Here is a 55,312-nt window from a genome sequence, read left to right as displayed (position 1 = left end):
AGCTGCGACACACAGCGAGCCTCGAAGACCTGGATTATCGGAACCCGCGCGGCCTGGACAAGGGGTTGATCCAATCCCTGGCGGCCTGCCAGTGGGTGAAGGAACACCTCAATATCCTCATCACCGGCCCACCGGGGTTGGCAAAACCTGGCTGGCCTGTGCCTTGGCCCATAAGGCCTGCCGAGAGGGACACACCGCCCACTACGTTCGTCTAACCCGTCTGTTGCGGGAGCTGAGCATCGCCAAGGGGGATGGTCAGTACGCAAAGCTTCTGGCCAACTTGGCCAAAGTGGATGTACTGATTCTCGACGACTGGGGGCTCATGAAACTCAATGCTGAAAACCGCCGTGACCTCCTGGAGGTGTTGGAAGACCGCCACGGCAGACGATCCACCATCGCCACCAGCCAACTGCCCATGGACCAATGGCACGACGTCATCGGTGATGCCACCCTGGCTGATGCCATTCTGGATCGCTTGGTTCACAACGCCTACAAGATCAATCTCAGAGGGGAGTCCATGCGAAAAACCCAGTCCAAGTTGACCGACACCGCAACGTCGGAGTAAGAAGGAAAACCCCGCGTCGCTACGCTCCGATGGGTGGCAGCTTTGCCCCGGTCCGGGTGGCAGGCTTCACGTGGAATGGGTGGCAACCTTCAGCGGTCTACGCACCGTGCGCGAGCAGATGCAGATGGACGCCCTGCTGCGGTTCGATGGCAACGTCAAACCGCTACTGCACTTTGAGAGTGCATGGGTGCAGGAGGAACAGACCGGCATCCCGTTCGCCTTCGAGGATTATCTGGCCCTGGTGGACTACACCGGGCGGGCCATTGATCCGAAAAAGAAGGGTGCCATTGCCAACGCACTGCCTCCGATCCTGCAGCGGCTGGGACTCAACCCGGAGCAATGGCTGGATCAGAGCACTCGGTTTGAGGCCGTTTACCGGCAGCAGCGACGACGATCAGCGGCCTGACGGGCTTCCCCGAACGACTCCCCCTGCTGCGGTGATGTACCGAGGATGGCCTCTGGGCGCCGTTCAGGTGTCGGGCAAGAGATCGGGGGGAATCGGGTGCTGAGGGCGATTCAAGGCCGGGGAATGGGGGAGGGTGGTCGTTGACATAATCGGTAGCAGGCGAACATCCGACCGAAATGGTCAAGAGTGCCTGTCCCTGGAGTCAAGAGTGCCTGTCCCTGGAGTCAGAGTCAGATAACCAGTTAACCGATCCCGTGCCACCGCTTCGATGCGCAGATCTTCGAGTTCATCGACAAGGTCTTGATACGCCTGGACATTCATCATTACCGCAACGGGCTGATTATCCTTGAAGATGACAAGCCTGTCGGTCTGCCGGGCCGATACTTCCTTGAGATGAGCGCTGAAACCTCGTGCCATGGATGTGGCAGAAACTGCATCTTCAGGACGATCCAATAGGGATGTCATCGCGATCCTCCGTGGGACGTCCCTTGTCTGTCCATGTGCCGCCCCTTCCCACGCCTCGCACGGGAGAGGGGTGGACAAATTGCCTGGCACGAGCGCTGCTGTTGCAGCGCGGTGCCCATAGGGTGGCTGTCAGAAGCTGATCTTCAATGACAGGGATACGGCGCTGGCCGTGAAGGCATTGTCGCCATAGCCGGTGGTGGACATGTCCGCCCAGATGTAGCGGTATTGCCCGCCGATGGCGACATCCTCGCGAATGTTGTAATCCAGCCCGAGGGTGGCATTCAGAGCCAGTTCGGTGTCGGAGGAGGTGTCACCTTCCAGGTCCTCCTCAAGCGAAGCCAGGCCGATGCCGCCGCCGAAGTAGGGCTCGAACAGCGAACCTCGCATGGGGCGAAAGTGGGCGTTGACGAAACCGAACCATCCGGACATCTTGCCGGAAACCGACTCTGAAACGGGCGCTTCCAACCCGGTCGTGCTCTCTCGAACGCGGCCTTCAAGCTTATCGAATGGTGCCTCGAGATGGCCAAGCTCGAATTCCATATCCAGCCAGGGAGTCACTTCCCTGCCGAGTGCGATGCTGAAAAGCTCCCCGTTCCTGAATTTGGCATCCCCGGAAAAGTTGAAGTCGTCGAAATCCTCGTCAATATCCCGATCATTGGCCAGTAGCACCGCCCCCGAGAAGCGCAGATAGTTTTCCCCGGCATTCCCCTGTGCAGCGACCAGCGCTGGTGCCGTAAGTAGCGTAAGAGCCGAGGCCAGCGCTACTCCCTGGATGATCCCTTGCTTCATCGTGATTCTTCCCCCCGAACTGATGGATTCCTGGCTGCGAGGGCTGACGCGCCCCATTTAGCCGCCCGCTCTGCGAACCTCGTTGAGCAGTATAGGCCCTCGCAAAACAAAGCGACAGGGGAGGGGGCATGCTCGGGCATGGGAGTAAAGGGGCCCCAAGAAAGATGACCGCTTCAGTCCGCTTCACCACCCCAGTAGGGAGTACTTGTATCCGGTGCCACCTTCAGCTCAATGGTACTGGTGCCTCCATGCGCGCCAATTCTACCTTCGGCGACGAAACCAATCTCGCTGTCAAAACCTGGCACCGCCCAATCCTTTGAAGAATCGCCACTGCCTGATGAGAACTCATTCACCAAGGGGGTTGCGTGTGCGGCCGGTACAGCGCCTGCACACGCTATTGTCATGGCGATGGTTCGAAAAAGGGGGAGAGTCATGGTTGCTCCTTGGACGCGCTTCTTCTTGCCCTGTGTGAAGAAGGGCTCTTGATCTGTTTAGGTTTCTAGTCGCCTCTTTCCTCATGCAATAAGTTGGCCAGTGTATAAAAAACAATGAGTTAGGTGTTGACTGAGATCTTCGTCACAGAATAGCTGGCAATTTTGTAAGTTTCTTCGACGTTATTGGCTGTATGTGGTCCGTCGGTGGTTGTTTCAGCTTGAAGCCAACTTGCCACCGCCTGGCAAGAAAATCGCGCCGCTCGACTCCCGCGCCTTGAGTTTGGCGGCTGCAGGGCCTAATAGTGAATGTGAACTCATGTCAATAGTACCTGCGCATGCCCCGTAATGGCGGATTCACCTTGGTCGAGTTGATGATCACCATCACCGTGATGGCGATCCTCATCGGCGTGGCCGTGCCTGGCTTTCAGGGGATGATTCAGAATCATCGTGCCAGCACCACGGCCAACCAGCTCATTACCGGGCTGCTGTTCGCGCGAAGCGAAGCCGTCAAGCGGGGCGAGCAGGTCTCTCTTTGTCCCCTCAATTCAGCCTGGAGCGGCAGCGGTGGTGGCTGGCAGGTGCGGGTTGGCAATGACTGCTCTGGCGAGCAGCTTCGGGTCTGGGAACGCTTGCCGGCCAATACGGATGTGTCGGCCAATTTCTCCAGCGGTAATCGGGTGACCTTTGGCGCACTTGGTGACCGAGTCAGCGCCGGTAGCGGCGGAGACGGGAACCACTTGTTCCGCGTCGAGCCGCAATCCTGCACCGGAGAGCGTGCACGAGAGATATTCGTGGGACGCGGCGGCGCGGCATCGGTCGGTCGTTCGCCATGCAGTTCATGAGAGGCAAGCCCCACATGATGCATGTAAAAGTTTCCCGGATTACCCGTCGCCGGTCGAGCCCCCCCCCGCGCCAAACGCAGCGTGGCGTCACCCTCATCGAGGTGCTGGTCGCGCTACTGGTGCTCTCCATCGGCCTGCTCGGGCTGGCGGGCCTGCAGACCGTGGCGCTTCAGCATAATCAGGCGGCCTACATGAGATCCCAGGCCACCAACCTGGCCCATGATGTGGCAGATCGTATGCGCGCCAACCGCGAGGCCGCGCTAGCGGGCGACTACGACACCAACGATTGTGACGCACCAACCGAAAAGGATCCGGACGACAGCGACCTGGGAGAGTGGTGCGCCGCAGTGCGGCAACTTCCTGGTGGAACCGCCAGCATTTCCAGGTCGGACAACCGTTTTACGATCACCATCCAATGGGGCGAGGAGCGACTGGAGGGTGATGACGGAACGGATCAGTTTGTCACCGTGATAGGAATCTGATCATGGCACGACTCATTCACGTTATTGCCTTTCCCAGAGCGCGAGGGCTGTCGCTCGTCGAGTTGATGGTGGCCATGGTGATCGGACTGATCCTGATTGGGGGGGTGATCCACGTATTTCTGGGGAGTCACCAGACCTATCGTAGTCAGCAGGCGCTGTCCCAGCTGCAAGATGCCGGCCGTAGTTCATTGCAGATGATTACCTACGATGCAAGGATGGCTGGGCTTACAGGATGCAGAACAGGGGCTCGGATAAATAATCTTCTTGATGAGACTGACCAAGCCTACGACCCGGATCTTTTTGATACATCGAGACCATTCCAGAGCGCGGATATGTCTGATTCGGGTTTTGATGTGCAAGGGGACGTGTTGTCGATTTCAATGATGCGAGCACTCCCAATTAACTTGGTGGCCTCTGGGTCTGGGCCCGGGAGTGCTAATAATATTCCACCGATCGTTTTGAATAATCAAGAGTCTGATAGCCCCCATGTGCCGCAGGGCACCATAGTAATGGTCGCGGATGACTCAGGTACTCTCTGTGACTTATTCCAACAAACCACAACAGCGACTGCAAATAATCTGCAGCGTGCAACTGGCGGTCAATCTCCTGGAAATAAGAATAGACCTGACGTCAATGCGGATCCGGACCTGTCATACTCAAACTACAGTGGGGCGATACAGGTTTTTCAACCTTCCCGCATCACATATTTTGTCGCTCCAACCCAAGCTGGCTCATCGTCGGTCGGACATAGTTTATACCGAATAGATGGTGGCAATGCCGAAGAGGTGGCGCTCGGTATTCGAAACATGCAAGTGGAATTTGCGCTTGATCGAGATCGCGATGGGTTGGTGGATTCCGACTTCATTCGCGCTGGAGCTATGGATTCCGAAGATTGGAGGTATGTCGCTGCCGTGAGAGTGCATTTGTTGGCCTACAGTGCGTCTTACGATAATGTTAGTTTAGAAAGCGGGTATAGCGTTTCTGTCGGCGACCACGAATTCACCGCGAGTGACCGGCGATACTATCAAGTATTCACAACGACTGTTGGTGTGCGGAATCGATTAAAATGAAGCTATCAAGCAAGATGGTGGAGGTTGTTCAGTTAGAAGCTGCTGATTTGGTCAACCTTGTGAATCGGGACTCTCGCCATTTTCAGAAGGGTTCGGCATTAATTGTCTCATTGGTGCTCTTGCTGGTGATCACACTCCTTGCTGTCGCGGGTATGCAAAATACCACTCTGCAGGAGCGGATGTCAGGCAACTATCGCGACAGGGATCTTGCCTTTCAGGCAGCGGAATATGCGCTCAGAAGCGGCGAGGCTCGATTGGAGGCAGCAACCCTACCGAGCTTCGGCGGCACCGAGCCCGGTCTGATTCAGGTCTTGCCGGGGGGGCATGCAGTACAGGTATGGAACGGCTATAGCTGGGATTCCGCTTCTGCGACACCAGTTCACACGGCTGCTTTTGATGTTGCGTCTGCACCCCGATATGTCGTGGAGCAGCTACCCCCCATGCCCGACCCGCAGTCTTCACTGGCGGTCGACGAACCCGTGGGGGATATCGAAGTATTCCGCATCACGGCCCGCGCCACCGGCGGTACAGCCGATGCCGTCGTGATACTCCAGTCTACCTATCGACGTTGACTTAGTTGGCTCCTTCCGGCGTTAGTTGGGGCCATTTAACAAGATCCGTTCAGCCCGGATGCCATGTCTGCCTGATGGATCGAACCAGAGCTGTTATCTACCACAGCGTGATGTTTTCGTCAGCCCTCGGCTCGTGCTGGGGTAGATGCTAGGAGATCTCCCGATGCCTTCCTTTTCGAAAAAGCCACACGCCATCTCAATCTGGCTGGTGCTTGGGCTCTTGACACTCTGGCCGGCTGCTCTTTCTGCAGGCTCTGTCTCCCAGCTCCCGTTGTTTCTGGGGCAGGTCGTGAATCCTCTGGTGATGCTGAATCTGTCAAATGATCATCAGCTTTATTTCGAGGCTTACCCGGATTACATCGACCTTACGGGCGATGGGGCGGCGAATCGGACGTATGCTCACGAGGTCGACTATTATGGCTATTTCGACTCTTATCAATGCTATGTGTACGATGATGGAGTCTTTAAGCCTAGTGGCCACACAGCAGATAAGTATTGTTCCGGTTCAGCATGGAGCGGGAACTTCCTGAACTGGGTATCCATGGCTCGAATTGATGTGGTTCGAAGGATTCTCTATGGTGGTTTGCGGTATCAGGATGAGGTGGATTCCACCGTGCTCGAGCGCACCCACCTGCCCAATGACGCGCATTCGTGGGTCCGCTACTACGATGGCGAGGATCTGCCCGACCTGACGCCTTACAGCTCGGTCCCTACTGCAACTATTGCTAGCAGTACAAACAATCATAGCCTCTCGACGGGCGAGAAGTGGTTTTCGGCCTCCTTCGATGACAGCGAGATCCAGGTGGGTGATCAGTTGATCATTACTGATAATCAAACCGCTGGAAATGAGATGTTCGGCGTGGTGACAGATATCTCGCGATCGAGTGGCGTACAAGTGAAGGTCGAGGTTACTCGATTCAAGGGTTCAGGATCTTCTAACGACTGGAGCCTGGAGAACCGATCTCGTCGAGGCATCACGTTTTGTAATACGAGCGTGCAGGATGGGACGTTCTCCCAAAATGTCACTAACCCACCTCTGATTCGCGTGGCTCAAGGCGATTATGCCCTATGGAGGGCCAATGAGCGCCATCAATGCAGGTGGTATGAAGAGGTAGGGCACACTGGGCACGCCTCGATGGCGATTGGTGGGATTCGATTCAGCAACGGGAACGACGCAGGTTTCACGGGTATATTCTCCAACGCAAGCAACCCCCGAAGGGATTCAGCTGCGGTCTCTGGGCAAGAATTTCATGCTCGGGTTCAGGCGTGCGTTGAGGGTTTTATCAGTAGTGAGGATGGCAATCGATGCAAGCGTTATCCTTCGGGAAACTACAAACCCGTCGGTCTGCTCCAGGAGTTTGGCGAAGAGGGCCGAATTCATTTCGGGCTCTTTACGGGTAGCTACGCAAGGAACCTTTCTGGCGGGGTGCTCAGGAAGAATATCTCTTCCTTCGTGAATGAGATGAACCTGGAAACCGGACAGTTTCAGGCTGATCCTGTGGGCGGGGGCATCGTAGACACTCTCGATCGATTTAGAATTTATGGTTATCGACATAGCAGCGGTAGTGGTAATAATGATGCGACATACAATTCAAGCGCCTCAGGCGGAGACAACTGCGCTTGGGGGCTGACAGATCCAGCTGAGGGTCGTTGTACGAATTGGGGTAATCCCCAAAGCGAGCTATATCTCGAGAGCCTTCGGTACTTGGCCGGGATGAAGGATCCTCTATTTGATTTCTCCGGTAATGATCGCATACCAGGGTTGGAATCCCGGGATTGGAATGATCCACTAGGCTCATCCAATTACTGCGCCGCGATCAGTATGGTGCACTTTAACGCGAGCGTGTCATCCTATGATGCCGATAATCTTTCGGGTGCATCAGACCTCCCGGGCCTGGGTTCGGTCAGCACTTGGACGAACAAGGTGGGGTCTGAGGAGGGGATACATGGTGGCGATTGGTTTGTGGGGCAAACAAACTCTGTAAGTGATCAGTTGTGTACCCCAAAGACTGTTAGCGCTCTGTCAGAAGTGCGTGGCTTATGTCCGGAAGGTCCCAGGCAGAGAGGGTCCTTTCATATCGCTGGGTTGGCACATTACGGGTGGACTGAGGATTTGCGCCCGGATCTGCCAGAAGAGCAACATGTCAAGACATTTGGGGTCACGCTCGCTCCAGCGGTGCCGAGAATCGATATCCCAATGCCAGGTGGGTCGGAGCCGGTGGTTTCGCTGCTCCCTGCCTGCCGCAATACCTCGACGTCGCCGGATTCAAATTGTGCCATAGTGGACTTCCGGATCGTTGATCAAGATATTGCCGGTGGTACTGGTCGTTATTTCGTGCAATGGGAGGACAGTGAGCAGGGCGGTGACTTTGATATGGATATGAACGGCATACTGGAATATCGGATAATTGGAGATCAGATAGAGATAACTACCAACGTCTTCGCAGAGTCGACCGATCAGAAGCTGGGTTTTGGTTACGTGATTAGTGGCACAAGTAACGCTGGTTTTCATGTGCATTCGGGGATCAACAATTTTAGCGGTGGCGACTGCAACAACTGTAAAACTGATGATGCAGGTTCGTCCAGGACGTTCGTAATTGGTGGAGCAGGAGCTGCTGGTGCTTTAGAGCAACCTTTATTCTATGCGGCTAAGTGGGGTGGGTTTGAGAAGGAGGAAGGCGTGCCCGCTCCCGGAGACCAGCCGGATAACTATTATTTTGCAATCGACCCGGCACAACTTGCGAGTGATCTTCGGGCGGTCTTCCGGGCTTTGCCTGACGAAACCTCGTCATCCGCCGCAGTGGCGACCAATTCCACTCGGCTTGACGGTGAAACGGTGGTCTATCAGGCCAGGTTTAACTCGGGAGATTGGTCTGGCCAGTTTCTCGCTTTGCCGGTGGATGAGCAGGATGGCAGTGTGGATTCATTGCCACTCGGTGTAAGGTGCTCAGAGTACGCGGGCTGCGAGTGGGACGCTGCTGAAAAACTCGATGTGATGGATTGGCAGGATCGAAGGATTTTCACGGTAAACAACTCGGGCGAGGGTATTCCGTTTCAATGGGACGCTCTCGATCAGGCGCAGCGAGACGCGCTGGGCACCGAGGCGTTGTTGGAATACTTGCGTGGTGATCATGCTGAGGAAGAAAGGAACGGGGGCTCGTTCCGGAATCGATCATCTCGGCTTGGGGATATCGTGAATTCCGATCCCGCCATCATGGGGGCGGAGAACTTTGGATATGCGGACCTGACATGCGATGGTCAGTCGTACTCGGCTTTCCTGAACGACAAGTCGAATCGGGATCAGGTGCTTTTTGTTGGCGCCAATGATGGAATGCTGCATGCATTCGACGCGCAGACGGGGGAGGAATTGTTCGCGTACGTGCCGAATGCCGTGATTCCCCGCCTTGAGGAGTTGGGTGACCCGGACTATGGGCATCGGTACTTCGTGGACGGCTCACCCAGAATAGGCGATGCCTGTCTTGATGATGGTTGGGCCACTGTGCTGACAGGTTCCACCGGTGCTGGCGGAAATGCAGTGTTTGCCTTGAACGTTACCGATCCCTGGAACTTCAATGGGGATGATGTGCTTTGGGAGTATAGCCATAGCGAGATCGGATACTCGATCTCGCAACCTACAATTGGGCGACTCGCTGACGATGACGCCAGTTTTTGGGTCATTTTTGGCAATGGCTACGGTGGCACGTCTGGTACTCCCTACCTGTTCTTGAAACCATTATCGAGCAGCGGTGATGCCATCGAGATATCCTTACTTTCTTCCACCGGGGGCGAACCGTCAGGCCTGTCCTCACCCATTCCCATTGACAACAGTGGGGACAGAAAGGTCAATTATGTCTACGCCGGGGACTTGCAAGGAAATCTATGGCGCATCGATCTTCAATCTAACAAAAGCCAGTGGAACCATCAAAACAGGAATAACATCACGAAACTCTTTCAGGCCAGAGATGACAGTGATCGTACGCAACCCATTGTTGCCCGCCCGGAGGTTGGCAGACACCCTGATGGGGGGTTGATGGTGTATTTCGGCACCGGGAGCTTCTTCCGTGTGGGTGACAATATGGTGGAGTCGGGTGGTGCGAGACAATCGTTCTATGGAATACGGGACTCCCTTGATAGCCAGACAGTATCCCGTTCGGACCTGGTTAAACAGGAGATTCTATTTGAGGGGGCGGTGGAAGGTCGGCAGTCCCGAGTCGTTTCCTTTAACCGGTCTGCTTCTCCATCTTCGGATCGCGGGTGGTATGTCGATCTGGTTTCGCCGGTCCGGGGGTATGAGGGGGAGCGTGTGGTCAGCAGGGCAATCTTGCGCATGGGACGCATCATCTTTGTGACGGTGATCCCGTCAGATGACCCCTGCGCCTTTGGCGGGAACTCGTGGCTCATGGAGTTGGATGCGGTAACTGGTGCCAACCTAGGGTATTCGGTCTTTGATATGGATGGTGACGGCCGTTTCGACGAGGCTGATTATGCTCCGAACGTGGTCATTGACGGAGAGGAGCAGTCGGCACCGGTAAGTGGTCTGCTTTCCAGCGTGGGTATCATCAAGGACCCGAGGATCGTGTCGGCTGGGGAACGCGAATACAAGTATTTCTCTGGATCGACCGGCGAAGTGGAGGTGATAGAGGAAAAGGGCGGTGGCCGCGAGTTGGGCCGTCAATCCTGGCGGCAGTTGCGGTAATGCTGGGCTATGGATTTGCAAGCCCCCCCGAGTGGCCGCTGCTGGCGGCCGCACGCTTGGATTGGGAATGGGATTTGACACTACCTGAGGACGATCATTCATGACTAGGCAAGGACACGGTAACTATTACAGGCAGCGGGGGTTCACGCTGATCGAGGTGATGATCGTCGTGGTCATCATCGGGATTCTTGCGTCGATTGCATATCCCGCTTACACCCGCTACGTGGAACGGGCGCAAGTATCGGATGGCAAGAGTGGCTTGCTGCAGGCTGCGCAGATGATGGAGAGGTGTTATACGACCTATATGAAATACACAGGTCCTGAACCTTCCGATGATGAGTGCCCGATACCATCTGCGTCACCTGAGGGTTATTATTCCATCTCGCAAACAGCCACCGCAGCGACGTTCCAGTTGGTCGCCACCGGTCAGGATGGGCGCGTGCAGTCAAGCAGTGCCACTTGCCATACCCTCACCATCGACCATCGTGGGCAAAGAGGCCCCGCCGATTGTTGGTGATCTGAAGTTTCTTATCACAAGCGACTGGCCGAAATACGAAGCCCGCGCTCCGTGCCTAACTACTGTGTTCGAACTGGAGCGTGGGCTTTGTGCATGCTCGAGGATCAGGGGTTGGGTCACATGAGGTTTCGGCGCTCGTAGCTACCCCCTTGTCTTGGATGGGGATCACCCCCGATTCCCCTTCGGGGGTGAGTTCCATCACCCCATCAATTCAACATCGACTCCTCCACCACTTTCGGCGTCACGAAGATCAGCAGTTCCGCCTTGGTCTCTGACCGGCTGCGCTGTCTGAAAAGGTTGCCGATGATAGGCAGATCGCCAAAGAAGGGCGTCTTGAGGAGTTGTTCGGCGCTGTCTATCTCATAGATACCGCCCAGCACCACCGTCTCGCCATTGCGGACGAAGACCTGGGTTTCCACCTCGCGGGTCTCGATGGACGGGGTGCCCTGCACCTCCCGGGCGCCCGGGTTGTCCTTGTTCACCTTGATGTTGAGGATGATGTTGCCGTTGGGGGTGATCTGAGGCGTGACCTCGGTGGAGAGCACGGCGTCCACGAACTGGATGCTGGTGGCGCCGGACGCCGTAGCCTCCTGGTAGGGGATGCTCTCGCCCTGCTTGATCACGGCCGTCTGTCCATTTGCCGTGATCACGCGTGGTGTGGAGATGATCTCGCCGCGACCTTCGACCTGCAGGGCGGTCAGTTCCAAGTCCAGCAGAATATTGGGTCTCAAAATGGAGATGCCCACGCCGCCGGTTCCCGCTGCAGTCACTGGTAAGTTCACATTGAGGCGATCATTTATTGCAGTTTCACCGAAAGACTGATTTGAGTCAGTCCACGCGCTACGCTCGGCTGCTGCGGCATCTAGTCGGCCACTGTAGGCCGCGCTGGTCCTTCCTGTCGCGCCCCGGCCCGTCACGCCAAACCGCACGCCCAAGTCACGGGCGAAGTTGTCGGTGGCGACCACGATGCGTGTTTCGATCAGTACCTGCTGTACCGGCACATCCAGGCTGCCCACGAGGCTCCGAATTTGCTCGAGCTTGTCGGCGGTATCCTGCACTAGCAGTGTATTGGTACGGGAGTCCACGGTGAGGCTGCCCCGTTCGGAGAGGAAGCTGATCCCGTCACTGCGGATGATGTTGGCCACATCCTCCGCCCGCGCATAATTCACCTGAATGAACTCGGCCCGCAGCGGTGCCAGTTCGGCCGTCTGACGCTGGGCTTCCATCTGCTGGCGCTCCCGTGCGGCAATCTCATCCGCCGGGGCCACATACAGCACATTGCCGCTCTCGCGCATGTCCAGTCCCCGCGTCTGCAGGATGATGTCCAGGGCCTGGTCCCAGGGCACGTTGCGCAGGCGCAGGGTGATGTTGCCGCCCACGGTGTCGCTCACCACCACGTTCAGGTCGGTGAAGTCGGCGATGAGCTGCAGCACGGAGCGCACTTCGATGTCCTGGAAGTTGAGTGACAGGCGCTCGCCGGTGTACTGGAAGCGTTCCCGCTCCAGAGCTTCGCGTTCCTCACGGGTGAGGGGTTTGACCTCCAGGGTGAATTCGTTGTCGGTCTGATAGGACAGGGCGTCGTATTCGCCGTGGGCGGCCACGGTGATGCGCACACGGTCGCTTTCGCCAATGGCGTCGATGGTTTGCACCGGGGTGGCGAAGTCGGTGACGTCCAGGCGGCGCTCCAGTTCCTCGGGCAGGGCGGTGCGGGCGAAGCTGAGTTCGATGCGGCCGTCTCGCTGGCGCACGTCTACGGGGGTGCGCGGGTCGCTGAGGCGGATGATCACCCGGCCTTCGCCCTCGGGGCCGCGGCGAAAGTCCACGTTGTCGATCTGGCGCTCGCTGGGGGGGGCGGCGCGGCGTTGTTCGGTGGTGAGTGGCGTGGGCCTTGAGGGGGCGGCGGCCTGGGTGGGGCTGGGGGTGAGGGTGAGCACCAGGTTGTTGCCATCCACGCGGGTGTCGAAGCCCATCATGCGCACCAGGTTGAAGACCACCCGGGTGCGACCCCGGGCCTCCACGGTGTTCACCGACTGGGTGAGGCCCACGTTGATGTCCTGGCGGCGCTCGCGCAGGGCGGAGCGGGTGTTGGGGAAGTCCAGGGCCAGGCGGGCCGGGTTGTCGATGGTGAAGCTCTCGGGGGCCGGAGGCGGTTCGGAGAATCGCATGATCACCTGCAGGCGGTCGCCGGGCAGGGCGTTGTAGATGATCTCCTGCAGCGCGCGGTCGGGGCTGGCGGCGGCCGTGTGCCCCCACAGGAGCAGCAGGCACAGGACCATGAAGGCCGTGATGCGCCGGTGGAGAGTCCCGGCGCCGGAAATCCGGGGCGTGGAGCGTCGCTGGGTCGCCAGTGTCATGGGGTGTGTCCTCGTTACCTTATTCTGTGAGCGCGACGGAGCTTTCCCGCTCCTGATAGCCGCCGAAGCCGTCGGGCACGATCTCGGTGATTGCGATGCGCGTGTCCGTGATCTGGTCGATGCGTCCGTGGTTCTGGCCCATGTAGTTGCCTTCCCGCACGCGCTGGATGTTGCGTTCCGGGGTGCGGATCAGGGCCCATTGCACGTTGTCCTGCTCCATGGTGCCCACCATGCGCAGGCTGTCCAGGGGGTATTGTTCCAGGAATTCCGGGGGACGGTCGGGGTCGATGGTGACATCGCTTTCCGGGCCTACCTCTTCGGTCACCCGGGTGGCGATCACGGAGCGGTCGAAGGGATCGCGTTCGTTGCCCGGGTAGATGAAGGTCTCCTGGGGCGGGATTTCCGGGATGGGTTCGATCTCGCCGCCGGGGCGCTGCTTGGTGCGCTCCACGTAGCGTTCCAGGTCGGAGATGTCACCGCCGCAGCCGGCCACGAGCAGGGCGATGGCCAGGGCTGCCACCAGCCAGCCCGGTCGCAGGGGCCTGGCCCGGGGGCGTGCGTGCGTGCGCTGTGCAGGATCAGTTATCGACATCATCCAGGTACCGGTAGGTCTTGGCGGTGGCTTCCATGGTCAGCCGTGTGGTGTCGCCATCCGGGCGCAGGGTGATGTCGTGGATGGTGACGATCCGGGGCAGGGCGGCGACGCCGCTGGTGAACTCGGCCACCTGTTCATAATTGCCCTTCATGCGCAGCCGGATGGGTTTCTCGGCGTAAAAGCCGCGGCGGCGCTCGTTTTCGGGGCGGAACAGGTCGATCTCCAGGCCGGCGGAGAGGCCGGTCTGGGAGACGTCCACCAGGAGGTTGGGGATCTCGGTGCGGCTGGGCAGTTGCCGCAGCATGGTGCCGAAACTGCGCTGCATCTCTTCCAACTGGGCCTTGTAGTCGTCCAGCAGGGCGGCGCGGCGCTGGCGGGTCTCGAACTGCTGGCGCAACTGGCTCTCCTGGGCCTGCACCCGTTCCAGTCGCTCCAACTGGTTTTTGGTGTCGAACCAGTAACCCAGGCCCAGGATGGCGGCGGCCACGATCACCAGCAGGAACACGCGCACCGCCAGCGGCGCGGTGCCTACGGTTTTCAGGTCGACGTTGTTGAGTTCGTTGAGGTCCTTGAGGTCCAGGCTGCCCAGTTTCATTACGAGGCCTCCTCGTCATTGTCCGGGCCGGGGTCGCGCTGGCTCACGGTGAGGCGGAAGTCGCTCAGGCGCACGCCGTTCTGTTCACGGGTTTCGATGACCTGGAGCACGGGGTCGTTGAACCAGGGGGAGCCCTCCAGGTTGCGCATGAAGGCGGATACCCGGGCATTGGATTCGGCCCGGCCGGTGATCTCCAGGGACATGTCCCGCTGGGTGAGGCCGGTGAGGTAGATGCCGTTGGGCAGGGTGTTGACCAGTTCATCAAACAACCGCACGGCCAGGGGGCGGCTGGCCTGGAGTTCCTGGATGATTTCCATGCGGTCCAGCAGGGCCTGGCGGGTGGATTCCAGTTCCTGAATCTCGCGGATCTGGCGGTCCAGGATGCGAATCTCGTTCTGCAGGAAGTTGTTGCGCTGTTCCTGGGCCTGGATCTGACCGTTGATGGCCACATGGGTGACAAAGACGATGATCAGGCAACCCAGGGCCACCAGGGCGGCGAGGACGGTGAATTCCTTTTGCTGTTCACTGCGCCGTTGCTCGCGCCAGGGGAGTAGGTTGATGTGCGACATCAGTCGAAGCTCCTCAAGGCGAGCCCGGCGGCGATCATGAGGGCGGGGGCGTCGTTGCCCAGGCGTTGCGGGTTGATGCGGCTGTGCAGCGCCATGCGCCCGAAGGGGTTGGCGATGCTGGTGGGGGTGCTCACCCGGCCTTCGATGACTTCGTCCACGCCGGGGATGGCGGCGCAGCCGCCGGCCAGCAGGATGTGCGAGACGCGATCATGGGGGCTGGCGGCGAAGAAGAACTGCAGGAAGCGGTTCACCTGCTGGGCCATGGTTTCCTTGAAGGGTTCCAGGATCTCGGGCACGTAGTTGTCCGGCAGGCCGCCTTCTTTCTTGGCTCGGCCGGCCTCCTCATAAGAGAGGCCGTAGCGGCGCATGATCTCTTCGGTGAGTTGCTTGCCGCCGAAGGACTGCTCGCGGGTGTAGATGAGGTGATCGTTCAGGAAGATGTTGATGGAGGTCATGGTGGCGCCCACATCCACCACGGCTATGGGGAGTTCGGTATCCAGGTCGGGGATCTGCTCGGTGACCAGTGGGTAGCTGTGCTCGATGGCGTAGGCTTCCACGTCCATCACTTTGGGGGTGAGGCCTCCAAGCTCGGCGGCAGTGACGCGCATGTCCACGTTTTCGCTGCGGGAGGCGGAGAGCAGGACCTCGACGGTTTCGGGGTTCTTGGGGGTGGGGCCGATGACCTCGAAATCCAGGTTCACTTCTTCCAGGGCGTAGGGGATGTACTGGTCGGCTTCGATCTGGATCTGGCCTTCCATCTCATCCGGCTTGAGGTTGGCCGGCATGTTGATGGTTTTGGTGATCACGGCGGAGGACGGCACGGCCAGCGCGCACAGGCGCGTCTTGCTGCCGGTTCGCTTGTAGGCCTTGCGGATGGCTTCGCCTACGGCTTCCACTTCCTGTATGTTCTTTTCCACCACCGCGCTGCCGGGGAGTGGTTCCACGGCGTAGGCTTCCACCCGGAGCTTGCCGGGCGAGCCCGCCAGTTCCACCAGTTTCACGGAGGTGGAGCTGATGTCGATGCCTATCAGCGCGGGGGTTTTGCGGCCGAGTCCTAACACGGTAACCCCTTATCTCATTGCGGCTCGAGGGTTGGATAGCTTATATTTTTTCATAAATACTAGTCCCAACTCCCGGTAATTACTACCGTAGTCTTCTGCAAAACGCGACCCCCTTCGGTAAGTGCCCGAGGGGCGGTGGTTTTAGGCGGATGACCTGCCGTCCGATGCCAATGACGGACCTTTTTGATGAAATTTTTCCTTGTATCCCTGCGCGTTTTTTTCTCCGCTGCCCTGGCGGCGCTCACCCTGGGCGTGCTCGTGGTGGCGGGGGCCTATGTCTACGTGGCACCCCAGATGCCGGAGGTGGATGGCCTGCGGGATGTGCAGTTGCAGGTGCCGTTGCGGGTGTTTACCCGCGATGGCGAGTTGATGGCCGAATATGGTGAGCAGCGCCGTGAGCCGGTGTCGGTGGATGAGGTGCCGGAGCTCATGCGCCTGGCCTTTCTGGCTGCCGAGGATGAGCGCTTTGAGGAGCACCCCGGGGTGGATGTGGTCGGCCTGACCCGGGCTGCGGTGAACCTGATCTCCACCCGGGAGAAGACGCAGGGTGGCAGCACCATCACCATGCAGGTGGCGCGCAACTTTTTCCTCGACCGGGACAAGACTTACACGCGCAAGATCACGGAGATCTTCGTCGCCATGCGCATCGAGCGGGAGCTTTCCAAGGATGAGATCCTCGAGCTCTATCTGAACAAGATCTTCCTGGGGCAGCGGGCTTATGGTGTGGGCGCTGCCGCGCAGATCTATTACGGCAAGGCGCTGGATGAGCTCACGTTGCCGCAGATTGCCATGATCGCGGGCTTGCCCCAGGCGCCTTCGGCAGCCAATCCCGTGACCAATCCGCGTCGTGCCACGGCCCGGCGCAATTATGTGCTGGGGCGCATGCATGACCTGGGCTATATCTCCACCGAGGACTTCGAGGCCGCCCGCCAGGCGCCCATCACGGCCCGGTTGCATTCCGCGGTGGTGGAGGTGAGCGCGGGGCACGTGGCCGAGATGGTGCGCATGGAGATGGTGGCACGGTATGGGGAGGCCGCCTATGAGGACGGTTATCGGGTGTATACCACCCTGGATCGGGACATGCAGGAGGAGGCCACCCGTGCACTGCGGCGGGGGTTGATCACCTATGATCGGCGGCATGGTTATCGGGGACCGGAGGCGGAAGTGGACCTGGATGAGTACCCGGGCGAGGCCGCCCGGGATCGCCTGTTGGCCGGGCACCCCCGTGCCGGGGGCGGGCTCTTGGCCGGGTTGGTCACCCAGGCGAGCAGCAACACCGCCACGGTGTATGTGGGGCAGGGTGAAGAGATCGAGCTGAACCTGGCGGCCATGGAGTGGGCGCGGCCCTATATCGATGCATCGCGGGTGGGCAATGCGCCGCAGCGGGTGTCGCAGGTGGTGAGCCCGGGGCATGTGATCCGGGTGATGCGGGGCGAGGGCGGCGAGGGCTGGTCGCTGGCTCAGGTGCCGGCGGTGGAGGGGGCGATTGTGGCCCTGGACCCGGAAGACGGGGCGGTGCGTGCCCTGGTGGGGGGGTACGACTTTTTCCGCAGCAACTTCAATCGGGCGGTGCGGGCCGAGCGTCAGCCGGGGTCGGCCTTCAAGCCGTTCATTTATTCGGCGGGCCTGGCCCATGGGCATTCGCCGGCCTCGGTGTTTAATGATGCGCCGGTGGTGGTGGCCGATATTTCCCTGGATGGGGACTGGCGCCCGCGGAATTACTCAGGGCGTTTTTATGGGCCCACGCGGTTGCGGGAGGCCCTGGCCCACTCCCGTAACCTGGTATCCATCCGGCTGCTGGACGAGGTAGGGGTGGAGCGCACGCTGGATTTCCTGGGGCATTTCGGGTTTGAGCGCTCGCGGCATCCGTCGGGATTGTCCCTGGCGCTGGGCAGTGGGTCGGTGACGCCGCTGGAACTCACCCGGGGCTTTGCGGTGTTTGCCAATGGCGGGTATCGGGTGGACCCCTGGTTCCTGGATCGTATCGAGGATCCGTATGGCGAGGTGGTGTTCCGCACCGTGCCGCGCCGGGTGTGCCCGCCGCCATGCCAGGTGCCGGCGCATCCGGATGGGGATCTGGTGGCGGTGGAAGGGGCCGCCCTGGATGGGTCGGCCGCCGGCACGCCCGCGTTCGTGCCGGCCGAACGCACCCTGCCGGCCACCAATGCCTATCAGATGGTGAGCATGCTGCAGGATGTGATCACCAGCGGCACGGGTCGCCGGGCCACGGCCCTGGGTCGGGATGATCTGGCCGGCAAGACGGGTACCACGAATGATCTGCGCGATGCCTGGTTCAGTGGCTTCAACGGGGATCTGGTCACGTCGGTGTGGGTGGGTTTTGATGACTATTCCTCCCTGGGGCGTCGGGAAACGGGTGCCTCGGCAGCCCTGCCGGTGTGGGTGGATTTCATGGGCAAGGCCCTGGAGGGGCGGCCGGAGCGGTTGCCGGAGGAGCCCCGGGGCATGGTCACGGTGCGCATTGATGCGGAGACCGGGAAGCGGGTGACCCACCGCACGCAGCGGGCAATCTTTGAAACCTTCACTCAGGATCAGTTGCCTCATCTTGGAGTGGAGGAGCGTTCCGGGCCCAGTCGGGATGAAGTGACGCCGGATCAGATTTTTTGAGGTGAGGGCCCGTTTTTCACCGAATCCAGGAGGCCTTCAATGTCCATCAATGACGTTCGTGTACGGCAGATGATCGCCGAAGAGGCTGCGCGCATCATCCTGGATGAGGGTGTGGTGGATTACCGTCTGGCCAAGCGCAAGGCCGCCGATCGCCTGGGGGCGGGGCAAACCCGCAACCTGCCCCGTAACACCGAGATCGAGGAGGCGGTGTTCGAGCGTCAGCGGTTATTCGAGGATGACGAGTCGCGGCAGCGGCTCACGCACCTGCGGCGGATGGCGGTGCAGGCCATGCAGTTGCTGGAGCCGTTCAATCCGCGTTTGGTGGGGCCGGTGCTGGCGGGGATCGTGAACGGGCGAGATGAGCTCACGCTGCATGTGTTTGCCGACAGCGTGGAGGAGGTGATCTTTTATCTACAGGATCGAGGGGTCACCTGGCGCAGTGACGAGCGTCGTCTGCGGGGTGCGCAGGGGCATGTGTTCTACCCGTGCATCGAGTTTGGTGCCGAGGGGGTGGATGTGGATGCGGTGGTGTTCCCCGTGGACGGCATCAGGCAGCCGCCACCGAGTCCGGTGGATGGGCGTCCCATGCGGCGCGCGGGGTTAAGGGAGGTGGAGCGGTTGCTGGAGGAAGTTTAATGGGGACGGATCAAGATCCGTCCCCACCACGACAATCTGGTTAGTCGTGGTACTTCCGACCTTCCTCGTGCACCGTTTCCACCATGGCGGCTACGTGCTCGGGGTTGATCTTGGGGTGGATGCCGTGGCCCAGGTTGAACACGTGGCCGCTGCCCTTGCCGAAGCCGGCCAGGATCTTCTTGGTCTCTTCGCGCACCTTCTCGGGCGAGGCGTACAGCACGGAGGGGTCCATGTTGCCCTGCAGGGCCACGCGGTCGCCGACGCGCTGGCGGGCTTCGTTGATTTCCACCGTCCAGTCCAGGCCCAGGGCGTCGCAGCCGGTGTCGGCCATGTCTTCCAGCCATTGAGCGCCACCCTTGGTGAACAGCACCACGGGCACGCGGCGGCCATCGGCTTCGCGGGTGAGCCCATCAACGATGCGCTGCATGTACTGCAGGGAGAACTTGCGGTAGTTCTCGGGGCTGAGGGCGCCGCCCCAGGTGTCGAAGACCATCACGGCCTGGGCGCCGGCGGCAATCTGGGCGTTCAGGTAGGCGATGACGGTGTCGGCCAGCACGCCCAGCAGGTGGTGCAGGGTGTCCGGGTCATCGAACATCATGCCCTTGAGCAGGGCGAAGTCCTTGGAGGAGCTGCCTTCCACCATGTAGGTGGCTAGGGTCCAGGGGCTGCCGGAGAACCCGATGAGCGGCACGCGACCGTCCAGTTCCTTGCGGATCAGGCGCACGGCGTCCATCACGTAGCGCAGTTTGTCTTCCGGGTCGGGCACGCCCAGGGCGCGGATGGCCTTGGCGTCCTGCACCGGGCGCTCGAAGCGCGGGCCTTCGCCTTCGGCGAAGTACAGGCCCAGCCCCATGGCGTCGGGGATGGTGAGGATGTCGGAGAACAGGATGGCGGCATCCAGCGGGAAGCGATCCAGCGGCTGCATGGTCACTTCGCAGGCCAGCTCCGGGTTTTGGCACAGGTCCATGAAGCTACCGGCGCGGGCGCGGGTTTCGCGGTATTCCGGCAGGTAGCGGCCCGCCTGGCGCATGATCCAGATGGGGGTGGTGTCCACCGGTTGGCGCATCAGGGCCCGGAGGAAGCGGTCGTTTTTCAGTTGGCTCATGAGTTCTCAGTGCAGTGGGGTTAAACTTCCGATTATACGAAGGGTTGGCTGCCGGAGTACATGGATGCGGGGCCGAATGACGACCTGAGTCAAGCGGGGGACTCAGGACAACCTTGCCTTCACCATGCCGCTCACCGCTCCCATGTCCGCACGACCCTGTAGCTTTGGCTTGAGCACGCCCATGACCTTGCCCATGTCGCGCGGGGATTCGGCGCCGGTCTCGGAGATGGCGGCTTCGATGTGGTCGCGGATCTCGTCTTCGGAGAGTTGCTGGGGCAGGTAGGTCTGGATGATGTCCAGTTCGGCCTGTTCCTTGGCGGCCAGGTCTTCCCGGTTGGCGTTCTGGTACTGGCTGATGGATTCGCGGCGCTGCTTCACCATCTTGTCCAGGGCGGCGAGGATCTGGGCGTCGTCCACTTCCGTGCGGGTGTCCACTTCCAGTTGCTTGATGGCGGACTGGATGAGGCGCAGGGTGCCCAGGCGGGGTTTGTCGCCGCTGCGCATGGCGGCCTTGGTGTCTTCGGTGAGGCGGGTCTTGAGGGGGGCGGCTTGGGTCATGGGTGTCGGTTACCTGGGCCGGCGCTGGACCTGTCCGCCGGCTGGCGACCGCACGACCGGGGGTGGGTCAGGGGCGAGGCCCTGAGAGGGATGCATTGACCAGGTCATGGCACCCCGCGCCAACGGGAGGCGGGCGCGGGGCTGGAATCTGTGCGGATGGCCTCAGTAAAGGCGTTCGCGACGACCGATTTCCTTGGACAGACGCTTCATCTGACGCTTGACCGCGGCAGCAGCCTTGCGCTTGCGCACTTCGGTCGGTTTTTCGTAAAACTCGCGGCGACGGACTTCCGTGAGCACGCCGGCTTTTTCGCAGGTACGCTTGAAGCGGCGCAGGGCCACCTCAAAGGGTTCGTTCTCTTTTACTCGTACATGAGGCATAGGGTCACATTACCGTTGTTCGGTTCCAGTATCGGGTTCAGGGCAAAGCCTCTCCACCTCCGGCGGAGAATCCAGCATTATAGTGGCCTTCCCGTCAAAATCCAAAGCCCTTAACAATAAAATGATTTTATCCACCGAATCCGCCCCCGCCCGGGATCTTTGTGTGCTGGGCATCGAGACCTCCTGCGACGAAACCGGGGTGGCCTTGTTCCATACCCGTCGGGGGCTTTTGGCCCATGCGCTGCACAGCCAGGTGGCCATGCATGCCGAGTATGGCGGCGTGGTGCCGGAGCTGGCATCGCGGGATCACGTGCAGCGGGTGTTGCCGCTATTGCGGCAGGTGATGGACCAGGCGGGGGTGAGTGCTTCCCAGGTGGACGGTGTGGCCTATACCGCCGGGCCGGGGTTGCTGGGGGCGCTGCTGGTGGGGGCCTCGGTGGGGCGCAGTCTGGCCTGGGCCTGGGGTGTGCCGGCAGTGGGGGTGCACCATATGGAGGGGCATCTGCTGGCGCCGCTGCTGGAGGAGCCGGCGCCCGAGTTTCCCTTCGTGGCGCTGCTGGTATCCGGTGGGCATACCCTGCTGGTGGATGTGCAGGGGGTGGGGCGGTATCGCATCCTGGGGGAGAGCCTGGACGATGCCGCCGGCGAGGCCTTCGACAAGACGGCCAAGCTGCTGGGTCTGGGCTATCCCGGCGGCCCGGCGTTGGCGCGGCTGGCGCAGCAGGGTGATCCGGGCCGGTTCCGGTTCCCGCGCCCCATGACGGATCGGCCGGGGCTGGATTTCAGTTTCTCCGGTTTGAAGACCCACGCCCTGACCACGCTTCGGGATACCCCGGCGGATGACACCCTGGCAGCGGATGTGGCCCGGGCCTTCGAGGACGCGGTGGTGGATACGTTGATGATCAAGTGTCGGCGCGCGCTGCGGGAGACGGGAGCCGGTCGTCTGGTGGTGGCCGGCGGCGTGGGCGCCAACCGGCGGTTGCGCGCGGCGCTGGCGCAGATGGCCGAGGCCGAAGGTGGGGCGGTGTTTTATCCGCGCATCGAGTTTTGCACCGACAATGGGGCGATGATCGCCCTGGCGGGCGCCTTGCGACTGGCGGCGGGGGCGTCGGCCGGACCGGAGATCGAGGCCCGGGCAAGGTGGTCGATCGAGGAGTTGAGTTGAAGGGAGCATGAGCCCCTCTCCCGCTGGCGGGAGAGGGGTTGGGGTGAGGGCAGGTGGACTTCAAAAAAGGTGTCAGTCACCTCTCTCAGCTCTTGCGGCCGATTTTGGGCTCTGTCCCCGCCAGGATGCGCTGGATGTTGCTCCAGTGACGCCAGTACAGCAGGATCATCATGATGCAGCCGGTCATGGTGAGCCAGAAGTCACCCAGGATGAGGGCGATCCAGATGGGGGTGAGGGTGGCGGCCACCAGGGCGCCCATGGATGAGATGCGGCTGATGCCGGCGGCGAGTAGCCAGGTGACCAGGGCCGCGACGCCCACGGCCCAATGCAGACCCAGCAGCACGCCCAGGCCGGTGGCCACGCCCTTGCCCCCCTTGAAACCGTGGTAGGCAGGGAACAGATGCCCCAGGAAGGCGGCCAGGGCCACCAGGGCCAGTGCCAGGCCGGAGAGGCCGAATGCCTGGGCGATCAGTACCGGTATCAAGCCCTTGAGCAGATCGCCCGTCAGGGTGATGATGGCGGCCTTTTTGCCGCCGGAGCGCAGCACGTTGGTGGCACCGGGGTTGCCTGAGCCCTGGGTGCGCGGGTCGGGCAGACCCAGGAGCTTGCAGGTGATGATGGCGGTGGATAATGAGCCGATCAGGTAGGCGGCGATGATCAGGATAATCTGGAGGATCATGATGAAACGGTATCCTTGCGACCGGGATCCGGTGGGTGATCTGGATGTGAGGGGATCATAACCGATGCAGGCGGGAGTTCTGAAAACAAAAAGCGGAAAAGGGGGCTGTCCCCTTGTCACCCTCATCCACGGCTGGGGGCTCAATGCCGGGGTGTGGGACGATCTGGTCCCGGCGCTGCAGGACGCGGGCCCGGTGCGGGCGGTGGATCTGCCCGGGCATGGACGACTGGCCGGGGAGGGGAGTCTGGGTGAGCTGGATGAGGTGGCCGATCGGGTGGTAGCTGCCGCGCAGGCCCCTGACGTGGATTCACCGGAATCCGATGCCCTGACGCTGATCGGCTGGTCCCTGGGCGCCCTGGTGGCCATTCGCGCGGCGAGTCGGCATCCCGACCGGGTGCAAAAGGTCATTCTGGTGGCCGGCACGCCCCGGTTCGTGCAGGGGGAGGGCTGGCCCCAGGCCATGCGTGGGCCGGTGCTGGATGCCTTTGCCCAGGGGCTGGCGGCCAATTATCGCACCACGCTGAACCGCTTTCTGGCCCTGCAGTTCCATGGGTTGGATAATGCCCAGGACGCCCTGCGTGGATTGCGGGCTAGGTTGCTGAGCGATCCGCCGGCGGAGCAGGCCCTGCATGAGGGGCTGGACTGGCTGCGCCATCTGGATCTGCGCGACGAGCTGGCGGCTCTGGAGTGCCCGGTGCATGCCATCCTGGGGGAATACGACACTCTGGTGCCGGCGGGCGTGGGTGAACAGCTCAGGGCCCTGCGACCCGACATGAAGACCCCCGTGATCGAGCGGGCCGGACATGCGCCGTTCCTGTCCCGGCCCCAAGCCTTTGAAGAGACCCTGCGGAGCCTTTTGCATGACTGATGCCTCACCCTATCGCCTGGACAAACGGCGGGTGCGTGCCACCTTCGACCAGGCGGCGTCCTCGTATGATGAGGCGGCGGTGTTGCAGCGGGAGGTGTGTTCGCGGCTGCTGGAGCGCTTGCAGTGGGTGAAGCTGGACCCGGCCCGGGTGCTGGATGCCGGGGCGGGCACGGGGCAGGGGGCCCAGGGGCTCAAGCGGCTGTACAAGGGCAGTCGGGTGGTGGCCCTGGATCTGTCGCCCGCGATGTTGCGGCTCACGGCCAAGGGGGCCGGCTGGTGGCGCAAGCCGGGGCTGGTATGCGCCGACGTGGAATCCCTGCCCTTTGCGGATGCCAGCTTTGACCTGATTTTCTCCAGCCTGACGGTGCAGTGGTGCAATGATCTGGACCGGGCTCTGGCGGAGTTTCGGCGGGTGCTTTCGCCCCAGGGGCTGTTGATGTTCACCACCCTGGGGCCGGATACGCTGGTGGAGCTACGTCGGGCCTGGGAGGTGGTGGATGGTCGCGCCCATGTGAATGCCTTCATGGACATGCACGATATCGGCGATGCCCTGGTGCGGGCGGGGTTTGCCGATCCGGTGATGGATGTGGAGCGGATGACGGTGACCTACCCGGATGTGCGGGGGTTGATGCGGGATCTGAAGGCGATCGGGGCGACCAATGCGTTGTCGGGGCGCGGGCGCGGGCTGACCGGGCCCGGGCGGTTGCGGGCGCTGGAGGCGGCTTATGAGGAATATCGGCAGGAGGGGCTGTTGCCGGCCAGTTATGAGGTGGTATACGGGCATGCCTGGGTGCCGGATGCGCCAGCGCCGAGCGGGTTGCCCAAGGGGGCGATTCCGATTCGGGCGGGGTGAGGGTGGGGTGGCTGCCCTGATCACTCACCCTTTTACCCCCATTAATTTCCTTTGTTCGCTTTCATTAATTCCTTGGATTAGAGTCAGGTTTTGCCGGCGGCCTTGAGCGGTCGCAATTTTCCACGGAAAGGTCTATACCTTTTCCAAGGGAATTCATAAGAGACCAGATCATGGCCCAGTCGAGCACCGCAGATGCAGCACGGCCAAGCGCGCCGGTTGCCCCCTCCGAGCAGTATAACTACGCCATCGTCAAGAAGTTTGCCATCATGTCCCTCGTCTGGGGCGTGCTGGGGATGGGCGTGGGGGTGTATATCGCCGCGCAGCTGGCGTTCCCGTTCCTCAACTTCGATATCGCACAGATCAGTTTCGGGCGATTCCGCCCGGTGCATACCACCCTGGTGATCTTCGGTTTTGGCGGTAACGCCCTGTTTGCCACCTCGTATTACGTGGTGCAGCGCACCTGTCAGACGCGACTGTTCGGCACCCGATTGGCGGAGTTCACCTTCTGGGGATGGAACGCGGCGGTGTTCCTGGGGGCGATCACCTACATGGCGGGCTTCACCCAGGGAAGGGAATACGCCGAGTTCACCTGGCAGATCGACATCCTCATCACCGTGGTCTGGGTGGCCTATTTCCTGGTTTACCTGATGACCCTGCTGCGCCGCACTCAGCCGCACATCTATGTTGCCAACTGGTTTTTCATGGCCTTCATCCTGGCCACGGCCATCCTGCATATCTTCAATAACCTGGCGGTGCCGGTGAGCCTGTTCAGCCTGGAGTCGTACTCCCTGTTCTCGGGGGTGCAGGACGCCATGACCCAGTGGTGGTACGGCCATAATGCCGTGGGCTTCTTCCTCACCGCGGCCTTCCTGGGGATGATGTATTACTTCGTGCCCAAGCAGGCGGGAAGGCCAATCTATTCCTACAGGTTGTCCATCGTGCACTTCTGGGCGCTGGTGTTCCTGTACATGTGGGTGGGGGCGCACCACCTGCACTGGACGGCCCTGCCGGACTGGGTGACCACCCTCTCGGCCACCTTCTCCATCCTGCTGCTCCTGCCCTCCTGGGGGGGCATGATCAACGGGGTGATGACCCTCTCCGGGGCGTGGGACAAACTGCGTACCGATCCGATCATGCTGTTCATGATCACCTCCCTGTCCTTCTATGGCATGGCCACCTTCGAGGGGCCGATGATGTCCCTCAAGAGCGTGAACGCCCTGTCCCATTACACCGACTGGACGGTGGGGCATGTGCACTCCGGGGCCCTGGGCTGGGTGGCGATGATCACCTTCGGCTCCCTGTATCACCTGATCCCGCGGCTGTGGGACACCAAGCTCTACAGCATCCGCCTGGTGTATGTGCACTTCTTCCTGGCCACCATCGGCATCGTGCTCTACATCGTTGCCATGTGGGTGGCCGGCATCGGCCAGGGCCTGATGCTCAGGGCCTTCGATGAGTTCGGGAACCTGTCCTACACCTTTATCGAGACGGTGGTGTTCCTGCATCAGCCCTATGTGGTGCGTGCGCTCGGCGGTGGGTTGTTCCTGGCCGGGATGTTGCTGATGGCCTTCAATATCTACAAGACCGTCATGCCCGTGCATCGCGCGTTGAAGGCGGCGGAGTCGCGGACCGCGGGTGGCGCCACGGCCACTGCCCGGGCCTGATCAGGGAGCCATAAGCAGCCATGAAGATGAAGCACGAAACCATCGAGACCAATGCAGGCCTGCTGGTCATTCTCACCCTGATCGTGATCAGTATCGGCGGCCTGGTGGAGATCGTCCCCCTGTTCTACATCGACGACACGGTGGAGGAAGTGGACGGGGTGCGCCCCTACACGCCGCTGGAGCAGCGGGGGCGGGATATCTATGTGCGCGAGGGTTGCTACAACTGCCATTCCCAGATGGTGCGGCCCTTCCGGGACGAGATGCTGCGTTATGGGCACTATTCCCTGGCGGCGGAGTCCATGTATGACCATCCCTTTCAGTGGGGCTCCAAGCGCACGGGGCCGGACCTGGCCCGGGTGGGCGGCAAGTATTCCAACGAGTGGCATGTGCGCCACCTGATCGACCCGAAATCAGTGGTGCCCGAGTCCATCATGCCGGGCTATCCCTGGCTGGCCCGGCGTGATCTGGCCTACGACGACATCGAGCGGCGCATGCGGGCCCTGCGGCGAGTGGGCGTGCCTTACTCCATCAACGAGGAGGAGTACCAGGCCAACGTGGAGCGTTTCGGCGAACAGACCGCGCGCATGCTGCATATCGATGATGCCCGGGAGAACCTGGAGGCCCAGGCGCGTCGGGGCAACTATGACGGCGATCCATCGCGCATCACCGAGATGGATGCCATGGTGGCCTATCTGCAGATGCTGGGCACGTTGGTGGATTTCAGTCAGTACGACGAGGGTTACTTCGTCGAATTTCGATGATGGGGTGTTGACGTGGCAGACCTCTGGCTTTGGATCACGGACCTGGGCAACAGCAAGATCGTGGCGCTATTGCTGTTCTTCAGCACCTTCGTGGGTATTCTCATCTATCTGTTTTCCAGTCGCAGTCGTTCGGATCGTCTTGAATCCTATCGTTATATTCCCTTCGACGATGAAGACACGCCTGAACAACGCGACCAGGACAGGAAGGACCGGCCATGAGCGAATCCGGACAATCACCTGAAGCTCCCGCCGGCAAGGGCGTGCCGACCACGGGTCACACCTGGGACGACAACCTGCGTGAACTGGATAATCCCTTGCCCCGCTGGTGGCTCTGGGGCTTTTATGCCACGGTGATCTTCTCCCTGATTTACTGGCTGCTGTATCCGGCCTGGCCGGTGGCCGACACCTTCACCAAGGGGCTGAGCACGGTCACCTTCGAGGTGGATGGCGAAGAGCGGACAACTCACTGGAACAGTCGCGCGCTGCTGGTGCGGGACATGCAGACCGGTGATTCCGCGCTGCGCCAGCGTGAGTTCTTGCAGGTGATTGACGATAGCACCCTGGACGAGGTGCTCGGCGATACCAACAAGCTGGCCTTCGTGAACTCCTATGGCCGGGGGATGTTCGGTGACTTCTGCGCCGCCTGCCATCAGACCGGCGGGGCGGGGCTCATGGGTGTGTATCCCAACCTGGCCGACGATAACTGGCACTGGGGCGGGGATGTGGAGACCATTGCCCAGACCATTACCCACGGGCGACTGGGGTTCATGCCTGATTACCGTGAGGTGCTGGACGAGCAGCAGCGGGACCATGTGGCGGCCTATGTGCTGAGTCTGGCGGGATATGAGGGGGATGCAGAGAAGATCGCCCGGGGCGGGGAGATCTTTCAGGGGCGTGAGGGTGGCTGCCATGCCTGCCATCGGCACGATGGCACCGGCCTGCGCTCCCAGGGGGCCCCGGACCTGACCAACGATATCTGGCAGAACATTGATGTGGCCGGCGCCGAGGACGATGCGGCCCGCCGCGCCCTGATCAGTCAGCTGGTTCACGACGGGGTGCGCCAGGAGATGCCGGCCTTTGGTGATCGCCTCTCCGATGCCGAGATCAAGGTGCTGGCCACCTATGTGCACCAGTTCGGGGGTGGTCAGTAGCGCGCATGCCCGACACTCAGTACCAGGCCCGTATTCCCATCTACCCCCGGGCCGTCAAGGGGCGTTTTCGCAACCTGAAGTGGAGTGTGCTCGCCCTGGCCTACGGGGTGTACTTCCTGCTCCCCTGGCTGCGCTGGGAACGTGAGCACGCAGCCAATCAGGCGGTGCTGTTCGATATCCCCGGGCGCCGTTTCTATCTCTTTGACCTGCTGGTGCACCCGCAGGACATCTTCTGGCTGGCGGCGTTGCTGATCATACTGGCGCTGCTGCTGTTCATGGTGACGGGCATTGCCGGGCGGGTGTTCTGCGGCTATTTCTGTTTTCAGACCCTGTGGACCGATGTGTTCATGCTCATCGAGCGCTGGGTGCAGGGGGATCGGGCGGCGCGCATGCGCCTCGCCCAGCAGGGCGGTCCCCGGGCCATGGCGCTCAAGGGGGCCACCCACGGGCTTTGGCTACTGGTGGCCTTTGCCACCGGGCTCACCTTCACCCTGTACTGGGCCAATGCCCCGGATCTGGTGGTGGCCTTCTTCACTGGTCAGGCGGCCTTTGCCGCCTATGCCACCACCGGGTTTCTCACCATCACCACCTACCTGCTGGCTGGCCTGCTGCGCGAGCAGGTGTGCACTTATATGTGCCCGTATGCCCGCTTTCAGAGTGTGATGTTCGACAAGGACACCCTGATCGTGTCCTACGATGCCGCGCGGGGGGAGGGCTCTGAAGGCCGCTCGAAGCCCGTGCGGGGCTTGCGCAGTCGCGAGGAGCGTCAGGCCAGGGGCTTGGGTGACTGCATTGATTGTGGCTATTGTGTGCAGGTGTGCCCGGTGGGCATCGATATCCGTGACGGGCTGCAGTACCAGTGCATCCACTGTGCCCTGTGCGTGGATGCCTGCGACACGGTGATGGATGGTCTGAAATGGCCCCGGGGGCTGGTGCGCTATACCTCGGAGAACGCCCTGGAGGGGCGGCGCACCCGGTACTTCAAGCCCAAGACGCTTGGCTATGCAGCGCCGCTGGTGCTGATCACGGTGTTGCTGGTGTTGGGCATCGCTCATCAGACGCCCCTGGATGCCTCGGTGAGCCAGGTGCGTCAGCCCCTGTTCGTGCAGCTATCGGATGGCTCCATCCAGAACAGTTATGAAATCCGCCTGCACAACAAGGCGCAGCACCCGGTGGTGCTGGAGTTGAGGCTCACCGGGCTGGACGGTGCGGCGCTGGACACGGGGCGTATCGAGCGGGTGAGCCTGATGCCGGAGCAGCGCACCACGTTGCTGGCAAGGGTGCGTTACGACGTGCCGGCGGGGGCGCCGCGGCAGCAGGGGGTGGTGTTCGAGGTGGTGCCGGTGGAGCCGGAGGGGATGGATGTGGTGCGGGTGGAGTCGCAGTTTATCTTGAGATGAGCGGGAGGCGGGCGCTGTGCCTGAATTGATAGCTACTTTCAGCAGGTTAACAACATCATGGATCCATTAGTCCTCACTCTCGGCCTGGGCGTCCTCGCGGGCATCGTCCTGTTCTTCGTGCTCTACCGCTTCACCCGGCTGCGGGCCTACCAGACCTCCCTGACGGTGCTGGTGTTCACCATGCTGGTGTTCATCCCCATCTCGGTGGTTTTCTGGCCCGGGGCGGATGTGTTTGCCATCCATCTGGCCTTTTATGTGATCACCCCCTACGGCCTGGGCATCATCATGAACCAGATCGAGAGCCAGAAAGGCCGGGGTGAGAAGGTGGGGCGACTGCAGGTGCACTGGGCGCCGGCCACGATCATCGGTTTTTTCCTGGTCATCGCCACGGTCAACGGCATCCTGGTGACTGTGGCCCACCAGGGTATGCCCAGTAATCTGGTGGGGCGCATCCTGCCGGAGCCGCGTAGCGGCGCTGAAGAGGTGACGTCCTTCTTCCCGGGCACTGCCGCCCACATCTCTCACAAGAATCAGGCCCTGGCCCAGGAATATATGCAACAGGCCAAGGTGCAGGCCGAGCGGGGTTGGCAGGTGCGCCAGGGGTGGCTGGAGGCGCCCCGGCTGGATGAGCTCAGCACCTTCCAGGTGAAGGTGACCGATCGGGAGGGTGAGCCGGTGCGCCGGGCGCAGATCGTGGGGGAGTTCATGCGGCCATCCGATGAGCGCATGGATCAGGTGTTCGAGATGCGTGAGGTGGGGCCGGGACTGTATCAGACGCAATTGCGCTTCCCGGCTCCGGGGCGCTGGGATCTGCTGCTGCAGGTGTACCGTGGTGAGGATCTCCATGAGCAGCGGGGCGTCACTTCCGTGAGGGAAGGGTGACCCGGGAGCCTTGTTACCACTGCGGCTTGCCTGTCCCCGAGGGCAGCCCCGAGGGCAGCAAACTCCGCCGGGTAGTGCTGGGGGAAGAGCGGGTCTTTTGTTGTCCGGGTTGCCTGGCGGTGGCGGGTGCCATTGTCGACGCCGGTCTGGAGGACTATTACCGGCATCGTACCGAGACCCCCGACGGCCCACCGGACCCGTTGGCGCCTCTGGCAGGCCTGGATCTTTACGATACCGAACAGGTACAGCGCAGCTTCGTGCATGTGGCCGAAGGGGATGTGCGCGAAGCCTCGCTGATGCTGGAGGGCATCACCTGTGCCGCCTGCGTGTGGTTGAGCGAGCGCCATGTGAAGGCTCTGCCCGGGGTGCTGGATTTTTCGGTGAACTATTCCACCCATCGGGCGCGGGCTCGTTGGGACGCCAGTCGGGTTCAACTCAGCCGGATTCTTCAGGCCGTCCATGAGATCGGTTACCGGGCCCATCCGTTTGATCCGGGGCGCCAGGAGGCCTCGTTCAAGCGTGAGAGGGACCGTGCCCTGAGGCGCCTGGCGGTGGCCGGGCTGGGCATGATGCAGGTGATGATGATTGCCGTGGCCCTGTGGCTGGGGCACGGCGTGGCCGGGCAGGAGGACATGATGCACTTCCTGCGCTGGGTGGCCCTGTTCATTGCCACGCCAGTGGTGGTGTATGCGGGTGCCAGCTTCTTCACCTCGGCCTGGCGGGATGTGCGCCAGCGTCGCTTGGGGATGGATGTGCCGGTGGCCCTGGCCATTGGTTCCACTTATCTGGCCAGCGTGTGGGCCACGGTCACCGGCAGCCATGAGCATGTGTATTTCGAGTCGGTGACCATGTTCGTCTTCTTCCTGCTCACCGGTCGTTACCTGGAGATGGCAGCGCGCCAGCGGGCCGGCCAGGCCACGGAGGCACTGGGTCGGCTGTTGCCGGCGGTGGCCACGCGTCTGATCGACACGGGGGAGGAGCAGGTGTCTGTGACGGAGCTTTTACCGGGGGATCGGGTGCGCATTCGCCCGGGTGAGCCGGTGCCTGCCGACGGTGTGGTGGAGTCCGGGCGCTCCAGCGTGGATGAGTCCCTGCTGACGGGGGAGAGCCTGCCCAGGGCGCGGGCACGGGGCGATGGGTTGACCGGGGGCACGGTGAACGTGGAGAGCCCGCTGGTGATGCGGGTGGAGCAGGTGGGCGCCGATACGGTGCTCTCGGCCATCCAGCGCCTGCTGGATCGCGCCCAGACTCAGAAGCCGCGCCTGGCGGTGATGGCGGAGCGCGGCACCGGCTGGTTCGTGGGGGCGGTGCTGGTGCTCACGGTCCTGGTGGGGTTGGTGTGGTGGTTGTGGATTGATCCGGCCCGGGCTTTCTGGGTGATGGTGGCCATGCTGGTGGTGAGCTGCCCCTGCGCCCTGGCCCTGGCCACGCCGGCGGCGATCACGGCCGCCACCGGGGCGTTGACCGGCCGGGGCCTGCTCACCGCCCGGGGAGAGGCCCTGGAGGGGCTGGCCGGTGTGACCGATGTGGTGTTCGACAAGACGGGGACGCTGACCGAGGGGCGGTTGAGTCTGCGCGGGGTGGAGGTGCTGGGGGCCCTGGATCGTGGTGCCTGTCTGCGGATGGCTGCGGCGCTGGAGGTGGGGTCGGGGCATCCGGTGGCGAGGGCGTTGCTGCAGGCGGCGGAGGATGAGGCGACTGCCGGGGCTTGTGAGGCTTCGACATTCGCGGCCGAGGGCCGCTCCCACGGGGGCGGAGTTCTGGCCCCGGAGGCCGGTGCTGATGGGGATGGCATGTGGGAGCGGCCCTCGGCCGCGAAAGGGGAGGCACCGGACGATGACGGGCCCCGGACCTTCCCGGGCCTGGGTGTCGAGGGCTGGGTTCATGGTAGGCGGGTGCGCCTCGGCAGTCCCCGGTTTGTGGCGCAGCTGATCGGTGGCGAAGCGGGGGATCGTCTGATCGAGATGGCCCGTCGCCACGCCGACCAAGGTACTGTCATCGCCCTGGGTGACGAGGCCGGCCCGCTGGCCCTTTTCACCCTGGAGGACCGGCTGCGGCCCGATGCCCTGCCCACCGTGGAGGCCCTCAGGGAACGCGGCCTGAACCTGCATGTCTTCTCGGGTGATGATCCGGCCACGGTGAAGCGCCTGGCCGAGGGACTGGGCATCGAGGATGCCCGGGGCGGCCTCACCCCCGCCGACAAGCTGGCCGCCCTGGAGGCCCTGGAGGCGCAGGGCGCCCGGGTGGCCATGGTGGGGGATGGGGTCAATGACGCGCCGGTGCTCTCCCGGGCCACGGTATCGGTGGCCATGGCCGGGGGCACTCAGCTGGCGCAGGCCAGCGCCGACATGATCCTCTACCGGGATCAGCTTTCGGTGCTGCCGGCAGGGCTGGACAAGGCCCGGGAGACGGCGCGGGTGATCCGCCAGAACATCGGCTGGGCCATTGGCTACAATTCCATTGCATTGCCCGTGGCGGCTGTGGGGCTCATCACCCCCTGGATTGCGGCGCTGGGGATGTCCCTGAGCTCGCTGCTGGTGGTGGTGAATGCCCTGAGGCTGCGCGATCAGGGTCTGACGGGCGGGAGTGAGGGCGCATGAACATTCTTTACTTGCTGATCCCTCTGGGGATCATCTTCATGGCAGTGATCCTGGCGGCGTTCCTGTGGACGGTGCGCGCCGGGCAGTATGATGACATGGAGGGTCCGGCCCACCGGATCCTCATGGATGACGATGACCCGAGGATCCCGCGTCGGGATCCGGCATCCCGGGAAACCCGGGAGGAGGACAGGTGATGCTCGACAGGTTGAACGAATGGGTCGCGGCGGCCCGCCGCCTACCGGTGCTCAGACACCCCATGTTCAGTTTCGAGAACGGGGCGATGACCTTCATCGTGTTCCTGATCATCCTGGGCTGGGTGAGCTTTTTCTCGGTGATCCTGCTGGGATAGCCCCCCAAAAGGGGTGCCTCCATTCCCAAGGCGCAACCGTGTGGGAGCGGGCCTCGCCCGCGAAAGCGGTGGGCACATGGTTTGGTTCGGGCGCTGCTGTCGCAGCGCGTCGCCGGCGGGCCGGCTCCCTATCAGGGGGTGCAGGAGACAAGGGGCGAACCCCATGCATTTTGCTTTACAAGCCCCTCTCCCGCTGGCGGGAGAGGGGTTGGGGTGAGGGTGGAGGAGCGCTGATCAGGCCGCCATGGCCTTGCGTAACTTGCCGATGGCGTTGTTTTCCAGTTGCCGGATGCGTTCGGCGGATACGCTGTATTCGGCGGCCAGTTCGTGCAGGGTGGCTTTGTCTTCGGCCAGCCAGCGCCGGGCCAGGATCTGGCGGCTGCGGTCGTCCAGGGCCTCCATGGCTTGCTGCAAGCGGGTGTGGTGGTAGCTGTCCCAGTCGCTGCGCTCCAGGGCCTGGGCCGGGTCGTCAGTGTGGTCGGTCAGGGACTCGGACGGGGGCAGGTAGGGGGTGTCGTCGTCCTGGGGTTCCGGGTCGAAGCTCATGTCCTGTCCGGCCATGCGCGACTCCATCTCCATGACCTCGCGGGGGGTGACGCCCAGATCCCGGGCCACGGTGTCCACTTCTTCCTGGCTGAACCAGCCCAGGCGCTGCTTGGCGCTGCGCAGGTTGAAGAACAGCTTGCGCTGGGCCTTGGTGGTGGCCACCTTGACGATGCGCCAGTTGCGCAGCACGAATTCGTGGATCTCGGCGCGGATCCAGTGCACGGCGAACGAGATCAGGCGCACGTTCATTTCCGGATCAAACCGCTTCACCGCCTTCATCAGGCCGATGTTGCCCTCCTGGATGAGATCCCCCAGGCCCAGACCGTAGCCGGAGTAGCCCCGCGCGATGTGCACCACGAACCGCAGGTTGTGCATGACCAGCGTGCGCGCCGCCTCCAGATCCTGGTGGTCGCGCAGGCGACGGGCCAGCGACTTTTCATCGTCGGCCTCCAGCACGGGCAGCTGATTGACCGCCTGGATGTAGCTCTCCAGGTTGCCGACCGGTACGGCCAGATTGTCTTTCGTGGCGACTAGCGCGGTGTTCATCGTTGGCGTCCTCCCCATTCCTGCCGGAATGCCGTGATTTTAGCAGTCTGCTCGTTGGAGTGCTAACCGGTGGGGGAGTTCCTGCAAATTGTAGGGTCCAAAAAGGGGGGCTGTTCCCTTTCTTGCTTTTTTGCTTGTGGGAGCGGGCCTTGCCCGCGAAAGCGGCGGGTAGATGGCCTGGCCCGGGCGCTGCTGGCGCAGCGCATCGCCGGCAGGCCGGCTCCCACAGGGAGGCGCCAACAAGAAGGTAGACAAGATGCCTGTCCCCATTCAGCGTCCCATTCTCGCCGGCAGGCCGGCTCCCACAGGGAGGCGCCAACAAGAAGGTAGACAAGGTGCCTGTCCCCATTCAGCGTCCCATTTAGAAAAGGTGTCTATCCTCTGAGGGGGTCAGGAGGGTTCGATGTGCTTGAGGTGGCGGCCTACGGTGATCCAGGAGCCGGCGAGGCCGAGGAGGGCTCCGGTGGCCAGGAGGGTGAGGCTGTCGGTGGGGGTGAGGCCGCGGATGCCGTACTGGCCGCCGTAGAGGGCGGCCAGATCCTGTACCGGGTAGGTCAGCAGGATGCGGGTGGTGGCGACGATGAGCAGGGCGATGAGGGCGCCGCCCAGGCCCAGCCAGAGGCCGCCGTAGAGGAAGGGGCGGCGGATGAAGGCGTCGGTGGCGCCCACCAGCTTGGCTACCTCGATCTCCTCGCGGCGGTTCTGGACGTCCAGACGGATGGTGTTGCCCACCACCAGGATCACCCCCAGCCCCAGCAGCAGCGCTAGGATCAGGGTGGTGCGCTCCAGGGTGTCCATGATGGCGTAGAGGCGCTGCACCCATTGCATGTCCAGGCTGGCGCTGTCCACCTCCGCAAGTTCATTCAGGGAGGCCACCAGGGCCTCCAGGTTGGCCGGGGTCTGGGTGTCCAGGGCCGGAGTGACCAGGATGACGGCCGGTAACGGATTCTCCCCCAGGGCATCCACGGCGTCACCGAACCCGGAATGGGTGCGAAACTCCTCCAGGGCCTGATCCCGGGTGATCCCTTCGGTGGTGGCCACGTCGGCGCGCTGGGCCAGGCGGGTGGCCAGGGCCGGGACATCGTCATCCGCCACGGAAGACGCCAGGAAGACGGAGATCTGCGCGGTGCGGTCCCACTGGGGCGTGACCTGCTGCAGATTGACCAGGATGAGGTACAGGATGCTGGGCAGGGTGAGCGCGATGGCGATCACCAGCAGGGTGAGCAGGCTGGAGAAGGGGGCCCGATAGAGCTTGCCCAGGCTGAACACCAGGGCCCGCAGATGATTGATCCCGTAGGCCTGGAAGCGGGCATGGGTGGTGGGACGGTTGAGCCGCCGGCGTGACCTGGAACTCATGCGGGCTCCGGCTGGGCTTCGCGCTGCAGGCGTCCCTCGTGCAGGCGCACCATGGGCTTGCCCAGGCTGGAGATGAGTTCCAGGTCGTGGCTGGCGATCATCACCGTGGTGCCCACCTGGTTGAAACGGATGAACAGTTCCATGATCTCCCGGGACAGATCCGGGTCCAGATTGCCGGTGGGCTCGTCGGCCAGGAGGATGGCCGGTTTGTGCACCACCGCCCGGGCGATGCCCACCCGCTGTTGTTCGCCGCTGGATAGGGTGATGGGGGCAGCGCCTTCCTTGTGCAGCAGGCCCACCCGGTCCAGGGCGGCGCGGGCCCGGCGAGCGATCTCGTGCTGCCGGTAGCCCTGGATCACCAGGGGCAGGGCCACGTTGTCGAAGACGCTGCGGTCATGCAGCAGGTGGTGATCCTGGAAGATGATGCCGATCTGACGACGAAAGTAGGGGACCTGCCGGGGGGCGAGCCCGGCCAGGTCCTGATCATTGACGATGAGACGCCCACGGGTGGGCCGCTCGATCAGGGCGATCAGCTTGAGCAGGGTGCTCTTGCCGGCCCCGGAATGGCCGGTGAGAAAGGCCATGGCGCCCTTGTCCAGCTTGAGATTGATGCGGGACAGGGCCTCATGGCCGGTGGGGTAGCGCTTGGTGACGTTCTTCAGGTGGATCATGGATTGGGGATGGCGCCAGGGGCGCCGTCACTCCTTTTGAGCGCCATCCGACAGCAATGCCCGGGCAAAGTCCTTGGCGTCGAACTCGCGCAGATCCTCGATGCTTTCCCCCACGCCGATGAAACGCACCGGGATGCCCACCTTCTGGGCCATGGCAAACAGGATGCCGCCCTTGGCGGTGCCGTCCAGCTTGGTGACGGCGATGCCGGTCACGCCCATGGCCAGGTCGAAGTCCTGGGCCTGGTTGAGGGCGTTCTGGCCGGTGCCGCCGTCCACCACCAGGAGGATTTCATGGGGGGCGTCCGGTTCCAGGCGCTGTACCACCCGTTTGACCTTCTTGAGTTCGTCCATGAGATTGGTCTGGGTGTGCAGACGGCCGGCGGTGTCGGCGATGAGCACGTCCATGCCGCGGGATTTGGCGGCCTGCAGGCCATCGTAGATCACCGAGGCGGAGTCGGCCCCCTTGCCCTGGGAGATCACCGGGGCCTGGTTGCGCTCGCCCCAGGTCTGCAGCTGTTCCACGGCGGCGGCACGGAAGGTGTCGCCGGCGGCCAGCATCACCGACAAGCCCTGGGACCGCAGGCGGTGGGTGAGCTTGCCGATAGTGGTGGTCTTGCCCGAGCCGTTGATGCCCAGCACCAGGATGACGTAGGGCTTGTGGTCACGGTCGATCTTCAGGGGCGCCTGTACCGGCTCGAGCACATCCACCATGGCCGCTTCCAGGGCCTTGACCAGGGCTTCGGCGTCCTTCAGTTCCTTGCGTGCGACGCGGGTGGTGAGGTTATCGAGGATCTCCTCGGTGGCCTCGATGCCCACATCGGCCATCAGCAGACGGGTTTCCAGTTCCTCCAGAAGCTCATCGTCGATGGCTTTCTTGCCCATGACCAGACCAGACATGCCCTCGGTGAGGGTGGAGGAGGTCTTGGACAGGCCCTTGCGCAGCCGGGAGAAGAGGCCGGACTTGCTGGTGGGGGCTTCTTGCGTGGGGGCGGAGGGCTTGGGTGCCTCGGCCTTGGGCTCTGCAGGCTTGGGCTCCGCGGACTTGGGTTCGGGGGCCTTGGTGGGCTGGGGCGACGGGGCTTCGGCTGTGGTGGCCTTGCTGGGCTCCGGCTTCGCGGCCGGGGGCCGCTCCCACGGTTTTTCCGGGGGCTTGGGGGCCTCGGTGCGGGCCTGGGGGGGCTGAGTCCGGGAGGGCTCGGGTTTGCGGGCCTGATCGGGGGACGGTGCCGGTGCCGGGGGCGGCTGGGTGGCCCGGGCTTCGGGTGTCGGGGTCTTTGGGGGCGTCTGCCTTGCGGGCTCGGCGGCAGGGGGGGCGCTCGCCGGGGCCTTGCCGGGCTCGGGATGCCGGGCAGGGGGCGCTTTCGCCACCGGGGAGGGCTCCGTCGGCGTCTTCGGGGGCGCTGCGGGCCGAGGGGGCTGAGCCGTGGGTGCAGGGGCCTTCTCGGGTTCCGGCTTCGCGGCCGGGGGCCGCTCCCACGGTTTTTCTGCGGGCTCGGGGGCCTCGGTGCGGGCCTGGGGTGCGGGGGCCTCCTTCGGGGCGGGGTCGGCCTTGTCCCTTCGGGGAGACCTGATACTCTCGGGGGCCTCGATGATCTCCAGGGCCTCGAAGCTCTCGCCTCCCTCGGAGGACTTGGGGGCCTCGGAAGGTTTCGGAGCCTGGGTGGGCTCTGCGGGCTTTTTCTTTTTTCGGAAACCGAACATGGGTTGAGAAGGTCTACGGTGATCGAGTTGCCACATCCTACCACTGAGGAACGTCTGCCGAAATGAAACAGAAGGCCCTGCTGCTTTGCTTTGCACTGCTCCTGTTCGGCAATGGCCCCGCGCTGGCCGGGCCAGGGAGTGAGGTCCACGAATTCGAACTCGACAACGGCATGAAGGTGCTGGTGCGACCCGACACCCGGGCGCCGGTGGTCTCGTCCATGGTCTGGTACCGGGTGGGTTCCAGTCATGAACATGGGGGCATCACCGGGATCTCCCATGCCCTGGAGCACATGATGTTCAAGGGTACCGAGGAATATCCTGCCGGGGAGTTCTCGCGGATCATCGCCGAACTGGGCGGGCGCGAGAACGCCTTTACCAGCCGCGATTACACGGCCTACTTCCAGCAACTGGCCGCCAGGCATCTGGACCGGGCGCTGGAGCTGGAAGCCGACCGGATGCAGAACCTGGCACTCCCCGAGGATGAATTCATCCAGGAGATGCGGGTGGTGCGTGAGGAGCGCCGGCTGCGCACCGAGGACAACCCCAATGCCCTGACCCGGGAACACTTCAATGCCACGGCCTGGCTCAACAGCCCCTATGGCATCCCGGTGATCGGCTGGATGGTGGATATCGACGAATACACCGTGGCCGACCTGCGCGACTGGTATGACCGCTGGTATGCCCCCAATAACGCCATTCTGGTGGTGGTGGGGGATGTCGACCCCGATGAGGTGCATGAGATGGCCAGGGCCCGTTTCGGCGACATCCCGGCCCGGGATCTGCCCCAGGTGAAGTCCCGCACCGAGACCCGTCAGCTGGGTGAGCGGCGCATCACCGTGAAGGCCCCGGCCCGGGTGCCGCAGTTGCTCATGGGCTACAAGGTGCCGGTACTGCTTACGGCTGAGGAGTCCTGGGAGCCCTATGCCCTGCTGGTGGCCGCCGGAGTGCTGGATGGCGGCGAGAGCGCCCGCATCCCCCGGGAACTGGAGCGGGAGCGGGAACTGGTGGCCTCGGCGGGGGTGAGCTACACACCGTTCTCGCGTCTGGACAACCTGTTCATGGTGCGTGCCACGCCCTCTGCCGACGCGGATCGTGACCAGGTGGAGCAGGCCTTGATCGAGGCACTGGAGCGGCTCAAGGATGAACCCATCAGAGAGTCGGAACTGGAGCGGGTGAAGGCGCAGGTGGTGGCCCGGGACGTGTACCGCCGGGACTCCATCCAGGGGCAGGCCATGCAACTGGGGATGCTGGAGAGCGTGGGGTTGTCATGGGAGGAAGGCGAACGCTTTGCCGAGCGGGTGCGTGCGGTCACGGCGGAGCAGGTACAGGAAGTGGCGCGGCGTTATTTCGACCCGGATCAGCGTACCGTGGCCTGGCTGGATCCCCAGCCCATCGATCCGGATGATCCGCCGACCTACTTCGAAGGCCATCTGCGGTGAGGAGGTGGATCATGACTGGAATCCGGATTGCTGAGGAGGATCGTACGGTGACTTCGATATTCGCGGCCGAGGGCCGCTCCCACGGGTGGAAAGGCTTGGTTGTGGCGCTGGCCCTGGCGCTTGGGGTCCCAATGGGTGCCACAGCCGGTGAGGGTGATATCCAGCACTGGGAGACCGACAACGGGCTGAAGGTGTATTTCGTGCCCGCGCCGGCCCTCCCCATGGTGGATATGCGACTGGTCTTCCATGGCGGCAGTGCCCGGGATGGAGATCAGCCCGGCCTGGCACGACTCACCAACAGCCTGCTCTCCGATGGGGCCGCGGACTGGGATGCGGATACCATCGCCGAGCGATTCGAGGGCGTGGGTGCCCAGTTCAGCAGCAATTCGCAACGGGACATGGCCATGGCCTCGCTGCGGACCCTGACCGAGGCAGACTGGATGGAGACGGCGGTCGAGACCTTCGTGACCACCGTGAGTCAGCCCCGTTTCGAGCAGCGCGGGCTGGACCGGGCCCGACGTCAGGCCCTGGTGGCCCTGCAGGCCCAGGAGCAGAACCCGGGTGCCATTGCCAGGCGCACCTTCTTCGAAACGGTATACGGCGATCATCCCTATGCGCGCATGCCCATCGGCACCCAGGAGGGGCTTGAATCCGTGACCACGGATGACCTGAAGGCCTTCCACGAGCGCTACTACGTGGCCCGTAACGGCGTGCTGGCCCTGGTGGGCGGTCTGGATCGCGAGCAGGCCGAGGCCCTGGCCCAGCGGGTGTCCGAGGCCCTGCCCGAGGGGGAAGCGGCACCGGCACTGCCGGAGGTGGAACCCCTGGAATCCGCCGAGACGGTGCGGGTGTCCTTCCCGTCCGAGCAGGTGCATGTGTTCATGGGGCAGCCCGGCATGGCCCGTGGGGATGCGGACTACTTTCCCCTTTATGTGGGCAATCACCGCCTGGGGGGCAGCGGGTTCACTTCCCGGTTGATGGATGAGGTGCGCACCCAGCGGGGGCTGGCCTACAGCGTGTTCAGTTATTTCTCACCCATGTCCCGGAGCGGGCCCTTCCTCATGGGGGTGCAGACCCAGGTGAATCAGGCGGATGAGGCCATCGGCGTGATGCGCGACACTCTGGAAAACTTCGTGGCCCAGGGCCTGGACGAGGATGAGCTCAACGCCAGCGTGCGCAATATCGTGGGTGGATTCCCGCTGCGCACGGCCAGCAATTCCGGGATCCTGGATCATGTGGCCATGATGGGCTTTTATGGCCTGCCCCTGGATTTCCTGGACACCTTTACCGATGAGGTGGAGGCCCTCACGCCGGAACAGGTGAACGAGGCCTTTGCCCGCCGGGTGGATCCGGAGCGCCTGGTCACGGTGATCGTCGGAGGCGAGGGTTGAGGGGCGCGCCGCGCCGGGGCGCCCCCGGGCGGCTGCGGATCATCGGCGGACAGTGGCGCAGCCGTCGCCTGCCGGTGCCCCATGCGCCGGGCCTGAGGCCCACTCCGGATCGGGTGCGGGAGACCCTGTTCAACTGGCTGCAGCCGGTGCTGCCCGGGGCCCGATGCCTGGATCTGTTCGCCGGATCCGGGGCGCTGGGGTTTGAGGCGGCGTCCCGGGGGGCTGCCAGGGTGGTGGTGGTGGAACGCGATCCCCGGCTGGAGGCCCACCTGCGGGAGCAGGTGGCAGCCCTGGGCGCTGAACAGATGGAGGTTCAGGCGCGGGATGGACTGGGGTATCTGCGGCAGTGCGAGGAGGGCTTTGATCTGGTGTTTCTGGATCCGCCCTACCGGCAGGGCCTGCTCGTGGACGCCATCGAATGCCTGGAGCGCCCCGGGCTGTTGCGCCCGGGGGCGCGGGTGTATCTGGAGCACGAGTCGGATGCGTTCGCACCAAAATTGCCCGAGGGCTGGGAGGTGCTGCGGGAGACCCGGGCGGGGGATGTGAGGGGGGTGTTGGTTCTTATCCCTTGACCTCCGCCAGCAACCGCCGTGCCAACCGCTCCGACTGACCCGCATAGCCACCGCCAAACAGGTTGAAGTGGTTCAGCAGGTGGTACAGGTTGTACAGGTCCTTGCGAACCCCATAGCCCGGATCGCGCGGCCACGTGGCGTCATAGGCGGCGTAGAAATCCCGGTCACAGCCACCAAACAGTTCCGTCATGGCCACGTCCGTCTCCCGGTCCCCGTAGTACACCGCGGGATCGAAGATCACCGGGTTCCCCTGGGCGTCCGAGTCGTGATTCCCGCCCCACAGGTCACCGTGCAGCACCGAGGCTTGTGGCCGATAGTTCGTGAAGAAGGCCGGCAGGGATGCCATCAACTGTTCCACGGCTTCCACCAGGGTCCGACCGGCGCCCTGGTCGTGCGCACGGCCCAACTGATAGCCCAGGCGGTGCTCACGCCAGAAATGCACCCAATCGTCGCTCCAGGTGTTGATCTGCGGCGTGCTGCCGATGGTGTTGTCCCGGTGCCAGCCATGGCGGGGCTGGGTGTGCTGGTGCAACCGGGCCAGTTGCTCGCCGAAGGCTCGTGAGTTGCGCGGCCCGCCCAGGGGGATGTGCTCCATGATGAGATAGCTGCGTCCATCGGTGATGCCATGACACAGGGGCGTGGGAACGCGGATCTCTCCTGGTTCTCCCAGGGCCTGCAGGCCTTCGGCCTCGGCGGCGAACATGTCCTTCAGGTCCGGGCGGTTGAGCTTGACGAAGAAGCTGCGCCCGTCCTTGCCTTCCAGCACGGCTGCCTCGTTGATGCAGCCGCCGCCGGCCCCCCGGTAGTTCTTGAGGGTGAAGCACTCGCCGCTGGCTTGAGTGATCTGGTTGGAGAGGTTTTGCCAGAGGGTCATGGTCTACCTTGCTTACAGACAGGGGTTCTCGGTATACCCCGGCGCATCACAGATCTGCGTCAGCGGCTGGCTCAGGTTGTCGTCGCCGGACCAGCGGGTCTGATGCAGGATCTGCGACTGGCTCAGGCGGGAGCGGGGCGTCACCGGGGGCAGCAGGCTGCTCAGGGTGGTGGGGGTCAGGCCCATGCGCACCTCGTAGATCACCTGGTAGGCCAGCACCCGGCGCACATAGTCGCGGGTCTCGCGGAAGGGAATCAACTCGGCCCACACATCCGCGGGCACGGCATCCTCGGGCAGCCAGCTGCGCACCCGGCCCGCCCCCGCGTTGTAGGCGGCGGTGGACAACATGGGATGGCCGCCAAAACCCTCCAGATTGCGCTTGAGGTAATAGGTTCCGATGCTCACGTTCACTTCGGGATCCAGCAACTGCAGGTTGTGATTGATGCTCAGGCCCACGTTGGGGGCCATGGAACGACCGGTGGCGGGCATGATCTGCATCAGTCCCAGGGCGCCGGCGTGGGAGCGGGCGTCTTCCATGAAGGCACTTTCCTGACGGGCCACGGCCATGGCCCAGGCGGGGTTGATGCCCTGTGCGGAGGCCTTTTCGGTGATCAGTCGGGCGTGCGCGAGAGGGAAGCGCAGGTCGATGTCGTCGAACCGCTGGGCCCGGGCCGCGGCAAAGATGGCCCGGTCGTGCCAGCCCACGCTGCGAGCCAGGATGGCAGCGGCGGCCAGGTCGTCGCCTTCCAGTTGGTTCTGCAGGTGGAACCACTCCCGGCGAGCGTCGATATGGCGCCCCAGGGCGCGCAGTTCCATGGCGCGACGCAGGGTGTCGTTCCGGGCGACGTCCTGCAGACGACCGGATTCCACGTCCAGCGGGCGGTGGCCGATGCGATACGGGGCATTGATGCGGTCGGCGGCAAGAAAGCCATAGAAGTTGCGGCTCTCGGCCACCTGCGCGTATAGGGCACGGGCACTCCTGTCGTCGCCCATCTGTTCCAGCGCACGGGCATGCCAGTAGCGCCAGACATCCTCTTCGCGGCTGTCGGCCGACATGTGGGTGATGGTCCGGGCCACGGCCTCCCAGTCCTGACCCGCCAAGGCGGCGCGGGCCTGCCATTGCCGGAGTGTGTCGTCAAAAACCGCATGGGAAAGGGATGCCAGGTGGGGCAGGGCATCCTGGCGTTCCCGCACGGCCAGACGCAGGGCGATGAAGCGCTGGGTGTCCAGGGCGTCCTGGCGGCTCAGGCCCCAGTCGGAATCCGAGCTTTCCCAGATCTCCAGGGCCTCGCGCGGATCCCGGCGGGTGAGGCGATTGAACGCATGGGTGATGATTTCGCTGGCGCGGGGATGGGTATCGGCCCGCCAGTTGATGTCACTGATGCGTTTCGGGTCTTCGTGGAGGTAGACCCAGCGGTTGGCCCAGGTCCGGTCCTCTTCGGGCATGTAGCGGCGCAGGTACCGGGCCAGGCCGGGTTGGCCTGCCTCCATGGCCAGGCTGAAGCGGCCCCAGGCCAGTTCAGGGGTGAGGCGGCCTGCATCCCGCCAGGCATTGAAGATGGGGTCGCAGGCATCGGGCTGGGAACGGCCCACCAGCCAGAGTTCCTCCACGCCCTCCAAGGCGCGCTGGCGCTGCCCTGTCCTGAGCAGGGCCGTGTGATGGTGGCAGGTGAGGGTGGTGCCCAGCCCCTCACGATAGTGTTCCCGATAGGTCGTCCAGTCTTCATCCTGGGCCAGTTGGGTGAGCCAGCGGATCTGCAGGCGGCGCCCCGGGGGGGTATCGCCCCAGCGCTCCAGGAACTGCTCCACCTCGCCGGGGCGAAGCTGCGAGAAGCGTTTGTTCAGATCGGCATGCAGCAGGTAGGGCAGCAGGGGGTAATCCTGGAGGGCCTTGACGCCACTCTGGAAGGCCTGGCGATCGCCGCGGTTCAGGGCCGATTCGGCGCGCTCGAAGGCGGCGCGCTCGGCGGTGGTCTCGGAGATGAGGGCCGCTGCCATTCCCGGCAGCAAGAGCAGGACCGGAATGAGCAGGCCGGCCAGTCGGATCGATGACATCAATAAACCCCTTCCGGGTAGGTGCCCGGTTCACTTCAATGACCGACTCTAAGACCGTGACGCAGGTTCCTGCAAGGGACATCACTGTGGAAGCGGCCTCTGGAATGACGAGGCCCCGTGGGAGCGGCCCTTGGCCGCGAATGCCGGTGTCTTGGGATGCCTTCGCATGCGTGGGCAGGCCCGGTCCCACAGGGGGGAGGCTGCGATACCACGGGTGATGCCGGATCAAGGGTGCAGGGCATACCATGCCCCAGGCACCAGGCCGTCGAGCGTCCATGAGCCCACGCGGTAACGGATCAGTCTCAGGGTCGGATGGCCCACGGCGGCGGTCATGCGCCGGACCTGACGGTTGCGGCCCTCCGACAGGGTGAGTTCCACCCAGGCGGTGGGGATTTGACGACGCTCGCGGATCGGTGGGTCACGGGGCCAGAGGCTGGCGGGTTCTTCCATCAGTCGCGCGCGGGCGGGCTGGGTCAGGCCGTCACGCAATTCCACGCCGTCGCACAGGGCCTTGAGGGCTGCGTCGTCCGGGATGCCCTCCACCTGGGCCCAGTAGGTCTTGCTCATGGCGTGATCCGGGTGGCTGATGCGCGCCTGAAGCTGACCGTTGTCGGTAAGCACCAACAGGCCCTCACTGTCCCGGTCCAGGCGACCGGCGGCATACACGCCGGGCACCGGGATGAAGTCGGCCAGGGTTTTGCGACCCTCCTTGTCAGTGAACTGGGTGAGCACGTCAAAGGGCTTGTTGAACAGGATGATGCGGGTCGGCTCCTTGCCTGAGTCCTGAGGTTTATGTCGGGAGCGGGTCATGGCTAGAGTCCCATGGGGTGGGGCACGCGGGTGGTGAAGCTGCCCAGGAGCAGGATCAGTCCCATGCCCAGGATGAGCATCCCGCCCAGCAGGCCCACGCCGTGGGCGGCGACCTGCGTCTTGACGCCCAGCCCGCCGGAGAGTCGCGTGGCCAGGGTGCGGGCCTGCACGGCCATGATGGCCAGGATGGATACGGTGATGGCCGTGCCGATGGACATGGCCAGCACCGCAGCGATCCCGGCAGTCCACAGGCCCATGATATGGGCCACGACCAGGACCAGGATGGCCCCGGTACAGGGACGGATGCCCACGGCTGTCACCGTGGCCAGCATGGCCCAGACGCTGTCGGCACGGGCAGCCTGGGCCGGGTCCACGTGATGGGCGCAGCCGCAATGGGGGCCGTGTTCATGATGGGCTGCATGGCCGTTCATGGACGGGCCGTTCATGGACGGAGCGAGGGGGGCGGGCGTCCCTGACTGTGACGGCCCCGCCATGAACACCGGCGCGGCGCCCGCCGCGGGGGAAAGCGTGGGCGCACGGCGACGGCGTCGCTCCCGGGCGATGCGGATCAACTGTCGGAGTGCCCGCAGCATGAGCCAGGCCCCCAGCAGGGCCACCAGGGCAAAACTGGCCTGTTCCAGCGCCGGTGCCTGCCCCATGGCATCCCGGGCCGTGCGGCCGATGACGAACAGCACGGTGGCCACGGCGATGATGGCGGTAAGCCCCTGCATCAGGGCGGCGGCGAAGGACAGGGTCAGCGCTCTGCGCATGTGCTGCCGATGGGTGAGCAGGTAGGTGGTGATCACCGCCTTGCCATGGCCGGGCCCGGCGGCGTGAAAGATGCCGTAGAGAAAGCTGATGAGGATCAAGGCGCCGGCATTGGCCGCCGTGGGGGCATCCTGCAGGGCCTCCATGCCGTCGGCCAGCTGGCGATGCAGGGCCCGTTGCTGGGTGATGGTCCAGGCGACGAAGCGGTCCAGGAGACTGTCGGTTCCCGTGGCCTCTGCCGGGGCTTCCTGCTGCTCTGTGCTTTCCTGGTCCGGGTCGCCGCCGGTCAGTGGGGAGGCTGAGGCAGGCCCGGGGATGAGCAGGGCGGCGATGAGGAGGATGATCAGCGGGAACATTCGATGGTCACCCGTTCGGCGAAGTGTTTACCCATGTTGGGGTCGCCCTGCTGGTCGAAGTCCAGCATGGCGGCCCGGGCCACCATGGCAGGGTCGGGGCGGGGGATGCGCAGGTCCATGTCACAGCGCTCGGAGCCGCCCTCCAGGTGGATGCCGCCGCTCTCGGCATGCAGGATCTCGATGAAGTAGGTGGGATCAAACACCGCGTACTTCAGGGGGGCATCGGCGGGGTCCAGCGGTTGCTCGAAGCTGAGCGTGAAGCTCAGTTCCAGGCGCCGCTGTTTCTGAACCAGTCGGGGGTTTTCCGCCCTGGCGTCCTGGATGGCGGTGTCGCCATGATGAATCTCGGTGAAGTAGTGGTAATCCCTCAGGTTCTTGATGATCTGCCGGGCGATGCTGTCCAGTTGTTCTTCCTGGGTGTCGCCGCTGGCGTCCTGGGCCATGTCGTCCAGCAGGAAGGTGCTGTAGAAGGGGTCCATGAGCCAGGCCTGGCGCAGTTGGGTGATGTGGCCCTCGTCATTGAAGACGGCGCTGACCTGCAGGTCGATCCAGGCATGGGGGTGGCTGTGGGCCGGGGCTGCCCAGAGCAGGGTGAGCAGCAGGGCGAGCGCCACTGCCCGGCGAAGGGGGCGTGTGCATTGTCCGGTGCTGGCGGTATGGGTGTGTAGGTCCATGGTCTCCACGCGTGACGACGAGGGGCTGTATTGTGCCAAAACCCAAGGGGCGCCTTGAACGGCTCCCCTGCCGGGCCGTGCCTTTGGGTGCCGAAGGGACGGGCTCCCGCTCCGGGTGGGGCGCCTGTCTAGATCCTGTCCCAGTCAAATCGCCGGGACGGGGGCAGGGCCAGTTGGTCCATCAGGTCTCCCAGTCGAGCCCCATCCGGACGCCGGCGCTCCAGGTTCAACCCTGCCGGCAGATCGGCCTCACAGTGGATGCCTGTGAGCTGACGAGCCAGTTGCACCGTGTCGCGGTGGGTGTCCACCAGGCCCATGAGCCGTTTGGCACCGCGTATGGGCATGTGGGCAATGGCCGGGATGTCCTCCAGCAGGGCCTCCAGGGTGTCGGTACGGCGCAGCAGGCGGGCCGCGGTGGCCATGCCCACACCGGGGATGCCCGGGATGTTGTCCACCTTGTCTCCGGCCAGGGCCAACTGATCCGCCACCTGGTCGGGGCGCACCCCCAGGCGCTTTTCAATACCCTGGGGGTTGAGCCGCTGACTGCGGTGCGGGTCCCACCAAAGGTCGTCCTCATGAACGAGCTGGGAGAGGTCCTTGTCGCCGGTGACCAATACGACCGCGCGACCTTCCTGGCGTTCCCTGGCGGCGAGTGTGCCAATGAGGTCATCGGCTTCGAAGGTGGGGCTGGATACGTGGGCCAGACCCAGGGCATTCACGAATTCCCGGCACCAGCCGAACTGGCGCTTGAGTTCTTCGGGGGCCGGTGGGCGGTTGGCCTTGTAGGCGGGGTAGAGGGCATGGCGATAGGAGGTGCCCCGGCTTTCATCGAATGCAAAGGCGATACGGGCCGGTCGTTCGCTTTGCAGCAGGGTGTGCACGAAGCGCACGAAGCCATGGGCTGCATTGGCCGGGTGGCCGTCGCGGCAGGTGATGGTCTCGGGCAGGGCGAACCAGGCGCGAAAGACGAAGATGCTGGAGTCGATCAGGTAGGTGGGTGTGTTCACCGGTCGCAGTTTACCTGCCGCGATGCAGCAGGGCCATCCTGAAGGCACCCCTGCGCGGTTGGGCAGGTTTTGGTAACGTGTGCGCATGGGGTGGGGCAACACGCCGTGCGACTTTACTTTTGTCCTCCCCGGTCACAGCATTGCAACAACTGACAGGCGAAGGAGTTTCCATGAAGATCAATGTGGAGGTGGATGCCACCCCCGAAGAAATCCGCGCCTTTCTGGGCCTGCCCGATGTGGCTCCTCTTCAGAAGGAAATGATGGAGGATGTCGCCAAGCGCATGCGCGAGGGGCAGCAGGGTTACGAATCCCTGGCCATGATGCAGCCGCTGATGCAGAGCGGCGTGGCCAACATGGATGCCATGCAGAAGCTGTTCTGGCAGGCCTTTACCCAGAGTGGCAGCAAGGACGACAACAAAAAATAGGCCCCCACGATGGGCCGGGCATCGGCTCACGATCGGAGGCCATGCGGAAAACCAAGGGGTGGAGGTGTATCCTTTGTCCGTTTCCGAGCCGCTGGCCCCAGGGTGCGGCGCCCGGAATCGAGCATTTACACCCTATTAAAGACTTTACTGGAGGTAGCTTCATGAAGAACCCCATGCGCGTCGCCGTTACCGGCGCTGCTGGCCAGATCTCCTACAGCCTGCTGTTCCGCATCGCCTCGGGCGACATGCTGGGCAAGGACCAACCGGTGATCCTGCAGTTGCTGGAAATCACTCCGGCCATGGACGCGCTGCGCGGTGTGGTCATGGAACTGGAAGACTGCGCGTTCCCGCTGGTGGCGGGGATCACCACCTCCGACAAGCCGGAAGTGGCCTTCGACAAGGCAGACGTGGCCCTGCTGGTGGGTGCTCGCCCACGTGGCCCGGGGATGGAGCGCAAGGATCTGCTGGAGGCCAATGCGGCCATCTTCTCCGAGCAGGGCAAGGCGCTGAATGCTGTGGCCAGTCGCGACGTGAAGGTGCTGGTGGTGGGTAACCCTGCCAATACCAATTCCCTGATCGCCCAGCGCAATGCCCCGGACCTGAACCCGCGCAATTTCACTGCCATGACCCGTCTGGATCACAACCGTGCCCTGGCGCAGTTGGCGGGCAAGACCGGTGCTTCCACGACGGACATCAAGAAGATGATCATCTGGGGCAACCATTCTGCCACCCAGTACCCGGATATCAGTCAGGCCATGGTGAAGGGCGATGCCGCGTCCGGTCTGGTGCCGCGGGACTGGTACGAGTCTGACTTCATTCCCACCGTGCAGCAGCGTGGCGCCGCCATCATCAAGGCCCGTGGTGCCTCCAGCGCCGCTTCCGCCGGCAGTTCCGCTGTGGATCACATCCGCGACTGGGTGATGGGCACGCCGGACGGTGACTGGGTGAGCATGGCTGTGCCCTCCGATGGCAGCTATGGCATCGAGAAGGGTCTGATCTATTCCTTCCCGGTCACCTGCAAGGGCGGGGACTACAGCATCGTGCAGGGGCTGGAGGTCGATGATTTCAGTCGTGAGCGCATGCAGGTCACGGAGCAGGAACTGCGCGAGGAGCGTGACGGGGTGGCACACCTGCTGCCCTGATCAGAAACGGGGGGCAGACCCGCCCCTCTTTCCCCCATATTGAGCCCCTCTCCCCTGAGGGGAGAGGGGTTGGGGTGAGGGGCGAGGGCCGGCACAGTGCCTCCCCCACCCCCTCATCCCCAGCCCTTGTCCCCCATGGGGGATAGGGAGCTTCCGTAGCTGAACCTGGGTGCTTTCACGTTAAGGTTCAGTCCAGGATGCGCAGATCCGCTGGGTGCCGGATGCGGATTCGGGGTTGGCCTCGGTGGGTGTAGACGAAGCCGCGACCCTCCACCTGTTCGCCACGCAGGGCGTCGATATCCAGGTCGGGGAAGTACTGCATGTCTTCCCGGTCGATGCGAAAGGCGACATTGCCCTCAAGATTGATCCAGTGGGCGCGCTGGCTCAGCCCTATGCGCACCACTTCTCCTGTGACGATCCGGAAGCCCTCGGCATCACGGGGCAGTTCCTCTGCCTCGAAGGCTTCCAGGTGCTCCAGCGACCAGATCCTCAGGGCCTCGCCACGGGCGAGTGCCTCGGTGTCCCGGTAGCACTCCACATGCCAGTCGTTGGGGGGGATGGTCAGGGCCGTGGCCAGGCCCTGGCGCAGCATCAGGGCGGTGATGGGCTGGCCGTCAGGTGTGAACAGGTGGGCCAGGGTGCGTTGATAACGGTCCTTGCGTTCCGCATCGTGCACCAGGAGCACCTGGTTGTCGTGCTCCCTCAGTAACTCCACGAGAGCATCCCGGGCCTCGTGGCCGTAAGGCTCGGCGGTCTGTTCACGCCAGAAGATCTCGGGCGTGTCCAGGCCGATGAGGCGCACCCGCGTGCCATTGGTCAGGCGTACGGTGTCGCCGTCATAGACGTGGTCCACCTGACCCTGGCTGGTGCGACCCTGCGGTCCGCCACAACTGTCGGGCAGGTCGGCCGCCTGGGCAGTGCCCAGGCATAACGCAACAAGGGCGCCGATCCACGGCGCCCTTGTGCCCCATTCGAACCTTCTTGCCATGGGGCATGCCCCCGGCATTACATACCGTAGCGGCGACGGAACTTGTCCACCTGCCCGGCCGTGTCGAGAATCTTCTGCTTGCCGGTGTAGAACGGATGGCATGCAGAGCAGACTTCCACGTTCAGGGCGTCGCCTTTGTGAGTCGAGCGGGTCTGGAACGCATTCCCGCAACTGCAGGTCACGTTCACTTCATGGTAATCAGGATGGATTTCCGGCTTCATGCAAGCACCCTCGAAAGCCTGTAGCGCTGAAAAAAGACGAGTAATATACTGGACCCCGCTTCGGGTGGCAAGGCCCGGCCCGGGCCAGGCGATGAGCCCGGAAGATCGGTCGCTCGGTTTACCCGCTTTTTTCCAAACGTGACTTGAGTCTTTGCAGCTAAATCCTCCCCGGCACTTCATTTTCTCCTGTTTTCCACAAAACCTGTGGATAACTATGTGGATGAATTGGGGTAAAGTGCCTCCAGGGCGCGTGCCGACACGGCTCGAGTCAAATCGGTCATTTTTTGTACATGTTTTCAACCGTCTGTTTTTATTGGAGTTAAATTTGTTCAACACGACCTGTTGCGGTCTGGGAGATAAGCGTGTATGCACTGCGACGCCCTTGATCCCCGGTGTGCATAAATGCCCGCCCCTTCTGGCGGACATCCGTACCGGGCGGGCATCGTGAGCGGCCCGCAGGAGGTGATGCCCCAGGTGGGTTTCGTCAGCCTGGGCTGCCCCAAGGCGTTGTCGGACTCCGAGCATATCCTCACCCGATTGCGGGCGGAGGGCTATGGCATCACCGGCACTTATCAGGACGCCGACCTGGTGGTGGTGAACACCTGCGGATTCATCGATGCGGCGGTCACCGAGTCTCTGGAGGCCATTGGCGAGGCCATGGCGGAGAACGGGCGGGTGATCGTCACCGGGTGTCTGGGTGCGGATGCGGATAAGGTGCGGGCTGCGCACCCGGGGGTGCTGGCGGTCTCCGGTCCCCATGCCTTCGAGGCGGTGATGGGCGCGGTGCACGCGCATCTGCCAGCCCCGCACGACCCCTATCAGAGCCTGGTGCCGCCGCAGGGCGTGCGTCTGACCCCGCGCCACTACGCCTACCTGAAGATCTCCGAAGGCTGCAACCATCGCTGCAGTTTCTGTGTGATCCCGCATTTTCGGGGCGATCTGGTGAGTCGCCCGGTGGGCGAGGTGATGGCCGAGGCAGAGCGCTTGGTGGAGGCCGGGGTGCGCGAGTTGTTGGTCATCTCCCAGGACACCAGTGCTTACGGGGTGGATGTGAAATACCGCACGGGTTTCTGGGGTGGCAGGCCGCTGCGTACCCATGTGCAGAACCTGGCCGAGGCCCTGGGCAGCCTGGGCGTGTGGGTACGCCTGCACTATGTGTATCCCTATCCCCACGTGGATGATCTGATCCCGCTGATGGCCGAGGGTCGCGTCCTGCCCTATCTGGATGTGCCCCTGCAGCATGGCAGCACACGGGTGCTCAAGGCCATGCGCCGGCCAGCGGCCACGGAGCGGGTGCTGGAGCGGATTCATCGCTGGCGCGAGATCTGTCCGGATCTGACCCTGCGCAGCACCTTCATCGTCGGCTTCCCCGGGGAGACGGAGTCGGATTTTCAGCAGTTGCTGGATTTCATTCAGGAAGCGCAGCTGGATCGGGTGGGTTGCTTTACCTATTCGGCAGTGGAGGGCGCGCCGGCCAATGCCTTGCCCGACGCGGTGCCCGAAGCGGTGAAGGAGGAGCGTCTGGCGCGTTTCATGGAAGTGCAGGCGGAGATCAGTCAGGCCCGCCTGGGCCGTCGCGTGGGGCAGACGTTGACTGTGCTGGTGGATGAGATCGATGCCGAGGGGACGGCGATTGCGCGTTCGGCGGCAGACGCGCCGGAGGTGGATGGTCTGGTGTTCGTGGAGGACGGTGCGGGGCTGGCTGTGGGTGAGTTTGCGGAGGTGGAGGTGGAAGCGGCCTCCGAGCACGACTTGTTTGGCAGGCGCACCTGAATCTCTCTTCTCGCCTTGGGGGTGAAGAACTGGGGAAGAGGGGGGCGGTGGGTATGGTGCTGACGACGGCCCTCACCGCAACCCCTCACCCGCAGGCGGGAGAGGGGCCTCTGATGCGGGGAGTATGTCTACTGGGTAGGGTGCAGCCCCCCCGGCAGCAGCTTGCCCAGGCCCAGCTGATTGAGCATGCTGACGGCCTTGGACCCGGCGCGTTCTCCCAGCACCGCGTGGATGTGGCTTTCCCAGTCGGGCTCGGCGGTGTCCAGAAGGTTTTTCAGGTACAGGCCGGCCTCGGTCTCGCCTTCCAGGTCCAGGCGGCGGCTGAAGAACAGGGTGTCCGGGTCCTCGGCGCGGGCAGCCAGGCGCCAGAAGTCTTCGAGGCGGCCGCGGATGCGCACGTCCCAGTCGTCGTCGGCCTTGCAGTCCCAGGGGGTGACGCCGCCTTCCTTCACCAGAAAGCAGACGCCCCCATGGTGATCCGTGACCGATAGGCAGATGCGCTTGCCTTCCAGTGGGCCCAGCTCTTCCGCGGCCGGTTGTCCCTTGAGCAGGTGATTGACCAGGGCCGAGAAGAGGCGTGTATGAACGGCGTCGGGCAGCAGTCGCAGGGCGACGCCGAGGGGGAGCAGGACGGGTGGTTTGGGCAGTTGCATGGTGTTGGGTACCTGTCGAGAAGGTCGGTTTGGCCTTGAATCCTTGGGGTAAGTCTAGCGGGGATTGGGTTTTGTCCCAAGCCGGGCGGTGGGATCAGGTCAATTGTCGGTCCAGCGCCGCCAGTCGTTCGGGGGTGCCGATGTCCAGCCATTGTCCGCGGTGATGTTCGCCGCTCACCTGGCCGCGATCCATGGCCTGGCGTAGCAGCGGGGCCAGGGGGAAGGCGCCGATGGGGGCATCCGCGAACAGGGCCGGACGGTACCAGCCGATGCCGGAGAAGGTCAGGCAAGGGGCTGCGTCTGCCACGCCGTGATGCACCCGTCCTTCCTGAAGCCGGAAGTCCCCCCCGGGATGATGCGGCGGATTGTCCACCAGGACCAGGTGGGCCAGGGTGTCGTGGGCCAGCGTGGGCGGGGCGAGCGGGTGGTCGCACCAGACATCCCCATTGATCACCAGGAAGGGATCGGATTCCAGCAGCGGCAAGGCCTGACGGATGCCGCCACCGGTCTCCAGTGCCTCGGGCTCTGGGGAGTACCGGATGTTCAGGCCCCACGGGCGACCCTCACCCAGGTGATCGCGGATCTGTTCGCCCCGCCAGGCCAGGTTGATGACCACCTGTCGATAGCCGGCGGTTGCCAGGCGCTCCAGGTGATGCACGATGAGCGGGCGGCCTCCGGCGCACAGCAGGGGCTTGGGCGTGTGATCGGTGAGCGGGCGCATGCGCTCGCCGCGACCGGCTGCCAGGATCATGGCATGCATGTTCAGGCCCCCGGCCGGATGCCGATTCGGGAAAGGGCGTTGTCGGAGCACGCCAGCACGCCGGCCTGCAAGGCCAGGCGCCGTTCGGGCGGCAGGTGGGCGTCGAACCACTGGCGTACCGGGGTGAGCGCCGGATGGGCCAGTTCCTGTTCCAGCAGGCGCCACAGCCTGGGCAGGTGACGCAGATACGAGGGTTTGCCGTCGCGTCGCCACAGGCGGGTGAAGATGCCGATGATCTTGGTGGTGCGCTGCGCCCCGAGTATCCAGAAACTGTCGTCCAGGGTGTTGGCGTCCAGGCCCTGGAAGGCATCCCGGTAGCGGGCCACCATGGTCTCGGCCACGACGGGGTCCACGTCCCGGCGGGCATCCCGCAGCAGGGAGACCAGGTCGTAGGCGGGCGAGCCGATCAGGGCATCCTGGAAGTCCAGCAGTCCGCAGGCAGCCACACCCTGGCGGCCCGCCAGCACCATCAGGTTGTCCACGTGGTAGTCTCGCAGTACCAGGGTGGGGGGCAGCCGGTACACCGGCTCCAGGGCCTGTTGCCAGGCCTGCTGGAATCTTTGCTGCACGTGGGCTTCGCACGGGGTGTCAAAGGCCTCGGGCCAGTACCATTGAGTGAACAGATCGGCCTCGCGCAGCAGCGCGGCCTCGTCGTAAGGGGGGACGCGGCGGGTATGATGGCGTGACCAGTTGCGATGCAGTTCAACGAGGGTGTCGGTGGCCAGGCGGTAAAGGCCCGCCTCGTCGGCCCCCTCGCCCAGGGCACGACTGAAGGTGTGATCACCCAGGTCTTCAAGCAAAAGAAACCCCTGGGTCTGGTCAAAGGCATGGATGCGGGGCGCGCTCAGGCCCAGTTCCCGCAGGATGTCGGCTATATGGACGAAGTCTTCCGCGGACT

General features: G+C 63.5%; 53 protein-coding genes and 2 pseudogenes (1 of these 55 running past the window's edge). 28 read left to right on the top strand and 27 right to left on the bottom strand.

Going from position 1 to position 55,312, the window contains the following annotated elements; genetic code table 11:
- Both istB and ECTHA_RS0105880 read left to right on the top strand, forming a co-directional pair.
- A pseudogene (gene istB, locus ECTHA_RS17210) lies at window positions 1–565 on the top strand (IS21-like element helper ATPase IstB); the annotation flags it as partial.
- Between the two features lie 70 nt (window positions 566–635).
- Window positions 636–971 carry a hypothetical protein gene (locus tag ECTHA_RS0105880; RefSeq protein WP_025283015.1) on the top strand — a complete coding sequence of 112 codons (336 nt, stop codon included), beginning with the start codon at window positions 636–638 and terminating at the stop codon, window positions 969–971.
- A gap of 180 nt (window positions 972–1,151) precedes the next feature.
- Here the strand turns inward: ECTHA_RS0105880 and ECTHA_RS17205 are convergent, their stop codons facing one another.
- From ECTHA_RS17205 to ECTHA_RS19845, 3 genes are all read right to left on the bottom strand, one after another.
- On the bottom strand, window positions 1,152–1,436 hold the full coding sequence (locus ECTHA_RS17205) for a type II toxin-antitoxin system Phd/YefM family antitoxin (protein WP_051582585.1): 285 nt from the start codon (window positions 1,434–1,436) through the stop codon (window positions 1,152–1,154).
- 129 nt (window positions 1,437–1,565) lie between these two features.
- Window positions 1,566–2,225: an outer membrane beta-barrel protein gene (locus tag ECTHA_RS0105870; protein WP_025283013.1), complete on the bottom strand. Its 660-nt coding sequence runs from the start codon at window positions 2,223–2,225 to the stop codon at window positions 1,566–1,568.
- 173 nt (window positions 2,226–2,398) lie between these two features.
- Window positions 2,399–2,659 carry a hypothetical protein gene (locus ECTHA_RS19845; protein WP_128571973.1) on the bottom strand — a complete coding sequence of 87 codons (261 nt, stop codon included), beginning with the start codon at window positions 2,657–2,659 and terminating at the stop codon, window positions 2,399–2,401.
- 335 nt (window positions 2,660–2,994) lie between these two features.
- On the opposite strand from ECTHA_RS19845, the gene ECTHA_RS0105865 reads away from it, so the two are divergent.
- The 6 genes from ECTHA_RS0105865 (at window position 2,995) to ECTHA_RS0105835 (ending at window position 10,838) form a co-directional block, all read left to right on the top strand.
- Window positions 2,995–3,501, top strand: a complete 507-nt coding sequence (locus ECTHA_RS0105865; protein ID WP_025283012.1) for a GspH/FimT family pseudopilin — start codon at window positions 2,995–2,997, stop codon at window positions 3,499–3,501.
- Window positions 3,502–3,518: 17 nt separating this feature from the next.
- Window positions 3,519–3,983 carry a type IV pilus modification protein PilV gene (pilV, locus tag ECTHA_RS0105860; RefSeq protein WP_051582604.1) on the top strand — a complete coding sequence of 155 codons (465 nt, stop codon included), beginning with the start codon at window positions 3,519–3,521 and terminating at the stop codon, window positions 3,981–3,983.
- A 2-nt stretch (window positions 3,984–3,985) separates the two neighbouring features.
- Window positions 3,986–5,053 carry a PilW family protein gene (locus tag ECTHA_RS19340; RefSeq protein ID WP_084306733.1) on the top strand — a complete coding sequence of 356 codons (1,068 nt, stop codon included), beginning with the start codon at window positions 3,986–3,988 and terminating at the stop codon, window positions 5,051–5,053.
- A 14-nt stretch (window positions 5,054–5,067) separates the two neighbouring features.
- A complete protein-coding gene (locus ECTHA_RS0105855; protein WP_025283010.1) occupies window positions 5,068–5,625 on the top strand; it encodes a pilus assembly PilX family protein in 558 nt (185 codons plus the stop codon).
- A 163-nt stretch (window positions 5,626–5,788) separates the two neighbouring features.
- Window positions 5,789–10,321, top strand: a complete 4,533-nt coding sequence (locus ECTHA_RS19335) for a pilus assembly protein (protein WP_169738275.1) — start codon at window positions 5,789–5,791, stop codon at window positions 10,319–10,321.
- Between the two features lie 100 nt (window positions 10,322–10,421).
- Window positions 10,422–10,838, top strand: coding sequence for a type IV pilin protein (locus ECTHA_RS0105835; protein WP_025282885.1), 417 nt, complete (start codon window positions 10,422–10,424; stop codon window positions 10,836–10,838).
- A 206-nt stretch (window positions 10,839–11,044) separates the two neighbouring features.
- Here the strand turns inward: ECTHA_RS0105835 and ECTHA_RS0105830 are convergent, their stop codons facing one another.
- From ECTHA_RS0105830 to ECTHA_RS0105810, 5 genes are read right to left on the bottom strand one after another with little or no spacing between them, the layout of a single operon-like run.
- Window positions 11,045–13,192, bottom strand: a complete 2,148-nt coding sequence (locus ECTHA_RS0105830) for a type IV pilus secretin PilQ (RefSeq protein WP_025282884.1) — start codon at window positions 13,190–13,192, stop codon at window positions 11,045–11,047.
- A gap of 19 nt (window positions 13,193–13,211) precedes the next feature.
- Window positions 13,212–13,778 (bottom strand): pilus assembly protein PilP, encoded by a 567-nt coding sequence (locus ECTHA_RS0105825; protein ID WP_419398030.1) that lies wholly within the window; start codon window positions 13,776–13,778, stop codon window positions 13,212–13,214.
- Window positions 13,771–14,382, bottom strand: a complete 612-nt coding sequence (locus tag ECTHA_RS0105820; protein WP_025282882.1) for a type IV pilus inner membrane component PilO — start codon at window positions 14,380–14,382, stop codon at window positions 13,771–13,773. The genes ECTHA_RS0105825 and ECTHA_RS0105820 overlap by 8 nt, the downstream gene beginning before the upstream one ends.
- Window positions 14,382–14,951 (bottom strand): PilN domain-containing protein, encoded by a 570-nt coding sequence (locus tag ECTHA_RS0105815; RefSeq protein ID WP_025282881.1) that lies wholly within the window; start codon window positions 14,949–14,951, stop codon window positions 14,382–14,384. The genes ECTHA_RS0105820 and ECTHA_RS0105815 overlap by 1 nt, the downstream gene beginning before the upstream one ends.
- Window positions 14,951–16,012, bottom strand: coding sequence for a pilus assembly protein PilM (locus ECTHA_RS0105810; RefSeq protein WP_025282880.1), 1,062 nt, complete (start codon window positions 16,010–16,012; stop codon window positions 14,951–14,953). The genes ECTHA_RS0105815 and ECTHA_RS0105810 overlap by 1 nt, the downstream gene beginning before the upstream one ends.
- A 186-nt stretch (window positions 16,013–16,198) precedes the next feature.
- Here ECTHA_RS0105810 and ECTHA_RS0105805 point away from each other — a divergent pair, with 186 nt between their 5' ends.
- A complete protein-coding gene (locus ECTHA_RS0105805) occupies window positions 16,199–18,637 on the top strand; it encodes a penicillin-binding protein 1A (protein ID WP_026623584.1) in 2,439 nt (812 codons plus the stop codon).
- Window positions 18,638–18,676: 39 nt separating this feature from the next.
- Window positions 18,677–19,273 carry a hypothetical protein gene (locus ECTHA_RS0105800; RefSeq protein WP_025282872.1) on the top strand — a complete coding sequence of 199 codons (597 nt, stop codon included), beginning with the start codon at window positions 18,677–18,679 and terminating at the stop codon, window positions 19,271–19,273.
- Window positions 19,274–19,313: 40 nt separating this feature from the next.
- On the opposite strand, the gene hemE is transcribed toward ECTHA_RS0105800, so the two are convergent.
- The 3 genes from hemE to rpsU all read right to left on the bottom strand — a co-directional run bounded on the left by hemE (window position 19,314) and on the right by rpsU (window position 21,314).
- Window positions 19,314–20,378 carry a uroporphyrinogen decarboxylase gene (gene hemE, locus ECTHA_RS0105795; RefSeq protein ID WP_025282871.1) on the bottom strand — a complete coding sequence of 355 codons (1,065 nt, stop codon included), beginning with the start codon at window positions 20,376–20,378 and terminating at the stop codon, window positions 19,314–19,316.
- Between the two features lie 102 nt (window positions 20,379–20,480).
- A complete protein-coding gene (locus tag ECTHA_RS0105790) occupies window positions 20,481–20,936 on the bottom strand; it encodes a GatB/YqeY domain-containing protein (RefSeq protein ID WP_025282870.1) in 456 nt (151 codons plus the stop codon).
- Window positions 20,937–21,098: 162 nt separating this feature from the next.
- Window positions 21,099–21,314 (bottom strand): 30S ribosomal protein S21, encoded by a 216-nt coding sequence (gene rpsU / locus ECTHA_RS0105785; RefSeq protein WP_025282869.1) that lies wholly within the window; start codon window positions 21,312–21,314, stop codon window positions 21,099–21,101.
- A gap of 121 nt (window positions 21,315–21,435) precedes the next feature.
- Between rpsU and tsaD the strand changes: the two genes are divergently transcribed.
- Window positions 21,436–22,479: a tRNA (adenosine(37)-N6)-threonylcarbamoyltransferase complex transferase subunit TsaD gene (tsaD, locus tag ECTHA_RS0105780; protein ID WP_051582583.1), complete on the top strand. Its 1,044-nt coding sequence runs from the start codon at window positions 21,436–21,438 to the stop codon at window positions 22,477–22,479.
- An 85-nt stretch (window positions 22,480–22,564) separates the two neighbouring features.
- Here tsaD and plsY read toward each other — a convergent pair whose 3' ends face one another.
- On the bottom strand, window positions 22,565–23,158 hold the full coding sequence (gene plsY / locus ECTHA_RS0105775) for a glycerol-3-phosphate 1-O-acyltransferase PlsY (RefSeq protein WP_025282867.1): 594 nt from the start codon (window positions 23,156–23,158) through the stop codon (window positions 22,565–22,567).
- A 64-nt stretch (window positions 23,159–23,222) separates the two neighbouring features.
- On the opposite strand from plsY, the gene bioH reads away from it, so the two are divergent.
- From bioH to ECTHA_RS19840, 11 genes are all read left to right on the top strand, one after another.
- Complete coding sequence (gene bioH / locus ECTHA_RS0105770; protein WP_025282866.1) at window positions 23,223–24,026, top strand: pimeloyl-ACP methyl ester esterase BioH; 804 nt, start codon at window positions 23,223–23,225, stop codon at window positions 24,024–24,026.
- Window positions 24,019–24,879: a malonyl-ACP O-methyltransferase BioC gene (gene bioC / locus ECTHA_RS0105765; protein WP_025282865.1), complete on the top strand. Its 861-nt coding sequence runs from the start codon at window positions 24,019–24,021 to the stop codon at window positions 24,877–24,879. The genes bioH and bioC overlap by 8 nt, the downstream gene beginning before the upstream one ends.
- Window positions 24,880–25,049: 170 nt before the next feature.
- A complete protein-coding gene (ccoN, locus tag ECTHA_RS0105760) occupies window positions 25,050–26,543 on the top strand; it encodes a cytochrome-c oxidase, cbb3-type subunit I (protein WP_025282864.1) in 1,494 nt (497 codons plus the stop codon).
- Between the two features lie 26 nt (window positions 26,544–26,569).
- Window positions 26,570–27,304, top strand: coding sequence for a cytochrome-c oxidase, cbb3-type subunit II (gene ccoO, locus ECTHA_RS0105755; protein ID WP_025282863.1), 735 nt, complete (start codon window positions 26,570–26,572; stop codon window positions 27,302–27,304).
- Between the two features lie 12 nt (window positions 27,305–27,316).
- The gene (locus ECTHA_RS0105750; RefSeq protein ID WP_025282862.1) at window positions 27,317–27,523 is read left to right on the top strand and encodes a cbb3-type cytochrome oxidase subunit 3; all 207 of its coding nucleotides are present in this window, start codon (window positions 27,317–27,319) and stop codon (window positions 27,521–27,523) included.
- On the top strand, window positions 27,520–28,455 hold the full coding sequence (ccoP, locus tag ECTHA_RS0105745; protein ID WP_025282861.1) for a cytochrome-c oxidase, cbb3-type subunit III: 936 nt from the start codon (window positions 27,520–27,522) through the stop codon (window positions 28,453–28,455). Before ECTHA_RS0105750 ends, ccoP begins: the two co-directional genes overlap by 4 nt.
- Before the next feature lie 5 nt (window positions 28,456–28,460).
- Entirely contained in the window at window positions 28,461–29,855 is a 1,395-nt protein-coding gene (gene ccoG / locus ECTHA_RS0105740) for a cytochrome c oxidase accessory protein CcoG (RefSeq protein ID WP_025282860.1), read from the top strand.
- Window positions 29,856–29,912: 57 nt separating this feature from the next.
- Window positions 29,913–30,737 (top strand): FixH family protein, encoded by an 825-nt coding sequence (locus ECTHA_RS0105735; protein WP_026623581.1) that lies wholly within the window; start codon window positions 29,913–29,915, stop codon window positions 30,735–30,737.
- Window positions 30,734–33,337, top strand: coding sequence for a heavy metal translocating P-type ATPase (locus tag ECTHA_RS17195; RefSeq protein ID WP_025282859.1), 2,604 nt, complete (start codon window positions 30,734–30,736; stop codon window positions 33,335–33,337). The genes ECTHA_RS0105735 and ECTHA_RS17195 overlap by 4 nt, the downstream gene beginning before the upstream one ends.
- Window positions 33,334–33,531 carry a cbb3-type cytochrome oxidase assembly protein CcoS gene (gene ccoS / locus ECTHA_RS0105725; RefSeq protein WP_025282858.1) on the top strand — a complete coding sequence of 66 codons (198 nt, stop codon included), beginning with the start codon at window positions 33,334–33,336 and terminating at the stop codon, window positions 33,529–33,531. The genes ECTHA_RS17195 and ccoS overlap by 4 nt, the downstream gene beginning before the upstream one ends.
- Window positions 33,531–33,686: a hypothetical protein gene (locus ECTHA_RS19840; protein ID WP_156946814.1), complete on the top strand. Its 156-nt coding sequence runs from the start codon at window positions 33,531–33,533 to the stop codon at window positions 33,684–33,686. The genes ccoS and ECTHA_RS19840 overlap by 1 nt, the downstream gene beginning before the upstream one ends.
- A 234-nt stretch (window positions 33,687–33,920) precedes the next feature.
- Here the strand turns inward: ECTHA_RS19840 and rpoH are convergent, their stop codons facing one another.
- From rpoH to ftsY, 4 genes and pseudogenes are all read right to left on the bottom strand, one after another.
- Window positions 33,921–34,778, bottom strand: coding sequence for an RNA polymerase sigma factor RpoH (rpoH, locus tag ECTHA_RS0105715; protein WP_025282857.1), 858 nt, complete (start codon window positions 34,776–34,778; stop codon window positions 33,921–33,923).
- Between the two features lie 390 nt (window positions 34,779–35,168).
- Complete coding sequence (ftsX, locus tag ECTHA_RS0105710; RefSeq protein WP_025282856.1) at window positions 35,169–36,134, bottom strand: permease-like cell division protein FtsX; 966 nt, start codon at window positions 36,132–36,134, stop codon at window positions 35,169–35,171.
- Complete coding sequence (gene ftsE, locus ECTHA_RS0105705; protein WP_025282855.1) at window positions 36,131–36,805, bottom strand: cell division ATP-binding protein FtsE; 675 nt, start codon at window positions 36,803–36,805, stop codon at window positions 36,131–36,133. The genes ftsX and ftsE overlap by 4 nt, the downstream gene beginning before the upstream one ends.
- Window positions 36,806–36,832: 27 nt before the next feature.
- Window positions 36,833–37,834, bottom strand: a pseudogene (gene ftsY / locus ECTHA_RS17190) (signal recognition particle-docking protein FtsY); the annotation flags it as partial.
- 734 nt (window positions 37,835–38,568) lie between these two features.
- Between ftsY and ECTHA_RS0105695 the strand changes: the two are divergent.
- The 3 genes from ECTHA_RS0105695 to rsmD all read left to right on the top strand — a co-directional run bounded on the left by ECTHA_RS0105695 (window position 38,569) and on the right by rsmD (window position 41,908).
- A complete protein-coding gene (locus ECTHA_RS0105695; protein WP_026623579.1) occupies window positions 38,569–39,945 on the top strand; it encodes a M16 family metallopeptidase in 1,377 nt (458 codons plus the stop codon).
- Between the two features lie 131 nt (window positions 39,946–40,076).
- Entirely contained in the window at window positions 40,077–41,336 is a 1,260-nt protein-coding gene (locus ECTHA_RS0105690) for a M16 family metallopeptidase (RefSeq protein ID WP_025282853.1), read from the top strand.
- Window positions 41,333–41,908 (top strand): 16S rRNA (guanine(966)-N(2))-methyltransferase RsmD, encoded by a 576-nt coding sequence (gene rsmD, locus ECTHA_RS0105685; protein WP_238984776.1) that lies wholly within the window; start codon window positions 41,333–41,335, stop codon window positions 41,906–41,908. Before ECTHA_RS0105690 ends, rsmD begins: the two co-directional genes overlap by 4 nt.
- Here the strand turns inward: rsmD and ECTHA_RS0105680 are convergent.
- The 6 genes from ECTHA_RS0105680 to ECTHA_RS17185 form a co-directional block, all read right to left on the bottom strand.
- Window positions 41,898–42,782, bottom strand: a complete 885-nt coding sequence (locus ECTHA_RS0105680) for a fructosamine kinase family protein (protein ID WP_025282851.1) — start codon at window positions 42,780–42,782, stop codon at window positions 41,898–41,900. The genes rsmD and ECTHA_RS0105680 overlap by 11 nt on opposite strands.
- Before the next feature lie 12 nt (window positions 42,783–42,794).
- Window positions 42,795–44,837, bottom strand: a complete 2,043-nt coding sequence (locus ECTHA_RS0105675) for a transglycosylase SLT domain-containing protein (RefSeq protein WP_025282850.1) — start codon at window positions 44,835–44,837, stop codon at window positions 42,795–42,797.
- 225 nt (window positions 44,838–45,062) lie between these two features.
- Window positions 45,063–45,647, bottom strand: a complete 585-nt coding sequence (locus tag ECTHA_RS0105670) for an rRNA large subunit pseudouridine synthase E (protein ID WP_025282849.1) — start codon at window positions 45,645–45,647, stop codon at window positions 45,063–45,065.
- A 2-nt stretch (window positions 45,648–45,649) separates the two neighbouring features.
- Window positions 45,650–46,771, bottom strand: coding sequence for a nickel/cobalt transporter (locus ECTHA_RS0105665; protein ID WP_025282848.1), 1,122 nt, complete (start codon window positions 46,769–46,771; stop codon window positions 45,650–45,652).
- On the bottom strand, window positions 46,759–47,445 hold the full coding sequence (locus ECTHA_RS0105660) for a DUF1007 family protein (RefSeq protein WP_051582602.1): 687 nt from the start codon (window positions 47,443–47,445) through the stop codon (window positions 46,759–46,761). Before ECTHA_RS0105660 ends, ECTHA_RS0105665 begins: the two co-directional genes overlap by 13 nt.
- A 128-nt stretch (window positions 47,446–47,573) precedes the next feature.
- On the bottom strand, window positions 47,574–48,452 hold the full coding sequence (locus ECTHA_RS17185; protein WP_025282846.1) for a 5'-3' exonuclease: 879 nt from the start codon (window positions 48,450–48,452) through the stop codon (window positions 47,574–47,576).
- 170 nt (window positions 48,453–48,622) lie between these two features.
- Between ECTHA_RS17185 and ECTHA_RS0105650 the strand changes: the two genes are divergently transcribed.
- Window positions 48,623–48,877, top strand: coding sequence for a DUF6489 family protein (locus ECTHA_RS0105650; RefSeq protein WP_025282845.1), 255 nt, complete (start codon window positions 48,623–48,625; stop codon window positions 48,875–48,877).
- Window positions 48,878–49,038: 161 nt separating this feature from the next.
- Entirely contained in the window at window positions 49,039–50,019 is a 981-nt protein-coding gene (locus ECTHA_RS0105645) for a malate dehydrogenase (RefSeq protein ID WP_025282844.1), read from the top strand.
- Window positions 50,020–50,206: 187 nt separating this feature from the next.
- Here ECTHA_RS0105645 and ECTHA_RS0105640 read toward each other — a convergent pair whose 3' ends face one another.
- Together ECTHA_RS0105640 and rpmE are read right to left on the bottom strand one after the other, a co-directional pair.
- Complete coding sequence (locus ECTHA_RS0105640; protein WP_025282843.1) at window positions 50,207–51,007, bottom strand: thermonuclease family protein; 801 nt, start codon at window positions 51,005–51,007, stop codon at window positions 50,207–50,209.
- Window positions 51,008–51,024: 17 nt separating this feature from the next.
- Window positions 51,025–51,228 carry a 50S ribosomal protein L31 gene (rpmE, locus tag ECTHA_RS0105635; protein WP_025282842.1) on the bottom strand — a complete coding sequence of 68 codons (204 nt, stop codon included), beginning with the start codon at window positions 51,226–51,228 and terminating at the stop codon, window positions 51,025–51,027.
- Window positions 51,229–51,693: 465 nt separating this feature from the next.
- Here rpmE and rimO point away from each other — a divergent pair, with 465 nt between their 5' ends.
- Window positions 51,694–53,001, top strand: a complete 1,308-nt coding sequence (gene rimO, locus ECTHA_RS0105630; protein ID WP_029762687.1) for a 30S ribosomal protein S12 methylthiotransferase RimO — start codon at window positions 51,694–51,696, stop codon at window positions 52,999–53,001.
- 128 nt (window positions 53,002–53,129) lie between these two features.
- Here rimO and ubiT read toward each other — a convergent pair whose 3' ends face one another.
- The 3 genes from ubiT to ECTHA_RS17180 all read right to left on the bottom strand — a co-directional run.
- Window positions 53,130–53,654, bottom strand: coding sequence for a ubiquinone anaerobic biosynthesis accessory factor UbiT (gene ubiT / locus ECTHA_RS0105625; RefSeq protein ID WP_025282840.1), 525 nt, complete (start codon window positions 53,652–53,654; stop codon window positions 53,130–53,132).
- Between the two features lie 94 nt (window positions 53,655–53,748).
- Window positions 53,749–54,414, bottom strand: coding sequence for an N-acetylmuramate alpha-1-phosphate uridylyltransferase MurU (murU, locus tag ECTHA_RS0105620; RefSeq protein ID WP_025282839.1), 666 nt, complete (start codon window positions 54,412–54,414; stop codon window positions 53,749–53,751).
- A 2-nt stretch (window positions 54,415–54,416) separates the two neighbouring features.
- Window positions 54,417–55,312, bottom strand: the 3' portion of a protein-coding gene (locus ECTHA_RS17180; protein WP_051582582.1) for an aminoglycoside phosphotransferase family protein. It continues 184 nt past the right edge of the window; the window shows 896 of its 1,080 coding nt (coding positions 185–1,080); its start codon lies beyond the right edge, outside the window; it ends in the stop codon at window positions 54,417–54,419.

The organism is Ectothiorhodospira haloalkaliphila ATCC 51935, from assembly GCF_000633935.1.
GTDB lineage: Bacteria > Pseudomonadota > Gammaproteobacteria > Ectothiorhodospirales > Ectothiorhodospiraceae > Ectothiorhodospira > Ectothiorhodospira haloalkaliphila.
This window is presented reverse-complemented; position numbering and strand designations above follow the sequence as displayed.

What these genes read in the sequence shown, in the direction of transcription:
- ccoO (WP_025282863.1), top strand. Translation starts at nt 26,570, where the DNA reads ATGAAGCACGAAACCATCGAGACCAATGCAGGCCTGCTGGTCATTCTC.
- ftsE (WP_025282855.1), bottom strand. Translation starts at nt 36,805, where the DNA reads ATGATCCACCTGAAGAACGTCACCAAGCGCTACCCCACCGGCCATGAG.
- ECTHA_RS0105805 (WP_026623584.1), top strand. Translation starts at nt 16,199, where the DNA reads ATGAAATTTTTCCTTGTATCCCTGCGCGTTTTTTTCTCCGCTGCCCTG.
- ECTHA_RS0105815 (WP_025282881.1), bottom strand. Translation starts at nt 14,951, where the DNA reads ATGTCGCACATCAACCTACTCCCCTGGCGCGAGCAACGGCGCAGTGAA.
- ECTHA_RS0105855 (WP_025283010.1), top strand. Translation starts at nt 5,068, where the DNA reads ATGGTGGAGGTTGTTCAGTTAGAAGCTGCTGATTTGGTCAACCTTGTG.
- ECTHA_RS0105650 (WP_025282845.1), top strand. Translation starts at nt 48,623, where the DNA reads ATGAAGATCAATGTGGAGGTGGATGCCACCCCCGAAGAAATCCGCGCC.
- ccoN (WP_025282864.1), top strand. Translation starts at nt 25,050, where the DNA reads ATGGCCCAGTCGAGCACCGCAGATGCAGCACGGCCAAGCGCGCCGGTT.
- ECTHA_RS19340 (WP_084306733.1), top strand. Translation starts at nt 3,986, where the DNA reads ATGGCACGACTCATTCACGTTATTGCCTTTCCCAGAGCGCGAGGGCTG.
- ccoS (WP_025282858.1), top strand. Translation starts at nt 33,334, where the DNA reads ATGAACATTCTTTACTTGCTGATCCCTCTGGGGATCATCTTCATGGCA.
- ccoG (WP_025282860.1), top strand. Translation starts at nt 28,461, where the DNA reads ATGCCCGACACTCAGTACCAGGCCCGTATTCCCATCTACCCCCGGGCC.
- ECTHA_RS19845 (WP_128571973.1), bottom strand. Translation starts at nt 2,659, where the DNA reads ATGACTCTCCCCCTTTTTCGAACCATCGCCATGACAATAGCGTGTGCA.
- pilV (WP_051582604.1), top strand. Translation starts at nt 3,519, where the DNA reads ATGCATGTAAAAGTTTCCCGGATTACCCGTCGCCGGTCGAGCCCCCCC.
- ECTHA_RS0105800 (WP_025282872.1), top strand. Translation starts at nt 18,677, where the DNA reads ATGTCCATCAATGACGTTCGTGTACGGCAGATGATCGCCGAAGAGGCT.
- murU (WP_025282839.1), bottom strand. Translation starts at nt 54,414, where the DNA reads ATGCATGCCATGATCCTGGCAGCCGGTCGCGGCGAGCGCATGCGCCCG.
- ECTHA_RS0105820 (WP_025282882.1), bottom strand. Translation starts at nt 14,382, where the DNA reads ATGAAACTGGGCAGCCTGGACCTCAAGGACCTCAACGAACTCAACAAC.
- rpmE (WP_025282842.1), bottom strand. Translation starts at nt 51,228, where the DNA reads ATGAAGCCGGAAATCCATCCTGATTACCATGAAGTGAACGTGACCTGC.
- ECTHA_RS0105665 (WP_025282848.1), bottom strand. Translation starts at nt 46,771, where the DNA reads ATGTTCCCGCTGATCATCCTCCTCATCGCCGCCCTGCTCATCCCCGGG.
- bioC (WP_025282865.1), top strand. Translation starts at nt 24,019, where the DNA reads ATGACTGATGCCTCACCCTATCGCCTGGACAAACGGCGGGTGCGTGCC.
- ECTHA_RS0105645 (WP_025282844.1), top strand. Translation starts at nt 49,039, where the DNA reads ATGAAGAACCCCATGCGCGTCGCCGTTACCGGCGCTGCTGGCCAGATC.
- ECTHA_RS19335 (WP_169738275.1), top strand. Translation starts at nt 5,789, where the DNA reads ATGCCTTCCTTTTCGAAAAAGCCACACGCCATCTCAATCTGGCTGGTG.
- ECTHA_RS19840 (WP_156946814.1), top strand. Translation starts at nt 33,531, where the DNA reads ATGCTCGACAGGTTGAACGAATGGGTCGCGGCGGCCCGCCGCCTACCG.
- ECTHA_RS0105695 (WP_026623579.1), top strand. Translation starts at nt 38,569, where the DNA reads ATGAAACAGAAGGCCCTGCTGCTTTGCTTTGCACTGCTCCTGTTCGGC.
- ECTHA_RS0105680 (WP_025282851.1), bottom strand. Translation starts at nt 42,782, where the DNA reads ATGACCCTCTGGCAAAACCTCTCCAACCAGATCACTCAAGCCAGCGGC.
- ECTHA_RS0105660 (WP_051582602.1), bottom strand. Translation starts at nt 47,445, where the DNA reads ATGGACCTACACACCCATACCGCCAGCACCGGACAATGCACACGCCCC.
- ECTHA_RS0105790 (WP_025282870.1), bottom strand. Translation starts at nt 20,936, where the DNA reads ATGACCCAAGCCGCCCCCCTCAAGACCCGCCTCACCGAAGACACCAAG.
- ECTHA_RS0105735 (WP_026623581.1), top strand. Translation starts at nt 29,913, where the DNA reads ATGGATCCATTAGTCCTCACTCTCGGCCTGGGCGTCCTCGCGGGCATC.
- ccoP (WP_025282861.1), top strand. Translation starts at nt 27,520, where the DNA reads ATGAGCGAATCCGGACAATCACCTGAAGCTCCCGCCGGCAAGGGCGTG.
- ECTHA_RS0105830 (WP_025282884.1), bottom strand. Translation starts at nt 13,192, where the DNA reads ATGACACTGGCGACCCAGCGACGCTCCACGCCCCGGATTTCCGGCGCC.
- hemE (WP_025282871.1), bottom strand. Translation starts at nt 20,378, where the DNA reads ATGAGCCAACTGAAAAACGACCGCTTCCTCCGGGCCCTGATGCGCCAA.
- ECTHA_RS0105870 (WP_025283013.1), bottom strand. Translation starts at nt 2,225, where the DNA reads ATGAAGCAAGGGATCATCCAGGGAGTAGCGCTGGCCTCGGCTCTTACG.
- ECTHA_RS0105690 (WP_025282853.1), top strand. Translation starts at nt 40,077, where the DNA reads ATGGGTGCCACAGCCGGTGAGGGTGATATCCAGCACTGGGAGACCGAC.
- ECTHA_RS17205 (WP_051582585.1), bottom strand. Translation starts at nt 1,436, where the DNA reads ATGACATCCCTATTGGATCGTCCTGAAGATGCAGTTTCTGCCACATCC.
- rpsU (WP_025282869.1), bottom strand. Translation starts at nt 21,314, where the DNA reads ATGCCTCATGTACGAGTAAAAGAGAACGAACCCTTTGAGGTGGCCCTG.
- ECTHA_RS0105675 (WP_025282850.1), bottom strand. Translation starts at nt 44,837, where the DNA reads ATGTCATCGATCCGACTGGCCGGCCTGCTCATTCCGGTCCTGCTCTTG.
- ECTHA_RS0105640 (WP_025282843.1), bottom strand. Translation starts at nt 51,007, where the DNA reads ATGGCAAGAAGGTTCGAATGGGGCACAAGGGCGCCGTGGATCGGCGCC.
- ECTHA_RS0105865 (WP_025283012.1), top strand. Translation starts at nt 2,995, where the DNA reads ATGCCCCGTAATGGCGGATTCACCTTGGTCGAGTTGATGATCACCATC.
- ECTHA_RS0105670 (WP_025282849.1), bottom strand. Translation starts at nt 45,647, where the DNA reads ATGACCCGCTCCCGACATAAACCTCAGGACTCAGGCAAGGAGCCGACC.
- ubiT (WP_025282840.1), bottom strand. Translation starts at nt 53,654, where the DNA reads ATGCAACTGCCCAAACCACCCGTCCTGCTCCCCCTCGGCGTCGCCCTG.
- plsY (WP_025282867.1), bottom strand. Translation starts at nt 23,158, where the DNA reads ATGATCCTCCAGATTATCCTGATCATCGCCGCCTACCTGATCGGCTCA.
- rpoH (WP_025282857.1), bottom strand. Translation starts at nt 34,778, where the DNA reads ATGAACACCGCGCTAGTCGCCACGAAAGACAATCTGGCCGTACCGGTC.
- ftsX (WP_025282856.1), bottom strand. Translation starts at nt 36,134, where the DNA reads ATGAGTTCCAGGTCACGCCGGCGGCTCAACCGTCCCACCACCCATGCC.
- bioH (WP_025282866.1), top strand. Translation starts at nt 23,223, where the DNA reads ATGCAGGCGGGAGTTCTGAAAACAAAAAGCGGAAAAGGGGGCTGTCCC.
- tsaD (WP_051582583.1), top strand. Translation starts at nt 21,436, where the DNA reads ATGATTTTATCCACCGAATCCGCCCCCGCCCGGGATCTTTGTGTGCTG.
- ECTHA_RS0105835 (WP_025282885.1), top strand. Translation starts at nt 10,422, where the DNA reads ATGACTAGGCAAGGACACGGTAACTATTACAGGCAGCGGGGGTTCACG.
- rimO (WP_029762687.1), top strand. Translation starts at nt 51,694, where the DNA reads ATGCCCCAGGTGGGTTTCGTCAGCCTGGGCTGCCCCAAGGCGTTGTCG.